This window comes from Klebsiella sp. HMSC16C06 (genome assembly GCF_001808325.1).
Taxonomy (GTDB): Bacteria; Pseudomonadota; Gammaproteobacteria; order Enterobacterales; family Enterobacteriaceae; genus Klebsiella; species Klebsiella variicola.
This window is the reverse complement of the sequence record NZ_KV792996.1, coordinates 56,544-113,197: the sequence shown is the minus strand read 5'-3', so window position 1 is coordinate 113,197 and position 56,654 is coordinate 56,544. Positions and strand designations below refer to the sequence as shown.

At 56.6% G+C, this 56,654-nt stretch carries 55 protein-coding genes (1 of these 55 only partly in view); 31 read left to right on the top strand and 24 right to left on the bottom strand.

Annotated elements, in window-relative coordinates; genetic code table 11:
* Positions 1–488, top strand: the 3' end of a protein-coding gene (gene envC / locus HMPREF3142_RS10385) for a murein hydrolase activator EnvC (RefSeq protein ID WP_008806853.1). Its footprint begins 784 nt before the window's first position; the window shows 488 of its 1,272 coding nt (coding positions 785–1,272); its start codon lies beyond the left edge, outside the window; its stop codon occupies positions 486–488.
* Positions 489–491: 3 nt separating this feature from the next.
* Positions 492–1,448, top strand: coding sequence for a divergent polysaccharide deacetylase family protein (locus HMPREF3142_RS10380; RefSeq protein WP_032756006.1), 957 nt, complete (start codon positions 492–494; stop codon positions 1,446–1,448).
* A gap of 5 nt (positions 1,449–1,453) precedes the next feature.
* Here the strand turns inward: HMPREF3142_RS10380 and HMPREF3142_RS10375 are convergent, their stop codons facing one another.
* From HMPREF3142_RS10375 to kbl, 3 genes are all read right to left on the bottom strand, one after another.
* Positions 1,454–2,242 (bottom strand): glycosyltransferase family 2 protein, encoded by a 789-nt coding sequence (locus HMPREF3142_RS10375; protein ID WP_012540315.1) that lies wholly within the window; start codon positions 2,240–2,242, stop codon positions 1,454–1,456.
* A gap of 169 nt (positions 2,243–2,411) precedes the next feature.
* Complete coding sequence (gene tdh / locus HMPREF3142_RS10370) at positions 2,412–3,437, bottom strand: L-threonine 3-dehydrogenase (RefSeq protein ID WP_004205051.1); 1,026 nt, start codon at positions 3,435–3,437, stop codon at positions 2,412–2,414.
* Between the two features lie 12 nt (positions 3,438–3,449).
* A complete protein-coding gene (gene kbl, locus HMPREF3142_RS10365) occupies positions 3,450–4,643 on the bottom strand; it encodes a glycine C-acetyltransferase (protein ID WP_012967063.1) in 1,194 nt (397 codons plus the stop codon).
* 213 nt (positions 4,644–4,856) lie between these two features.
* Between kbl and rfaD the strand changes: the two genes are divergently transcribed.
* From rfaD to HMPREF3142_RS10340, 5 genes are read left to right on the top strand one after another with little or no spacing between them, the layout of a single operon-like run.
* Positions 4,857–5,789, top strand: coding sequence for an ADP-glyceromanno-heptose 6-epimerase (rfaD, locus tag HMPREF3142_RS10360; RefSeq protein WP_008806849.1), 933 nt, complete (start codon positions 4,857–4,859; stop codon positions 5,787–5,789).
* A gap of 8 nt (positions 5,790–5,797) precedes the next feature.
* Positions 5,798–6,856, top strand: a complete 1,059-nt coding sequence (gene rfaF, locus HMPREF3142_RS10355; protein ID WP_008806848.1) for an ADP-heptose--LPS heptosyltransferase RfaF — start codon at positions 5,798–5,800, stop codon at positions 6,854–6,856.
* A 3-nt stretch (positions 6,857–6,859) separates the two neighbouring features.
* A complete protein-coding gene (gene rfaC, locus HMPREF3142_RS10350) occupies positions 6,860–7,831 on the top strand; it encodes a lipopolysaccharide heptosyltransferase RfaC (RefSeq protein WP_008806847.1) in 972 nt (323 codons plus the stop codon).
* The gene (locus tag HMPREF3142_RS10345) at positions 7,831–8,739 is read left to right on the top strand and encodes a sugar glycosyltransferase (RefSeq protein ID WP_012540313.1); all 909 of its coding nucleotides are present in this window, start codon (positions 7,831–7,833) and stop codon (positions 8,737–8,739) included. The genes rfaC and HMPREF3142_RS10345 overlap by 1 nt, the downstream gene beginning before the upstream one ends.
* Complete coding sequence (locus tag HMPREF3142_RS10340; protein ID WP_048268317.1) at positions 8,717–9,886, top strand: O-antigen ligase family protein; 1,170 nt, start codon at positions 8,717–8,719, stop codon at positions 9,884–9,886. The genes HMPREF3142_RS10345 and HMPREF3142_RS10340 overlap by 23 nt, the downstream gene beginning before the upstream one ends.
* A 43-nt stretch (positions 9,887–9,929) precedes the next feature.
* Here the strand turns inward: HMPREF3142_RS10340 and HMPREF3142_RS10335 are convergent, their stop codons facing one another.
* Together HMPREF3142_RS10335 and HMPREF3142_RS10330 are read right to left on the bottom strand one after the other, a co-directional pair.
* Positions 9,930–11,009 carry a glycosyltransferase family 9 protein gene (locus tag HMPREF3142_RS10335; protein ID WP_008806844.1) on the bottom strand — a complete coding sequence of 360 codons (1,080 nt, stop codon included), beginning with the start codon at positions 11,007–11,009 and terminating at the stop codon, positions 9,930–9,932.
* 18 nt (positions 11,010–11,027) lie between these two features.
* Entirely contained in the window at positions 11,028–11,990 is a 963-nt protein-coding gene (locus HMPREF3142_RS10330) for a polysaccharide deacetylase family protein (protein ID WP_070612054.1), read from the bottom strand.
* Positions 11,991–12,101: 111 nt separating this feature from the next.
* Between HMPREF3142_RS10330 and rfaQ the strand changes: the two genes are divergently transcribed.
* The 7 genes from rfaQ (at position 12,102) to coaD (ending at position 19,036) form a co-directional block, all read left to right on the top strand.
* Positions 12,102–13,178, top strand: a complete 1,077-nt coding sequence (gene rfaQ, locus HMPREF3142_RS10325; protein WP_023340828.1) for a putative lipopolysaccharide heptosyltransferase III — start codon at positions 12,102–12,104, stop codon at positions 13,176–13,178.
* Complete coding sequence (locus tag HMPREF3142_RS10320; protein ID WP_070612053.1) at positions 13,175–14,302, top strand: glycosyltransferase family 4 protein; 1,128 nt, start codon at positions 13,175–13,177, stop codon at positions 14,300–14,302. Before rfaQ ends, HMPREF3142_RS10320 begins: the two co-directional genes overlap by 4 nt.
* Before the next feature lie 2 nt (positions 14,303–14,304).
* Positions 14,305–15,399 (top strand): glycosyltransferase, encoded by a 1,095-nt coding sequence (locus tag HMPREF3142_RS10315; RefSeq protein WP_070612052.1) that lies wholly within the window; start codon positions 14,305–14,307, stop codon positions 15,397–15,399.
* A 29-nt stretch (positions 15,400–15,428) separates the two neighbouring features.
* Positions 15,429–16,418, top strand: a complete 990-nt coding sequence (locus HMPREF3142_RS10310; RefSeq protein ID WP_008806839.1) for a glycosyltransferase — start codon at positions 15,429–15,431, stop codon at positions 16,416–16,418.
* Between the two features lie 91 nt (positions 16,419–16,509).
* The gene (gene waaA / locus HMPREF3142_RS10305; protein ID WP_070612051.1) at positions 16,510–17,784 is read left to right on the top strand and encodes a lipid IV(A) 3-deoxy-D-manno-octulosonic acid transferase; all 1,275 of its coding nucleotides are present in this window, start codon (positions 16,510–16,512) and stop codon (positions 17,782–17,784) included.
* Positions 17,784–18,554: a glycosyltransferase family 2 protein gene (locus HMPREF3142_RS10300; protein ID WP_008806837.1), complete on the top strand. Its 771-nt coding sequence runs from the start codon at positions 17,784–17,786 to the stop codon at positions 18,552–18,554. Before waaA ends, HMPREF3142_RS10300 begins: the two co-directional genes overlap by 1 nt.
* A gap of 2 nt (positions 18,555–18,556) precedes the next feature.
* Positions 18,557–19,036, top strand: a complete 480-nt coding sequence (coaD, locus tag HMPREF3142_RS10295) for a pantetheine-phosphate adenylyltransferase (protein WP_008806836.1) — start codon at positions 18,557–18,559, stop codon at positions 19,034–19,036.
* A gap of 131 nt (positions 19,037–19,167) precedes the next feature.
* Here coaD and mutM read toward each other — a convergent pair whose 3' ends face one another.
* From mutM to radC, 8 genes are all read right to left on the bottom strand, one after another.
* The gene (mutM, locus tag HMPREF3142_RS10290; protein ID WP_016161958.1) at positions 19,168–19,977 is read right to left on the bottom strand and encodes a bifunctional DNA-formamidopyrimidine glycosylase/DNA-(apurinic or apyrimidinic site) lyase; all 810 of its coding nucleotides are present in this window, start codon (positions 19,975–19,977) and stop codon (positions 19,168–19,170) included.
* 63 nt (positions 19,978–20,040) lie between these two features.
* Positions 20,041–22,374 (bottom strand): energy transducer TonB family protein, encoded by a 2,334-nt coding sequence (locus HMPREF3142_RS10285; protein ID WP_048268321.1) that lies wholly within the window; start codon positions 22,372–22,374, stop codon positions 20,041–20,043.
* Positions 22,375–23,748 carry a DNA-binding protein gene (locus HMPREF3142_RS10280; RefSeq protein WP_046882239.1) on the bottom strand — a complete coding sequence of 458 codons (1,374 nt, stop codon included), beginning with the start codon at positions 23,746–23,748 and terminating at the stop codon, positions 22,375–22,377.
* Entirely contained in the window at positions 23,738–24,463 is a 726-nt protein-coding gene (locus HMPREF3142_RS10275; RefSeq protein WP_046882238.1) for a PP2C family serine/threonine-protein phosphatase, read from the bottom strand. The genes HMPREF3142_RS10280 and HMPREF3142_RS10275 overlap by 11 nt, the downstream gene beginning before the upstream one ends.
* A 4-nt stretch (positions 24,464–24,467) precedes the next feature.
* The gene (locus HMPREF3142_RS10270; RefSeq protein ID WP_032740337.1) at positions 24,468–25,145 is read right to left on the bottom strand and encodes a vWA domain-containing protein; all 678 of its coding nucleotides are present in this window, start codon (positions 25,143–25,145) and stop codon (positions 24,468–24,470) included.
* Positions 25,146–25,351: 206 nt separating this feature from the next.
* Positions 25,352–25,519, bottom strand: a complete 168-nt coding sequence (gene rpmG / locus HMPREF3142_RS10265; RefSeq protein ID WP_002922510.1) for a 50S ribosomal protein L33 — start codon at positions 25,517–25,519, stop codon at positions 25,352–25,354.
* Positions 25,520–25,539: 20 nt separating this feature from the next.
* Positions 25,540–25,776 carry a 50S ribosomal protein L28 gene (gene rpmB, locus HMPREF3142_RS10260; protein ID WP_002436699.1) on the bottom strand — a complete coding sequence of 79 codons (237 nt, stop codon included), beginning with the start codon at positions 25,774–25,776 and terminating at the stop codon, positions 25,540–25,542.
* A gap of 216 nt (positions 25,777–25,992) precedes the next feature.
* Positions 25,993–26,658, bottom strand: coding sequence for a RadC family protein (gene radC, locus HMPREF3142_RS10255; RefSeq protein WP_008806834.1), 666 nt, complete (start codon positions 26,656–26,658; stop codon positions 25,993–25,995).
* A gap of 172 nt (positions 26,659–26,830) precedes the next feature.
* Between radC and coaBC the strand changes: the two genes are divergently transcribed.
* The 4 genes from coaBC to HMPREF3142_RS10235 all read left to right on the top strand — a co-directional run bounded on the left by coaBC (position 26,831) and on the right by HMPREF3142_RS10235 (position 30,395).
* Complete coding sequence (gene coaBC / locus HMPREF3142_RS10250) at positions 26,831–28,045, top strand: bifunctional phosphopantothenoylcysteine decarboxylase/phosphopantothenate--cysteine ligase CoaBC (protein WP_032740382.1); 1,215 nt, start codon at positions 26,831–26,833, stop codon at positions 28,043–28,045.
* Positions 28,023–28,481, top strand: a complete 459-nt coding sequence (gene dut, locus HMPREF3142_RS10245) for a dUTP diphosphatase (RefSeq protein ID WP_012540306.1) — start codon at positions 28,023–28,025, stop codon at positions 28,479–28,481. The genes coaBC and dut overlap by 23 nt, the downstream gene beginning before the upstream one ends.
* Positions 28,482–28,605: 124 nt before the next feature.
* Complete coding sequence (slmA, locus tag HMPREF3142_RS10240) at positions 28,606–29,202, top strand: nucleoid occlusion factor SlmA (RefSeq protein WP_008806831.1); 597 nt, start codon at positions 28,606–28,608, stop codon at positions 29,200–29,202.
* A 176-nt stretch (positions 29,203–29,378) separates the two neighbouring features.
* Complete coding sequence (locus HMPREF3142_RS10235) at positions 29,379–30,395, top strand: SMP-30/gluconolactonase/LRE family protein (protein ID WP_008806830.1); 1,017 nt, start codon at positions 29,379–29,381, stop codon at positions 30,393–30,395.
* Positions 30,396–30,432: 37 nt separating this feature from the next.
* Here the strand turns inward: HMPREF3142_RS10235 and pyrE are convergent, their stop codons facing one another.
* The 6 genes from pyrE to HMPREF3142_RS10205 form a co-directional block, all read right to left on the bottom strand.
* On the bottom strand, positions 30,433–31,074 hold the full coding sequence (pyrE, locus tag HMPREF3142_RS10230) for an orotate phosphoribosyltransferase (protein WP_008806829.1): 642 nt from the start codon (positions 31,072–31,074) through the stop codon (positions 30,433–30,435).
* Positions 31,075–31,185: 111 nt separating this feature from the next.
* Positions 31,186–31,902 carry a ribonuclease PH gene (gene rph / locus HMPREF3142_RS10225; protein ID WP_002922602.1) on the bottom strand — a complete coding sequence of 239 codons (717 nt, stop codon included), beginning with the start codon at positions 31,900–31,902 and terminating at the stop codon, positions 31,186–31,188.
* A gap of 95 nt (positions 31,903–31,997) precedes the next feature.
* Entirely contained in the window at positions 31,998–33,137 is a 1,140-nt protein-coding gene (locus tag HMPREF3142_RS10220) for an ABC transporter permease (RefSeq protein ID WP_023340831.1), read from the bottom strand.
* A complete protein-coding gene (locus HMPREF3142_RS10215) occupies positions 33,124–34,041 on the bottom strand; it encodes an ABC transporter ATP-binding protein (protein WP_016161962.1) in 918 nt (305 codons plus the stop codon). The genes HMPREF3142_RS10220 and HMPREF3142_RS10215 overlap by 14 nt, the downstream gene beginning before the upstream one ends.
* The gene (locus tag HMPREF3142_RS10210; protein WP_012967055.1) at positions 34,034–34,999 is read right to left on the bottom strand and encodes an HlyD family secretion protein; all 966 of its coding nucleotides are present in this window, start codon (positions 34,997–34,999) and stop codon (positions 34,034–34,036) included. The genes HMPREF3142_RS10215 and HMPREF3142_RS10210 overlap by 8 nt, the downstream gene beginning before the upstream one ends.
* 86 nt (positions 35,000–35,085) lie before the next feature.
* A complete protein-coding gene (locus HMPREF3142_RS10205) occupies positions 35,086–36,786 on the bottom strand; it encodes a lysophospholipid acyltransferase family protein (protein ID WP_064142718.1) in 1,701 nt (566 codons plus the stop codon).
* Positions 36,787–37,429: 643 nt separating this feature from the next.
* Between HMPREF3142_RS10205 and HMPREF3142_RS10200 the strand changes: the two genes are divergently transcribed.
* The 3 genes from HMPREF3142_RS10200 to HMPREF3142_RS10190 all read left to right on the top strand — a co-directional run bounded on the left by HMPREF3142_RS10200 (position 37,430) and on the right by HMPREF3142_RS10190 (position 40,283).
* Entirely contained in the window at positions 37,430–38,293 is an 864-nt protein-coding gene (locus tag HMPREF3142_RS10200) for a YicC/YloC family endoribonuclease (protein WP_008806823.1), read from the top strand.
* Between the two features lie 182 nt (positions 38,294–38,475).
* Positions 38,476–39,222 (top strand): isocitrate lyase/PEP mutase family protein, encoded by a 747-nt coding sequence (locus HMPREF3142_RS10195; protein WP_022064899.1) that lies wholly within the window; start codon positions 38,476–38,478, stop codon positions 39,220–39,222.
* Between the two features lie 2 nt (positions 39,223–39,224).
* Positions 39,225–40,283, top strand: coding sequence for a bifunctional transcriptional activator/DNA repair enzyme AdaA (locus HMPREF3142_RS10190; protein ID WP_012967052.1), 1,059 nt, complete (start codon positions 39,225–39,227; stop codon positions 40,281–40,283).
* A gap of 57 nt (positions 40,284–40,340) precedes the next feature.
* Here HMPREF3142_RS10190 and HMPREF3142_RS10185 read toward each other — a convergent pair whose 3' ends face one another.
* Positions 40,341–41,591 (bottom strand): chloride channel protein, encoded by a 1,251-nt coding sequence (locus HMPREF3142_RS10185; protein ID WP_016161966.1) that lies wholly within the window; start codon positions 41,589–41,591, stop codon positions 40,341–40,343.
* Between the two features lie 275 nt (positions 41,592–41,866).
* Here HMPREF3142_RS10185 and HMPREF3142_RS10180 point away from each other — a divergent pair, with 275 nt between their 5' ends.
* Positions 41,867–42,484 (top strand): trimeric intracellular cation channel family protein, encoded by a 618-nt coding sequence (locus HMPREF3142_RS10180; RefSeq protein ID WP_012540300.1) that lies wholly within the window; start codon positions 41,867–41,869, stop codon positions 42,482–42,484.
* Positions 42,485–42,489: 5 nt separating this feature from the next.
* On the opposite strand, the gene ligB is transcribed toward HMPREF3142_RS10180, so the two are convergent.
* The gene (ligB, locus tag HMPREF3142_RS10175; protein ID WP_070612050.1) at positions 42,490–44,166 is read right to left on the bottom strand and encodes an NAD-dependent DNA ligase LigB; all 1,677 of its coding nucleotides are present in this window, start codon (positions 44,164–44,166) and stop codon (positions 42,490–42,492) included.
* Between the two features lie 257 nt (positions 44,167–44,423).
* Between ligB and gmk the strand changes: the two genes are divergently transcribed.
* The 7 genes from gmk to fpr all read left to right on the top strand — a co-directional run bounded on the left by gmk (position 44,424) and on the right by fpr (position 52,255).
* Positions 44,424–45,047 (top strand): guanylate kinase, encoded by a 624-nt coding sequence (gene gmk / locus HMPREF3142_RS10165; protein ID WP_002922664.1) that lies wholly within the window; start codon positions 44,424–44,426, stop codon positions 45,045–45,047.
* 54 nt (positions 45,048–45,101) lie between these two features.
* Positions 45,102–45,377 carry a DNA-directed RNA polymerase subunit omega gene (rpoZ, locus tag HMPREF3142_RS10160; protein WP_000135058.1) on the top strand — a complete coding sequence of 92 codons (276 nt, stop codon included), beginning with the start codon at positions 45,102–45,104 and terminating at the stop codon, positions 45,375–45,377.
* An 18-nt stretch (positions 45,378–45,395) separates the two neighbouring features.
* On the top strand, positions 45,396–47,516 hold the full coding sequence (gene spoT / locus HMPREF3142_RS10155) for a bifunctional GTP diphosphokinase/guanosine-3',5'-bis pyrophosphate 3'-pyrophosphohydrolase (protein WP_008806818.1): 2,121 nt from the start codon (positions 45,396–45,398) through the stop codon (positions 47,514–47,516).
* Between the two features lie 4 nt (positions 47,517–47,520).
* Positions 47,521–48,210, top strand: coding sequence for a tRNA (guanosine(18)-2'-O)-methyltransferase TrmH (gene trmH, locus HMPREF3142_RS10150; RefSeq protein WP_008806817.1), 690 nt, complete (start codon positions 47,521–47,523; stop codon positions 48,208–48,210).
* Positions 48,211–48,215: 5 nt separating this feature from the next.
* A complete protein-coding gene (gene recG, locus HMPREF3142_RS10145) occupies positions 48,216–50,297 on the top strand; it encodes an ATP-dependent DNA helicase RecG (protein ID WP_039104182.1) in 2,082 nt (693 codons plus the stop codon).
* 50 nt (positions 50,298–50,347) lie between these two features.
* Entirely contained in the window at positions 50,348–51,358 is a 1,011-nt protein-coding gene (gene glpX, locus HMPREF3142_RS10140) for a class II fructose-bisphosphatase (RefSeq protein ID WP_022064595.1), read from the top strand.
* Positions 51,359–51,508: 150 nt separating this feature from the next.
* Complete coding sequence (gene fpr / locus HMPREF3142_RS10135; RefSeq protein ID WP_012540295.1) at positions 51,509–52,255, top strand: ferredoxin--NADP(+) reductase; 747 nt, start codon at positions 51,509–51,511, stop codon at positions 52,253–52,255.
* Here fpr and HMPREF3142_RS10130 read toward each other — a convergent pair whose 3' ends face one another.
* Positions 52,256–52,684, bottom strand: a complete 429-nt coding sequence (locus HMPREF3142_RS10130) for a DUF805 domain-containing protein (protein WP_004173894.1) — start codon at positions 52,682–52,684, stop codon at positions 52,256–52,258.
* A gap of 112 nt (positions 52,685–52,796) precedes the next feature.
* On the opposite strand from HMPREF3142_RS10130, the gene HMPREF3142_RS10125 reads away from it, so the two are divergent.
* Complete coding sequence (locus HMPREF3142_RS10125) at positions 52,797–53,396, top strand: YiiQ family protein (protein WP_008806815.1); 600 nt, start codon at positions 52,797–52,799, stop codon at positions 53,394–53,396.
* A 109-nt stretch (positions 53,397–53,505) separates the two neighbouring features.
* A complete protein-coding gene (tpiA, locus tag HMPREF3142_RS10120) occupies positions 53,506–54,273 on the top strand; it encodes a triose-phosphate isomerase (RefSeq protein WP_002922909.1) in 768 nt (255 codons plus the stop codon).
* 92 nt (positions 54,274–54,365) lie between these two features.
* Here tpiA and HMPREF3142_RS10115 read toward each other — a convergent pair whose 3' ends face one another.
* Complete coding sequence (locus tag HMPREF3142_RS10115) at positions 54,366–55,670, bottom strand: SLC13 family permease (protein ID WP_070612049.1); 1,305 nt, start codon at positions 55,668–55,670, stop codon at positions 54,366–54,368.
* Positions 55,671–55,734: 64 nt separating this feature from the next.
* On the bottom strand, positions 55,735–56,505 hold the full coding sequence (locus HMPREF3142_RS10110) for a CDP-diacylglycerol diphosphatase (RefSeq protein ID WP_162542824.1): 771 nt from the start codon (positions 56,503–56,505) through the stop codon (positions 55,735–55,737).
* Between the last annotated feature and the right edge of the window lie 149 nt (positions 56,506–56,654).

Below are 56,654 nucleotides of genomic sequence, written 5' to 3'. Positions count from 1 at the left end.
CGCAGGCGGTGCGCGACCGCCAGCAGGAAGCATCGCGCAAAGGCACCACCTATAAACCAACGGAAAGCGAGCGTTCGCTGATGTCACGCACCGGCGGGCTGGGCTCGCCGCGCGGCCAGGCGTTCTGGCCGGTTCGCGGTCCGCTCCTTCATCGATATGGCGAACAGCTGCAAGGTGAACTACGTTGGAAAGGGATGGTTATCGCCGCGTCTGAAGGCACCGAAGTCAGAGCCATTGCCGATGGTCGGGTCATTCTGGCCGACTGGCTGCAGGGCTATGGTCTGGTGGTGGTGGTCGAACATGGCAAAGGCGACATGAGCCTGTATGGCTATAACCAAAGCGCGCTGGTCAGCGTCGGTACGCAGGTTCGTGCCGGTCAGCCTATCGCGCTCGTAGGCAGCAGCGGCGGTCAGGGCCGTCCGTCGCTCTATTTCGAAATTCGCCGCCAGGGTCAGGCGGTCAATCCACAGCCGTGGTTGGGAAGATAAGTTTTGCTTCAATTTCGCGCAATTGCTCTTGCCGTAGCCGGTTCGCTGGCTCTGGCGGCGCCAGCGTTCGCTGGCAAACTCTCCATCGTTATTGACGATTTTGGCTACCGCCCGCAGACCGAGAATCAGGTGCTGGCGCTGCCGTCAACTATCTCCGTCGCCGTGCTGCCGAACGCGCCGCACGCCCGGGAAATGGCCACGAAAGCGCATAATCTGGGCCATGAAGTGCTCATCCACCTGCCGATGGCGCCGCTCAGCAAACAGCCGCTGGAAAAAGACACCCTGCGTCCCGAAATGAGCAGCGAGGAGATCGAGCGCATCATTCGCGAGGCTTACGGCAAAGTTCCCTACGCCGTCGGGCTGAATAACCATATGGGCAGCGCGATGACCTCCAACCTGTTTGGTATGCAGAAGGTGATGCAGGCCCTGGAGCGCTACAATCTCTATTTTCTCGATAGCGTCACCATCGGCAACACCCAGGCCATGCGCGCCGCGCAGGGCACCGGGGTGAAGGTGATTAAGCGCAAGGTGTTTCTTGACGATACGCAGAATGAAGCCGATATCCGCAACCAGTTCAATCGCGCCATCGCCCTGGCGCGGCGCAACGGTTCGGCGATAGCCATTGGCCATCCGCATCCGACGACGGTGCGGGTGCTGCAGCAGATGGTCTATAACCTGCCGCCGGATATCACGCTGGTGCGCCCGAGCAGCCTGCTCAACGAGCCGCAGGTCGACAACTCGACGCCAAACTACGCTCAGCCGCCCGCGCAACAAACGCCGCCGCAGCAGCAGAAGCCGCGTAATCCGTTCCACGGCGTGAAGTATTGCAAGCCGAAGCGCCCGCTGGAGCCCGTGAACGCCAGCCGCTTCTTCACTATCCTCAGCGACAGCATCAGCCAGAGCGCGCTGGTCCAGTACTATCGCCTCAAATGGCAAGGCTGGGACAATCCCGGCAACTAGACCACTCAGGGGTCCGTTCGCTTTTGCGCGACGGGCGCCTGGTTATCTTCGTGGGCGTACCACGCCTTAAAATATTTGAGAAAGCTGTAAAACGTGGCGTACAGGCCGGTGACCACGCCGACTTTGCCATAGCGCCACGCTCCGCTAAAGAGATACCACTTAAAGAAAGCGCCAATGGCGCTGACGATCCCCCGCGTCAGCGAAGGTTTGATCTGCTGGTACTTCACCAGCCGGGTGGTATAGCTGTTCAGCTTATTAAACACTTCATGCAGCGAATAAAAGGTGTCATGGCGTACAAAGCCCGGCAGCCTGACGGAGCGTGCGTGTCCGACCACCTGGTCATCCACCGGCCGGTCGTTAAACCGCGCCTGCTGGCGGTTAAAGAGACGCACCGGGTAATCCGGCGAAGAAATAGGGTAGATCGTCCGCACCTGCGTGCCGAGCACAAACCAGTAGCGCGGCAAACGCCAGGCGCAGGTTGGGTCTGGCTCCTCGCCCGCTTTTAACGCCTGAATGGCCGCCACTACGTCATTATCAAGAATCTCATCGCTATCCATACACAGCACCCAGTCATGGCTGGCCAGCCCGATGGCATAGTTCATCTGGGCGCCGTGGGCTTTATAGGCATGATGATGGACGGTGAGACCAAACTGCTGACAAATAGAGACCGTTTCGTCGGTGCTGCCGGAGTCGACGACGATACATTCATCGGCCACCTTCAGCAGCGGCGGCAGCACCTCCATCAGCAGGCGCGCAGAGTTACAGGTCAGTAAGCATACGGAGAGTTTAAGCATGATAGTTACAAAGTTAAACCGCGACTAAACACACTGTATAAGCGAATAACCGTAAAATCGATGTAGAAATTGTGCGCTTAATATTAAGCAGGCTAAAAATGTTATCCAAATCTAAATTAAGGCGCCCGCAGGCGCCTTTTTTGCTGATTTTTACAACAGTCCGGAGGCGTTATTCCCAGCTCAGAACCACTTTACCGGACTGGCCGGAGCGCATCGCGTCAAAACCTTTCTGGAAGTCATCAATGCCGAAGCGGTGGGTGATGATCGGTGAAAGATCCAGACCAGACTGGATCAGCGCCGCCATTTTGTACCAGGTTTCGAACATTTCGCGACCATAGATACCTTTAATAAACAGCCCTTTGAAGATGACCTTGGTCCAGTCGATGGACATATCCGACGGCGGAATGCCCAGCATCGCGATACGGCCGCCGTGGTTCATGGTATCCAGCATGCTGCGAAACGCCGGCGGCGCGCCGGACATCTCCAGACCCACATCGAAACCTTCGGTCATGCCCAGCTCGGCCATCACGTCATTGAGGTTCTCTTTGGCCACGTTCACCGCGCGGGTGACGCCCATTTTGCGCGCCAGCTCCAGACGGTACTCGTTAACGTCGGTGATCACCACGTTACGCGCGCCGACGTGTTTCGCCACCGCCGCCGCCATCACGCCGATCGGACCGGCGCCGGAAACCAGTACATCTTCCCCGACCAGATCGAAGGAGAGCGCGGTGTGCACCGCGTTGCCGAACGGGTCGAAGATAGACGCCAGGTCATCAGAGATATTGTCGGGGATTTTAAAGGCGTTAAAAGCCGGGATCACCAGATACTCGGCAAAGCAGCCCGGGCGGTTAACGCCCACGCCGATGGTGTTGCGGCACAAATGGGTGCGGCCCGCGCGGCAGTTGCGGCAGTGGCCGCAGGTGATATGCCCTTCGCCGGAGACGCGGTCGCCAATCTTAAAGCCGCGCACTTCCTGACCAATCCCCACCACTTCGCCGACGTATTCGTGACCGACCACCATCGGCACCGGAATGGTCTTCTGCGACCACTCATCCCAGTTGTAGATGTGCACGTCGGTTCCGCAAATAGCAGTCTTGCGGATTTTAATCAGCAGATCGTTATGGCCGACTTCCGGTTCCGGTACGTCGGTCATCCAGATGCCTTCTTCCGCTTTCAGTTTGGATAACGCTTTCATCTCACACCCTTATTAGGCGATGACGCCCAGTTGTTTGCCGATGCGGGTAAAGGCTTCCACCGCACGCTCAATTTGTTCAGGGGTATGCGCCGCCGACATCTGGGTGCGAATACGCGCCTGGCCTTTCGGTACCACCGGATAGAAGAAGCCGGTGACATAGATCCCTTCTTTCTGCAGCTCGCGGGCAAAGTTCTGCGCCACCACCGCTTCACCCAGCATCACCGGAATGATGGCGTGGTCGGCGCCCGCCAGCGTGAAACCTGCCGCGGTCATTTTTTCGCGGAACAGACGCGCGTTAGCCCACAGCCGATCGCGCAGGTCTGCCCCCTCTTCAACCATCTCCAGCACTTTGATGGAGGCGGCCACAATGGCCGGCGCCAGAGAGTTGGAGAACAGATACGGACGGGAACGCTGGCGCAGCCACTCAACCACCTCTTTGCGTGCGGCGGTGTAGCCCCCGGAGGCGCCGCCCAGCGCTTTACCCAGCGTGCCGGTGATGATGTCGACGCGACCCATCACGTCGCAATATTCATGAGAGCCGCGGCCGTTTTCGCCGACGAAGCCGACGGCGTGGGAGTCATCGACCATCACCAGCGCATCGTATTTATCCGCCAGGTCGCAAACGCCTTTCAGGTTGGCGATCACGCCATCCATTGAGAAGACGCCATCGGTGGCGATCAGCACGTGACGCGCGCCGGCCTCGCGCGCTTCTTTCAGACGCGCTTCCAGCTCCTGCATGTCGTTGTTGGCATAGCGGAAGCGCTTCGCTTTACACAGGCGCACGCCGTCGATGATCGAGGCATGGTTCAGGGCGTCGGAGATAATGGCGTCTTCCGGCCCGAGCAGCGTTTCAAACAGGCCGCCGTTGGCGTCAAAGCAGGAGGAATAGAGGATCGCGTCTTCCATACCGAGGAAATCGGCCAGCTTCTTCTCCAGCTGCTTATGCGTGTCCTGGGTACCGCAGATGAAGCGCACCGAGGCCATCCCGAAGCCGTGGCTGTCCATACCGGATTTCGCTGCGGCAATCAGTTCCGGGTGGTTCGCCAGACCCAGATAGTTATTGGCGCAGAAGTTAATCACATGGCTGTCGCCGACGGTAATGTCCGCCTGCTGCGCCGAGGTGATGATCCGCTCTTCTTTGAACAAGCCTTCGGCCCGAGCGGTTTCCAGATTACTCGTTAACTGTTTGTAGAAATCACCACGCATTGCAACTCTCCAGATTCGGCAAAATTTGGCACATATTACCCAAAGCTATACGCTGATACGAGATGATGCAGGCCTGAATGAATTATTTGCAGCATAAATCACGTCAGCCCAGCACCTTATTCTGCGAATGGCTGTAGGCTTGCTCATGTGGTGATATGATATGAGCATTCATGCCCGGATTGTCTTCGGGCTCCCAACTTCAAAGGTACAGTTATGATCATCGTTACCGGCGGCGCAGGCTTTATCGGCAGCAACATCGTTAAAGCGCTGAATGACAAAGGCATCACCGACATTCTGGTTGTCGACAATCTGAAAGACGGCACCAAGTTTGTGAATCTGGTTGACCTGAACATCGCTGACTACATGGATAAAGAAGACTTTCTGATCCAGATAATGGCGGGTGAAGAGTTCGGTGAAATCGAAGCGATCTTCCACGAAGGCGCGTGCTCTTCCACCACAGAGTGGGATGGCAAGTACATGATGGATAACAACTATCAGTACTCTAAAGAGCTGCTGCACTACTGCCTGGAGCGCGAAATCCCGTTCCTGTACGCCTCTTCCGCCGCCACCTACGGCGGACGCACCAGCGACTTCATCGAGTCCCGTGAGTACGAACAGCCGCTGAACGTCTACGGCTACTCCAAATTCCTGTTCGACGAATACGTCCGCCAGATCCTGCCGGAAGCCAATTCGCAGATCGTCGGCTTCCGCTACTTCAACGTCTACGGGCCGCGCGAAGGCCACAAAGGCAGCATGGCGAGCGTCGCTTTCCACCTCAACACCCAGCTGAATAATGGCGAAAGTCCGAAACTGTTCGAAGGCAGCGACGGCTTCAAGCGCGACTTCGTCTACGTGGGCGACGTGGCAGACGTCAACCTGTGGTTCTGGGAAAACGGCGTGTCCGGGATCTTCAACCTTGGCACCGGCCGCGCGGAATCCTTCCAGGCGGTTGCCGATGCGACCCTAGCTTTCCATAAAAAAGGCAGCATTGAGTACATCCCGTTCCCGGACAAACTGAAAGGCCGCTACCAGGCATTCACCCAGGCCGATCTGACTAACCTGCGCAAAGCGGGCTATGACAAACCGTTCAAAACCGTTGCCGAAGGCGTAACGGAATATATGGCCTGGCTGAATCGGGATGCGTAAGAGATAACATGAAAATTCTGGTGGTAGGCCCGTCTTGGGTGGGCGACATGATGATGTCGCAAAGTCTTTATCGTACGCTCAGGGCGCGCTATCCCCAGGCGATTATCGACGTGATGGCGCCAGCCTGGTGCCGTCCGTTGCTATCGCGCATGCCGGAAGTGAATGAAGCGATCCCGATGCCGCTGGGCCACGGCGCGCTGGCTATCGGCGAACGCCGCAAGCTCGGCCACAGCCTGCGCGAGCGTCGCTACGATCGCGCTTACGTGCTGCCGAACTCGTTTAAATCGGCATTAGTCCCCTTCTTTGCCAACATCCCGCTGCGCACCGGCTGGCGCGGCGAGATGCGCTACGGTCTGCTCAACGACGCCCGGGTGCTGGACAAAGACGCCTGGCCGCTGATGGTGGAACGCTACGTGGCGCTGGCCTACGACAACGGCGTGATGCGCTGCGCCAAAGATCTGCCGCAGCCGCTGCTGTGGCCGCAGCTGCAGGTCAACGATGGCGAAAAATCACAGGCCTGCAACGCCTTTAATCTCTCAAACGAGCGGCCGATCATCGGCTTCTGCCCCGGCGCGGAATTCGGTCCGGCCAAACGCTGGCCGCACTATCACTACGCCGCGCTGGCGAAAAAGCTTATCGACGATGGCTATCAGATTGCGTTATTCGGCTCGGCGAAAGATAACGAGGCCGGCAAAGAGATCATCGCCGCCCTCAGCAGCGAGCAGCAGGCCTGGTGTCGTAATCTGGCGGGTGAAACCCAGCTGGAGCAGGCGGTCATTCTGATCGCCGCCTGTAAAGCTGTAGTGACTAACGATTCGGGGCTGATGCACGTCGCCGCCGCGCTGGACCGCCCGCTGGTGGCGCTGTATGGCCCGAGCAGCCCGGACTTCACCCCGCCGCTGTCGCATAAAGCGCGGGTTATCCGCCTGATTAGCGGCTACCACAAGGTGCGCAAAGGCGATGCCGCGGAAGGCTATCATCAGAGCCTGATCGACATCACCCCAGAACGCGTCCTGCAAGAGCTGAACGAACTGTTAGCGGAAAAAACCGAGCACGAGGAAGCGTAACGGATGCGGGTATTGATCGTAAAAACCTCGTCCATGGGCGACGTGCTACACACGCTGCCCGCGCTAACCGACGCTGCGCAGGCCATCCCCGGCATTCGCTTCGACTGGGTGGTTGAAGAGGGTTTCGCGCAGATCCCCTCCTGGCATGAAAGCGTCGAGCGGGTGATCCCGGTGGCGATTCGCCGCTGGCGTAAAGCCTGGTTTTCCGCGCCGATTAAAGCGGAGCGTCAAGCCTTCCGCGAGGCCGTTCAGGCGGTAAAGTATGACGCCATCATCGACGCCCAGGGGCTGGTGAAAAGCGCCGCGCTGGTTACTCGCCTGGCGCACGGCGTCAAGCACGGTATGGACTGGCAAACGGCCCGCGAGCCGCTGGCGAGCCTGTTTTACAACCGCCGCCACCATATCGCGAAACAGCAGCACGCAGTGGAGCGTACCCGTGAGCTGTTCGCCAAAAGCCTTGGCTACGCGAAACCCCAGACTCAGGGGGATTACGCCATTGCGCGCCATTTCCTGCAGCACGAGGCTAGCGCTGCCGCGCCCTATCTGGTGTTTCTGCACGCCACCACCCGCGATGATAAGCACTGGCCGGAAACCCGCTGGCAGGAGCTTCTCGATCTGCTGGCCGACAGCGGCGTCCGCATTAAGCTGCCGTGGGGCGCCCCGCACGAAGAGGCGCGGGCAAAACGACTGGCGGAAGGCCGGGAGTATGTTGAAGTGCTGCCGCGCATGAGCCTTGAGCAGGTGGCGCAGGTTCTGGCCAGCGCCCGGGCTGTCGTCTCGGTCGATACCGGACTGAGTCATTTGACCGCCGCGCTGGATAAACCGAACTTCACGCTCTACGGCCCGACCGATCCGGGGCTGATTGGCGGATACGGTAAAAACCAGCATATCGTCAGGCCGGAAAACAGCACCAGCACCAGCGATATTCCGGCCAGCCGGGTTCATCTTCTCCTGCAAAATCAGGGGCTGCTCTGATGGGATCCCTGTTTAAACAGATCTACCGCTATACGCGCCCTCGCGCTTATCGCCACAATGAAAATCTGTGGCCTTTTACCCGTATTACGCGCGCGCCAAGCGGCGAAATCAGCGCGTTACGCTATAAAGGGAAAACGGTGCCGCTGGTCAGCCTGAGCGCGCTGAAAAACAGCATGCAGGGCGAAGTCCTGCTGACCGCCACCGGCCCCTCAACCCGCAATATCGATTTTTCCCTGTTGTCGAAAACGATCCCGGTGATGGGCGTCAATGGCGCCTGGCATCTTGCCGACCGGCTACACTTTTCGCTCTATACCATCGTCGACATGGAATTTTTCGATAAGAAGCCTGATATTATCCGCGCCATTGTCAGCCAGCCGGAGATTCTGCTGTTCACCACCATGCACGGGATCGCCAAAATCCTCGATCGCTATGGGGACGCACTACGCTGCCGTTTGGCGTTGATTGAGGACGGTTGCTATAAGATTTACCAGCCGAAAGTCGCCAGCGAAGCGATAAAGCGCACTTACCAGCAGAATGCGGCGATGTGCTTTCATCCTCAGCGCCCGGATATCTGTTTTAGCACCGATATTCGCCAGGGCATCTTTGATGCCGGCACGGTGGTCTACTGGGCGCTGCAAATTCTCGCCTGGCTGGGCTTCAATACTATCCTGGTGAGCGGCCTGGATATGACCAACTTTAACCAGCCGCGATTCTACGAAACACAACAAGAAAAATTGCCTTCTTACCTGGCAACAAAAGTGGATACCCTCGTCATGCCATCCTTTGCGCATGCCGCGCAGGTACTGCAGCAACGTCAGATTCGGGTGATTAATTTTTCCCCAGAAAGCGCTGTGCCGGATACTATCTTCGAAAAGGTTGCGTTTAATGAGTACTTTAAAAGTGAGTAACTTCGCCAGACAGGGTTACTCGATTGTCTTTCCTTTGTTTTTATTTTTCAGCGCGATTTTTTGCATGTCCACCCGGACCAATAATCTGCTGCATTTATCGATCCTGCTGCTATTGCTGTCGCTGGTACGCCAGGAAAACCGCCAGGCGCTGGCCGGGTTGTTACGCGAGCAGTGGCAGACCTGGACGCTGCTGGCAGCTTTCTTTATCTATTACGCCCTCAGTAACCTGTGGGGACATACGCCACAGCATATTGACTCGCCGATCACCCACGGCGTGTATCTGACGGGGTATCTGTTGCTGATGACGATGCTGCTCAGCGACGAACGAACCCGCCGCCTGGCCATGCTGGCGGTGGTTGGCGGGATCACCGTGCTCTCCCTGTGGACGCTGATTATCGACCACACGCTGGTCCTCACTGCACGAGCGGTCTCCCCCGAGAACCCCGGGCCAACGAACGTTATCGATCTTGCCGGTTACTGCGGCATCGGCATTTTAATCTGCGGCATGCTACTGAAAGAAAAAGCCAGCCACTGGCTCTATCTGCCGGTGGTCATCATGCTGGTGATGCTGCTGCTCACCCAAAGCCGTGGGCCGATCATCGCCCTGGTGCTGGCGGTCGGCTGCACGTTGCACCTGCACGTCTTCACCCGCCGCAACCTGCTGATCGCCGCGGCGCTGGCTGTGCTGGTAGCGCTGCTTTTGGTCATGACGCCGGTGGGCGACATGCTGCTCGCCCGTTTCGAAGAGCTTGGCACCCAAAGCGGGCTGCGCCTGAGCATCTGGCATCATACGCTGTCGGAGATGGCCAGCCAGCCGTGGCTGGGGCGCGGCTTCAGCTATGAACTGGATTTCATCAACTACAGCGGCGAGCACATCACTACCACCCACAGCGTGTATATGGGTGCCCTGCTGAAAGGCGGCATCGTGGGGTTACTGCTGCTGCTGGCGGTCATTGCCTGTGGGCTATGGCAGGCGTGGCGCAAGCGCCGCACCGACAGCCGCTACAGTCTGGCGATCCTGTTTTACGCGCTGGTGTTTATGGCCTCGCAGGGGATGTTTATCATCAGCAACCCCCGGGAAACCTGGGTGCTGTTCTGGCTGCCGCTGGGCATCGCGCTCAGCAAAGGGCTGGCGGAAAAACGCTAACAAAAAGGGCCGTCAGCGGCCCTTTTTTATATTCACTTTTAAATCAACTGCGGGCGGCGACCAGCCGGTCGGCCTGCTCTTTAATCACGGGCCACACTGACTCAATCGCCACATCGGCGACATTCGCTTCTTCACAGACGATCTGTTTCGCCTTGTCATAGCCCGGCGCCCAGATGTGATAGCCGGGCAGCCCGGTATCCTTGAGTTTGCGCTTGTTATAGACCGCCACCATCGGTTTATCGAAGGCCCGGGCGATATGCACGATCGAGGTGTCTGGCGTAATGACTAAATCACAGCTGCGGATCACTTCGACGGCGGAGTTGATGGTACTGTCGGCGATATACAGCGCCATATCCAGCCCCAGCTGGCGGATTTTCTCACTACGCCCCACCATCACGATACAGACCCGGTAAGGTAGGGCGCGTAACCGCTCGACCAGGGTCGCCACCTGGTGACGACAGAAGTCTTTATCCTCAGACGCGGTAAAAGGGTTAATGGCGATACGCAGTTCGACCTCTCCGGCCTGGGAAAGCAAGCGAGCCACTTTCTCCCGCTCATGGCGGCAGCCGGGGAGATGATAGTGATACGGGTGGTCGTCAACGATGCCAAACAGTTTCACCACCTGTTTATAGCGCTGGGAAATATGGCTGTTGCTGTCAAAAAAAGCGATCGAATGATCGTAAAGTTTATATTGATCTTTATTAAAACCAATCACGCTGGCCGCCCGTAAATCGGCGAGTAATTTAAAGCGTTCATAGCTGGTGACGTCATCAAAATCGATAACTGCATCAAAACCTACCGCCCGCAACGTATTTAAGGACATGCGCGGCCGATATAAATATACTTGCTGAATGAATTCTGAGCCTGCTAATATTTCGCAGCATATTGGTCCGGTTAACACCGAAACCTGATATCCCCGTTCGGCCAGTATTCTGGCGCAGCCGGTCGTGACCACCATATCCCCGACTTTATCGTCCAGGCGCAATAGCAGTACGCGGCGGACAGCCGCTGGGTCGAAGGCTTTACGCGCCGGCTTATTTCTGTATCGATAGTTAATTAAATTAAATTTAATGCCGCGGAAAAAAGCATTCTTTTTCCGCGTTAATTGTTTAAGGATACGCATACGGTACCTTGAGCTGTGTTAGCGCTGTGTGATTTTCCGCTGGTAATATTCTGCCAACGTCATGCCCTTCACCTGCGGCGCCAGCCAGCTAAAAAAGGCTTCAAGGTCAGCGTATAAACGCTCAATATCCCGTTCATTCTGGAACGTGGGGCTGCCGCCGGGCATATACTCTGAAGAGTGGAGCATATATTCCACGTAGTCATTGCCCTGCGTCAACGTTTGTTCGACGACTTTTTTCATCGTCTCCACGTTGCCGCCCATCGGACGCAGCCAGTGTACGGAGGGGGAACGCACTTTACCCCGCAGGCGATCGTAGCCCTGCTTCACGCTGTTCATCCACGCTGAGTGCTTGTACTGAATGCTCATCGGCACTTCCAGCAGCGGAGAGTGGCCTTCGCGGCTGATATCATTTTCATCGAGAAAATAGGCATGCTGCGGGAAGCGGCGATAATCGGTCCCGCCATCGCCCTGCGGCGCTCCCTTGGCGGTCTTCCAGTTCACCCGCGGGGTCACCGAGCAATCCACCTGATAACCGTGCTCCACCAGCAGACGCGCATAGCGCTCGTCAAAGGCCCAGCGCCCGGCGCGATGGCTGACCATTTTAGTCTGGAAAGTATCCTCCAGCAGATGCGTCATATAGTCGACCTTCTCACGCATCATGGCATCGCTGTATTCAATGAGATAAGGCTTATGCCGCCAGTCATCGGCGGTCAGCGGCTCGGTCGGCGGGCTGTTCCACGCATGCAGATGCATGCCGACTTCCGCGGTGCCGCGGGCAATCACGTCTCTGGCGAATTCGATATAAAAGGGGTCGATGGCCATTTCATAGTTGGTCAAATAGACCGGTTTAAAGCCATACTTTTCGCAAAGCTGCTGAAAACGCGGGAGATAACGCGCATTCTCGGTGGTGATGCTGTCATGTTTTTTCCAGAGGTTATCGCCCTCTGTATCAATCGTGATGAGAAATGCGGGATTGTGCACGAAAACGTCCTCAGGCCATACGTATCGGGTCATGGTAGAGCAATACAACGCTTCTCTCAATCTGTCTGATCCCCTAGAATCGGAACCCTTATCCTGGATGAAGAACAGAGTATGACGCCTGAAACCCTCTCCCGCGGCCCGTTGAACCCGGCGCGGATCCTGGTCATTAAGCTGCGCCATCATGGCGACATGCTGCTGATCACGCCGCTTATTCACGCGCTGAAACAGCAGTATCCCGCCGCCAGCGTGGATGTGCTGCTGTATGAAGAGACCCGGGATATGCTCGCCGCCAACCCCGATATCCATCATATTTATGGTCTCGATCGCCGCTGGAAAAAGCAGGGAAAAAGGCATCAGTTGAAGATGCAATGGCAGCTCATTCAGACGCTGCGTCAGCAGCGATACGACATGGTGCTTAACCTTGCTGACCAGTGGCCGAGCGCGATTATCAGCAAACTGACCGGCGCCGCGACGCGGATTGGTTTTGATTTTCCGAAGCGCCGCCACCCGGTCTGGCGCTATTGCCACACCGCGCTGGCCTCCACCCAACAGCACAACCAGCTGCATACGGTACAGCAGAATCTCTCTATTCTCGCTCCGCTCGGTCTCCCGTTGAACGACGCGCCGGCGCGGATGGGCTACAGCGAAGCAGACTGGGCCACCAGCCACGCCCTGCTGCCGGAGGAGTTCCGGGAAAACTACATCGTCATCCAGCCAACGTCGCGCTGGTTCTTTAAATGCTGGCGCGAAGATCGTATGAGTGCGCTGATCAACGTGCTGTCTGCCGAGGGGTACGCGGTGGTGCTCACCTCCGGCCCCGACGATCGAGAGAAGAAGATGGTGGACACCATCATCGCCGGTTGCCCGCAGGCGCGTCTGCACTCTTTAGCCGGCCAGTTAACGCTGCGCCAGCTGGCGGCGGTGATCGATCACGCCCGCCTGTTTATCGGCGTCGACTCGGTGCCGATGCATATGGCTGCGGCGCTCGGCACTCCGCTGGTCGCCCTGTTCGGCCCCTCGAAGCTAACTTTCTGGCGTCCGTGGCAGGCGAAAGGCGAGGTGATCTGGGCCGGCGACTTCGGTCCGCTACCCGACCCGGATGACATCAACACCAACACCGAAGAACGTTATCTCGATTTAATTCCTACCGACGCCGTGATCGCGGCGGCGAAAAAGGTACTGGCATGAGTAAATTCAGGCTGGCTCTGGTGCGGCAGAAGTACCGCCCGGACGGCGGCGCAGAACGGTTTGTCTCCCGCGCGCTGGAAGCCCTCGACAGCAGTCATCTGCAGCTGAACGTCATCACCCGCGAATGGCAGGGGCCGGTGAAACCGGACTGGCAGATCCATATCTGTAACCCACGTAAATGGGGGCGCATCAGCCGCGAGCGCGGCTTTGCCAACGCCGCGCGCGCGCTCTGGCAGCGTGAGTCTTTTGACCTGGTGCAGAGCCATGAACGTATTCCCGGCTGCGATCTCTACCGCGCTGGCGATGGCGTTCATCGCCGCTGGCTGCAGCAGCGCTCGCGCATTTTACCGGCCTGGAAAAGCCGCCTGCTGTTCGCCGACCGTTACCACCGCTACGTCATGCAGGCGGAGCGCGAGATGTATGAAGACTCACACCTGCGCGGGGTGATCTGCAACGCCGAGATGATCAAGCGCGAGATCATCGAAGACTTTGGCCTGCCGGCGGAGAAGATCCACGTTATTTACAACGCCATTGATAACCAGCGCTTCCTGCCGCCGGACGAAGAGACCTTTGCCGCCTTACGCGCCAAATGGCAGCTACCGCTGCAGGCAACCTGCCTGATCTACGTCGGCTCCGGCTTTGAGCGCAAGGGACTGGCGGCGGCAATCCGCGCCATCGCCCCCACCAATCGCTATCTGCTGGTGGTTGGCAAAGATAAGGATCAGCCGCGCTATCAGGCGCTGGCGAAGAGTCTCGGCTGCGAAGCGCGGGTGCGCTTCTTCGGCATGCAGTCGGAGACGCTGCCCTTCTATCAGATGGCCGATGGTCTGCTGCTGCCCACCCTCTACGATCCGTTCCCCAACGTCATTCTCGAAGCGATGGCCTGCGGTCTGCCGGTGATCACCACCACCGGCTGCGGCGGGGCGGAGTTTATCGTCGACGGCCACAACGGTTACGTCTGCGACGCCCTGGATATCCCGGCGCTGCAGCAGGCGGTGATGGCTCTGCCGCCGCGCGCGCTGGGCTCTGCGCAAGGCGGTCACGCCCGCAAGCGCATCATGGCCTGCACCAGCGAGCGACTCTCAACCCAGCTGCTTTCTCTTTATCAGGATCTGGTGAAATAACGATGCGCATCTTATTTGTGATTGACGGTTTACCCGGCGGCGGCGCGGAAAAAGTGGTCCTGACCCTGGCAGCACAGTTCCTGCGCGACGGCGATCGGGTGTCGCTCATTTCGCTGCGCGATGTCTGCGAGTACCCATTGCCCGAGGGGCTCGACTACCAGGTAGTTGCCGATCGCTGCCGTAAACCGTGGCGCAAGCTGACCGAGCTGTCCCGCCGCGCCCGCCAGCTGGACGCCGCGGTCATCCGGGCCGAACAGCAGGGGCAATTTGACCTCGTGCTTTCCAACCTGCACAAAACCGACCGCATCGTCGCCCGCAGCCGGGCGCTGCGCGAGCGTAACGTCTGGTTCTGCCTGCACGGCGTATTCTCTGCCTCCTATCTCGGGCACCGCACCGGCTTTGACCGCTGGATGAAGCAGCAGAAAATTAAGCGAATTTACCAGGGTCGCAACGTGGTGGCGGTTTCCGACGCCGTGGGACGCGATCTGGTGGAAGCCTTCGCCCTGCGTCCGGCACAGCTGAAAACTATCTACAACCCCTTCGATATCGCCACTCTGCGCGCCGAGGCGGAAGCCGACAGTGAGCGACCGGCCGGTGACTATCTGATTCACGTCGGCCGCTTCCATCCGGGCAAACGCCACGACCGCCTGCTCGAAGCCTATGCGCAAAGCGGCATTGACGCGCCGCTGGTGCTGTTAGGCCAGGGAAAACCGGAGCAAGAGCAGCGCCTGCGCCAGCTGGCCAAAACGCTGCAGGTTGACGATCGGGTATGGTTCAAGGGTTTTCAGAAAAACCCCTTACCGTGGATCAAAGGCGCACGGATGCTGGTTTTAAGCTCCGATAGCGAAGGATTCGGCAATGTGGTGGTGGAAGCGCTGCTGTTGCATACGCCGGTTGCCAGCACCCGCTGCCCCGGCGGCGTCACCGAGATCCTCACCGGCGAACTTGCCCGCGGTCTGGCGGATCTGACCAGTCCGGCGCTGGCTCAGACGATGCAAAGCATTTACCATAACCCGCCGACTATCGACGACGTCGCGCTGGAAAAATTCAGCGTCGTGTCCATTTGTCAGCAGTACCGTCAGCTGCAGCGCACCTGACGCCGTTAGTTAACCAGGATCGAAGATTTATGAGTCAAACGCCTTTATTGAGCATCGTGGCTGCCGTCTACAACGGTGAGAAATTTCTTGCGCAGTTCTTTGAGTGCCTTGAACAGCAGCAGCTGGAAAGCTATGAACTGATCCTGGTGAACGATGGTTCGACGGACAACAGCCTGGCGGTGATCGCCGAATGGCGGGATCGGCTGCAGAACGTCCAGGTACTGGAGCAGGAAAACCAGGGCGTCTCGGTCGCGCGCAATACCGGCCTCGCCGCCGCCAGCGGCAAATATCTGGCGTTTCCGGATATCGACGACAAACTCTATCCGGGCATGTATCGCACGCTGCTGGAGATGGCCGAGAAAGAACATCTCGATATCGCGACCTGCAACGGCACCTACGTGTATGAAAAGCGCCGCGAGAGCCACCCGATCTTCCCGCTGGATCGCCTGCCCTCGACCGGCGTGCTGCCGGGTCATGTCTGGCTCAAGCAGGCCCTGGACTCACGGAAGTTTCTGCACGTCACCTGGCTCAACATCTATCGCCACGACTTTATCCGCCAGCACCACTTCCATTTCGAGCCCGGCCTGCGCCATCAGGATATCCCGTGGACGACAGAGGCGCTGCTGGCCGCGGAGCGCGTGCAGTACACCAGCCAGCAGTTCTATGATTACTACATCCACTCTGAGTCGGTGTCGCATAAGCCGGACAACGACGACACGCTGATGCGTTCGGCGCGCCACTATATGAAGATTCTGGAGATGCTGGAGGCGATCAACCAGCGCTACCCGGATAAAGTGCGCCATATCGCCGCCTGTCGCTGGCAGATCGCCAAAGAAGGCCTGGGGATCATCCACACCTTCGACAGCATGAAAGATGAGTCGAAAAAGCATGTTATTATTAAAGAATTCTTCGACCGCGGTATCTGGCGGTTAATCTGGAAAAACGCCTGTACTTTCCGTTTACGCTGGCGCCTGGGACGCCGTTATCTGCGTATTAAGCGTTATCGCCACGCGGTATAGACCAAAAACCCGCTGTTTCCGCCAAAGAGATAGCTTTACGCGGGCTAAATGCTTAGAATTTGCCCGCCAAAACAGAGAACGGATAAATAGTTTGGAATTGCTTTATACCACCCTACTTTACCTTATTCAGCCGCTGGTGTGGCTGCGGCTGCTGCTGCGCAGTCGTAAGGCTCCTGCCTACCGTAAACGCTGGGCGGAACGCTATGGCTTCTGTCAGAACAAGGTAGAGCCGGATGGCATTCTGCTGCACTCCGTTTCCGTCGGCGAGACCTTAGCCGCCATTCCGCTGGTTCGCGCCCTGCGCCACCGCTACCCTTCTCTGCCGATCACCGTCACCACCATGACGCCGACCGGCTCCGAGCGCGCCATGTCGGCCTTCGGCAAAGATGTCCATCACGTCTATCTGCCCTACGATCTGCCCGGCGCTATGAACCGCTTCCTGGACACCGTTCAGCCGAAGCTGGTGATCGTCATGGAGACCGAGCTGTGGCCGAACATGGTGGCCGCGCTGCATAAGCGTAAGATCCCGCTGGTGATTGCCAACGCCCGCCTGTCCGAACGTTCCGCCAAAGGCTATGCCAAACTGGGCGGCTTTATGCGCCGCCTGTTGAGCCGTATTACGCTTATCGCCGCACAGAATGAAGAAGATGGCAACCGCTTCCTCGCGCTGGGACTGAAGCGCAATCAGCTGGCGGTCACCGGCAGCCTGAAATTCGATATCTCCGTTACGCCAGAGCTGGCGGCCCGCGCGGTGACGCTGCGTCGGCAATGGGCGCCGCACCGCAAAGTCTGGATTGCCACCAGCACCCACGATGGCGAAGAGCAAATTATCCTCCAGGCGCATAAAAAGCTGCTGGAGACCTTTCCGAACCTGCTGCTGATCCTCGTTCCCCGCCATCCGGAGCGCTTCCCTGACGCCCGCGACATGGTGCAAAAAGCCGGAATGAGCTTCACTCTGCGCAGCACCGGCGAGATCCCCTCCTCCAGTACCCAGGTGGTCATTGGCGATACCATGGGCGAACTGATGCTGCTCTACGGCATTGCCGACCTCGCTTTTGTCGGCGGCAGCCTGGTGGAGCGCGGCGGCCATAACCCGCTCGAGCCGGCGGCGCACGCCATTCCGGTGCTGATGGGGCCGCATACCTTCAACTTCAAAGATATCTGCGCCAAGCTGCAGCAGGATGATGGCCTGATCACGGTCACCGACGCCGACTCGCTGGTCAGGGAAGTGTCCACGCTCCTGACCGATGAAGACTACCGCCTGTGGTATGGCCGTCACGCGGTGGAAGTGCTGCACCAGAACCAGGGCGCGCTGTCGCGTCTGCTCAAGTTACTGCAACCTTACATGCCGCAACGGAGTCATTAATGTCGAACCGGCTTTCCGTGGTGATGATCGCCAAAGATGCAGCGGACCTGCTGCCGGATTGTCTGGACTCCGTTAGCTGGGCAGATGAAATCATCGTCCTCGACTCTGGCAGTACCGACAACACCGTCGAGCTGGCCCGCCGCCTCGGCGCCCAGGTCTATACCCATACCGACTGGCGAGGCTATGGTATTCAGCGCCAGCGCGCGCAGGACTATGCCACCGGCGACTGGGTGTTGATGATCGATACCGATGAGCGCGTCACGCCAGAACTCAGGCAGGCTATTCTTAAGGTGCTGGCAGCGCCGCAGCGCGGCGCTATCTACAGCATCGCTCGTCGCAACTACTTTCTCGGACGCTTTATGCGCCACAGCGGTTGGTATCCCGATCGCGTGCTGCGCCTGTACGAACGCGCCCGTTACCGCTATAACGATAATCTGGTCCATGAATCGCTGGATAGCCTGGGCGCTGAGGTCATTCCGCTAACCGGCGATCTCCTGCATCTGACCTGCCGCGACTTCGCTGGCTTCCAGCAAAAACAGCTGGCGTATGCTGCAGCGTGGGCGCTTGAGCGCCACCGCAAGGGCAAGAAGACCTCGATGGCGGGGATTTTCAGCCATACCCTGGGCGCGTTCCTGAAAACGCTGCTGCTGCGCGGTGGGGTGCTGGACGGTAAGCAGGGCTGGTTACTGGCGATGGTCAACGCGCAGTATACGTTTACGAAATATACCGAGCTGTGGGCGCTGAGCCACGGCTACTCGGAGAAAGGGTAATCATGAGCACAAAAGCGATCTATCCGGGTACCTTTGATCCCATCACCAACGGTCATATCGACATTGTCACCCGCGCGGCGAGCATGTTCGATAAAGTGGTGCTGGCTATCGCCGCGAGCCCGAGCAAAAAGCCGATGTTTACCCTCGACGAGCGTATCGCGCTGGCCACTCAGGCAACAGCGCATCTGGTTAACGTGGAGGTTATCGGCTTTAGCGACCTGATGGCCAGTTTCGCCCGCGCGCAGCAGGCCAATATTTTAATTCGCGGCCTGCGGGCGGTGGCGGATTTCGAGTATGAGATGCAGCTGGCCCACATGAACCGCCACCTGATGCCAACGCTGGAGAGCGTGTTCCTGATGCCGTGCAAAGAGTGGTCGTTTATCTCTTCCTCACTGGTGAAGGAAGTGGCGCGTCACCAGGGCGACGTTTCTCATTTCCTGCCAGCTAACGTCCACCAGGCGCTGTTGAATAAGCTGAAGTAACGCATCAGCTGGGGCATGAGCCACGCAGGCTGGCGCTGCACTGCGCCGCCCATCCACACCGGCTCTGTCCCGGTCTTTGTGCCAGGTGGCGCTACGCTGACCTGGCCTACAAACCTTCCTGTTCCTGAGAACTACTTCTGGCACTGACGGCAATAAAAGGTCGCCCGCTGGGCATGTTTGGTCCCGACAACCGGCGTGCCGCAGAGCCGGCACGGTTCGCCCTTGCGGCCATAGACCTGCAGCTCCTGGGCAAAATAGCCCGGCTTGCCATCGCTTTGCAGGAAATCCTTCAGCGTGGTGCCGCCCTGCTCTATCGAACGCAGCAGGACCAGCTTAATCACTTTCACCAGCTGCTCACACTCTTCCCGCGACAGTGAAGAAGCCAACCTGTCGGGATGGATCCCGGCCGAGAACAGCGACTCGCTGGCGTAGATATTGCCGACCCCTACCACCAGCTTGTTATCCATCAGCCAGGGTTTGATCGCAGTTTTTTTCTTCGCGCATTTCTGCTGAAGATAGTCGGCGTTAAATTCATCGCTGAGCGGCTCCGGGCCAAGGTGGGCCAGTACCGGATGGTCTTCCAGCGTTTTGGTCCACAGCCAGGCGCCAAAGCGGCGCGGATCGGTATAGCGCAGCACCTTGCCATTACTCATGACCAGGTCAACGTGATCGTGTTTTTCGGCCGGTAGCTCTTCGCTCAGGATACGCAGGCTTCCCGACATCCCGAGATGAACGATGATCCAGCCGTCCGGCAGTTCCAGAAGCAGGTATTTGGCACGACGCCGCACGCTGAGTACCGGAACGTCGCTCAGGCGATAAATCTCTTCGGAAACCGGCCAGCGCAGCCGTCCATTGCGCACAATGGCGTGCAGAATAGTTGCGCCAACCAGGTGCGGCTCGATGCCGCGGCGGCTGGTTTCAACCTCTGGTAATTCAGGCATGATTTTCCTCATCTACATAGGCAGGCGTCACTATTTTACCTCGTTCAGGAGGCAACGACGCGATTAGTGGAGAAAATTCACGCCAACGGTCATCCGCCTGCCATCAGGCTGCGGTTTAAAGTTCCAGCGCCACAGCATATTGACCGCCTGCGCATCATACTGTTCCACTTCGCTGCTTTTGCTGATGAGAACCAGCGTCGGCATGCCAGTATCATCGATATCAACGGTCAGTTCCGCCCGCCGTTCGTCCGGCCTCTGCGGCGCCTTCCACTCCACGTTGAAGAGAGCGGCATTCAACACCTCATCCCGATCGATATCAACCGTCATGCGCGGCGCTGGATCCAGGGGAGTGACGGTTTCCTGACGATCCAGTTTTTTACTGGCGGGTAAGATCGCCGCGGCCTTCGCCGTATCTTCCCCTTTCGCTCTTTCCCCAAGGATATCGCCATAGTCGGCGTAGACCTTTGCCGAAAGAATCGCCTTACGTGGCCCCATGCCAACCCGCATCAGTAGCTTCGTTTTGATATTCGCTATTTTCTGCTCAGTATCCTCGGTAAGCGGCTGTAGCAGCATGGAAGCGATCATCGCGCCCATATACAGCTCAGGATCGCGCTCGGCCCACACGCTCCCCCAGGCCATCCACACCTGCGGATCCTCTGGCGCCAGCGCCAGCAGCTGCGACCATGCTGCCCGCTTCTCCTCAAAGGAAGCGTAACTTTTTCTGAACGCCAGATCTTTGAGTAGCGGCGCGTAGTACGGGTGCGTCTCCACCAGGGCTTCCATCGCCTCCGTCATTTCAGTAAAGCTTTCCATTCTGCCTTTGGGCGTTTTATCGCGTTTTTTGAGGTAGATAAGCTGTAACTGATGCGCCTCTTCCGCGCTCAGTCTCTGTTGCGGAAACAGCGCTTGCATTCGCGTAAATCGCGCCATCATTTCCTTCCTGGCGCTTTCCATCCCCGTTTTATTATGGCGAGCGGCCAGCCGGGAGATGCGCATCGCCCGCGCCTCCATCTCCCCATAGTATTCTTCCGGCGGTACGCGATCGCTGATAAAGCTCACTGGCATCAACACGCGTTTTCCCTGCCGGTGAGAACCAAAACGCCACTCCTGTGCATAGTGCAGCGCCGCCTGGTCGAACTCGGGAACGCCACTGCTGCATTCAACGACCACGTTTAACAGCTCGCCGCTGGCGTCGGTATCCAGCGAGAGTATGGTCGTCGCTGACTTGATATATTTATGTATCGCCGGATACAGCATCGCCTGCAAACTCTCTTTCCTGATGCCATAGCGCTCCGTATCAATGCTGACGTGGCCAGGAAAGCGTTCGTTAATCGGGCTGACGCTACGCACGGGAGCAGTTTTAAACACGATTGATTTTGCCAAAGGCAGCACCTTGCTCGCTTCACCCTGTTCTGTTGCATACTTATCCAACGGCAAGTCGCAGGAGCGCGTCTGCATCCGCGCCTGCAAAATGAGCAGGATTTGCCGATCTTCCACTGGCATTTGCGCGATGTATGCTGCCAGCCGCTGCTGTAGCGCGGGCTGCCGCGGGCTCTCCTTCAGACCCTCCGCCATTAACAATCCGGTCGTAATGCTCTTTGTGAACGGCTGAAACTGCGATTTTCGTACCCGCTCATCATCGCGGGCCTGGATCAGCGCGACTGCCCAGCCCAGCCAGGCATCCGGGTTTTCCGGCGTGATGGCGATGGCCCGGCGAAACGCCGTTTCCGCTCGCGCTTTATCCGCCTCGCTCGTCAGCGTCAGGATGGCCGTGGCCAGCGTCAGATCGCCCCGGTCCGGCATCCAGGCCAGATAGTCCATCATTTTGGGTAATGCTTTCGCTTCCCGTTCACGATAGCCCAGCGCCTGCTGCCAGAGCGCATCCGCGGCGGCGGCATCTTCGTCATTCCAGCCAAGCGGCAGCGCCGCCAGCGGTTTTTTCTGCGCGAGAAATTGCTCGGTGATGTTGTGCTGATTCAACGGCCCCCCACGCAGCGCTATCTGAATAAAACGAGCATGGCGGTCATAGAGAAAATCGCTCCAGGCGGGCGTTTCCAGCTGATTCATACTCTGCCAGCGCCGCTGGTTTTGTTCGCCAAAAGGCACCTTGCATAAGGTAATGCCGATGACAAAAACAATCTGCGCCACAGCAACAATCAGATAGCCTTTATTGTGTCGGGTAACCGCCACCCACATCAGAGCGGAAAAATAGATCGTTCCCCCCAGCCACAGGCCATAGAGATATAAACGCTGGGGATCATTGAGCGCGGCAGGTAACAACGGCAGCTTATCCATTAAGCGAAATGGCGCGGACCACAGCAAGGAGACGAGTTCCGGCGCCACAAAAGCCATCAATAACGCGAAAAAGAGAATGAGATATCTTAATTTCAGCGTCATTTATGGCTGACTCCGAATAATGGACCGGAGTATCAGCGCCGCCACCCAGATAAAAATAATCAGTAACGCCGCAATATCGAACCATGCTGGACCAGAGCCGTTGAGCCGGGCAAAACTGCGCGCCAGCCCCCCCATAATCAGCGTACTCATCAGCGCCAGCGCGCCATGCCAGGCAAATGAAGGAACGTTGCTGCGAATACTGCGCCACAGCAGGGTTAACGGCCCCGGCCCGGTAGGTTGACGAGGTACGGCGGCGGCTGGCGCCCTGCGAGGCTTCTGCATTACCGGTGCGACCCGCGGGCGCACGGTTTCCGCTTGCTTACGCTGCTTTGCCTGCTTTATTCCCGCAACAACCTGTTTTTTCCGCGCGCAGACCAGGCATGGCATCCCGGCGAAATGCTGGTGTTTTTGATGACAAAGAATAATTTTTTGCGTGCTACGTAGCGCATAAGGACGCAGCACCTGCGCCCATTCATCGGCGGAAGGTCGTCGGGCGGGCGAATCGCTAAATGCGCGATCGAATAGCTTACGCAGCTCAACCGGCAGCAAATGGTGGGTACTTGCCGGCACCGGTGAGATAGTCGTTGCTGCGTTGATCCCGTAGGCGTAGCAGCCAGCGGCGATACGGCCGGGTAAATCATCCGGTACCTTCGCCATTTGCGAGCGACCGCTGTAGGGATGAATACCATGGTTGAGCAGTTGGAAAATGATCACCGCCAGCGAGAAACGATCCTGCGCTTCTTCCTGCTCACCGGGCACCTGCCCAATACGCTGAAACTCCGGCGCCAGATAATCCGGCGTGAACTGCCCTGCAGGGAAACGCTCTCCCTCGCCCTGAATGCTAAAGCCATCGCAGTCCAGCAGCGCGATATAAAGGCTGTCGCGATAGAACCGCAGGTTGACTGGCTTCATGTCGATAACCCGGTGCTGTCGCGCATGCAGCGTAGAGACCAGGGTAGCAAGGTTACAAGCCAGGCTCACTTTCGCACCGATGCCTTCCGGCAGATGGTGCGCCTTCGCCTGCCGCGCCTGTAAAATATACTCCAGCTCAATGGTGCGCTGGGTGTCGAGAACCGGCATGACAAAGCCCACTACGCGCTTGCGCTCGTCGTAGAGCAAATAGTCGGGCCATGCCAGCTGGACAATCGACTCACCTTCCGCGGGGGCGGGGATCTCAGGCCGCTGCGCCAGCATGGCGCTGAGCTTGCGTTGGTAGTAAGCGGTATCGGTCTGCGGATGGTAAAGTTTAGCAACGCGGGAAGGGTCATCCGCCAGGAAATAAACACTCCCCGCGCCGCCGCTCTTGATCAGTTTCCCCAGACGTACCGTGCGGCGCTGTCCGTCATAGCAGGCTGGCAGCTTTTTATGCTTCATGACGCAGGGCTACCAGAAGTGTCTTGTCATCACCGGTTATCGCCCAGGTGCGCGGGTCGTCCAGTGTGGCGCGCAGCGCTTCGCTTCCTTCAGCCTCTGAAACCTGCTGCACATAACGCAAAACCGGATCGATAAACGGAGAGAACAGCGCATCCCCACGCCGATTGAGCGCGAACGGCTGCACGCCGTCAGTCATCATCACCAGTCTCGTGGCTCTGCCAGAAAACTGGCTGATATGTAAATGCTCCCGCCAGTCGTCGCTGGTCAGGAACCAGGTCTGGTTAGCGTATTCGCCGTTTTCAGGCAGGGAGAAGTGCTGTTCGGCATCCAGGCTTAACGCCGCAGCGCCATCGCCAATATGCACTATCACAGAGGCGGTCTCTCCCAGCCAGGCAGCCAGAACGGTACAGGCAAAATCGCCCGCGGAAATTTCCCGCGCCTGCGCCTGTAGCAGCACGGTCTCGCGCACACTACCGAGCAGCGTCGCCAGCTGATTTTCATCCGGCGCCGTGATGAATGTCGCCAGGCGATCGGCCAGCGCATGCGCGACCAACGCTGCGCCCTGCTCGCTATACGCGGCAGAGCCTGCGCCATCGCATACCACGGCGACAAGCCGATCGCCCAGATGGCGATAGCAAAAGGCATCCTGGCAGGGAAGTTGATTTTGTCGGTGGCTGCTACCCATGACCGACGCTGCGTATACGCGCCAGTTCATGGTGTCAGACCGAAATTTCGGACCAGCTATCCGTCGGCGGTAGCTGTGCTTTACCGCCCGGTGTCGACTGCGACACCACCTGCATACTGGCGCTGAGCCAGAGGAATAGCTCGCGGAACTGCAATCCCTTCAGCTGCTTCACGCCGTTAATGCCGCTACGGCTGAACTGCCCCATCGACTCAGTTGCTTCGTGTCCTACGCTAATCGGAAACACAGCGACTTTATTTGCCGCCTGCGCATCACGGCACGCCTGCGCTGCCGCCTGCCAGTTGTCGGTGGGCTCGCCATCCGACATTAAAAACAGCCATGGCCGGGTATAGGGGACGCCAGCCGCTTTCAGGCGCTGTTTTTCCGCTTCAATTTCGCCCAGCGCCAGGCTAACGGCCTGCCCGGTGGGCGTCAGGCCACTGGCCTCAAGCTCGGGGGCAATGAAGTCCATCGCATCACACCAGTCGCCATACAGCTCGCATTCATCATAGCCGCCGTATTTGATCACCAGCAGGCGAACGCGCTTAGCGGCGATGACATCCTGCTTAAGTTCCTCTTCCAGCAGCTTTAATCCCTGATTCAGCTGGGCGATTGGCTGGCCCTGCATGCTGCCTGAGCAATCGAGGACCAAAATTAACGGTGTGCGCTGTTCGCTGTTATCGATAAATGAAACATCTGGAATAAAAGAGGCCATAACAATCCCTGTCGCTGGTTTTCTGTACCGGAAGAATAGACAGACTATACAAGCAAGACAAGAAAAACCTTTATATTCATTATGTTAATTGATTTGTAGTAAATAATTAAAAGAGGGATATATGATAAGTTTTGAAGGTGTTTTGCCTGAATAATGGCAATAAAAAACCCCGCCGGGGCGGGGTTTTCATTACAAGAAAGCGAAAATTATTTGATTTTAGCTTCTTTGTAGATAACGTGCTGACGTACAACCGGATCGTACTTTTTCAGTTCCATTTTTTCCGGTTTGGTACGCTTGTTCTTCGTGGTGGTGTAGAAGTGACCAGTACCAGCGGAAGAAACCAGCTTGATTTTCTCACGAATACCTTTAGCCATGATTTATTTCCTCTAAGTACTTAGTACTTTTCGCCACGGGCACGCAGTTCAGACAGAACTGTATCGATGCCTTTCTTATCGATTACACGCATACCTTTAGCAGATACGCGCAGGGTGACAAAACGCTTCTCGCTCTCAACCCAGAAACGGTGAGAGTGCAGGTTCGGCAGGAAACGGCGTTTAGTCGCGTTCAGTGCGTGGGAACGGTTGTTACCGGTCACCGGACGCTTGCCAGTAACTTGGCAGACTCGGGACATGTCTATTCTCCAAAAATCAAATTAGCTCGAGCTTCGTATGGGGTATTGGCGCCTCGTCAGGCTTTACAGCCTGGTCATCGCAGTTCAATGTGAACTCTCGACTGCCAGGCCCAAATGCCAAACCCGAGATTCTCAAAGGTGGCGTAGTATACGCTGACTCGGCGATGTGCTCAAGTCCCGAACAGACAAAGATCCCGAAGGATCGCCAGTTCGGGGCTAAATCCAGCCACGCTCGGCAAAAGATACATACGCACCGCGGCCGATAACCAGATGGTCAAGCACGCGTATCTCCATGAATCGACAACATTTTACCACCCTTTCGGTAATCAGCCTGTCTGCCTGGCTCGGCTCCGGACTACCGGAGGGATGATTATGCGCAAGGATCACGGCGGCAGCGTTCACTTTGATGGCTTCGCGTACAATTTCTCGCGGATGCACCTCAACGTGGCTAAGAGTACCAGAAAAAAGGCGACTATGTTTCAACACCCGGTTCTGATTATCTAAAAAGATCACCATAAAGATCTCGCGCTCTTCTTCCGTAAGCTGGCTTTGTAAAAATTCCCGCGTCGTCGAGGGACTGACCAGCGCAGCCTCCTCGACCAGCTGTGAGCTAAAATAGCGTCGCGCCAGCTCGGCAATACCCTTCAGTTGCGCATATTTCGCCAGCCCCAGTCCATCCACGGCAATCAGCTGCGCTTTATCCGCGGAAAGCAGAGCGTAGAGCGAGCCAAAACGCTGCAGTAACGCCTGCGCATAGCCGAGCACATCCTGACGACGCGTGCCGACGCGCAGAAACAGCGCCAGCAGCTCAACATCCGTTAGCGCTTCGATGCCGTACTGCAACATCTTTTCTCGTGGCATCAGATTTTCCGTTTCGTCCATGCGCCCTCCTGGGTGAATTTGCCTATCCTGGCACAGCCTGACGGCGCTGCCGACCCACTGCTTTTCACCCTGCGTAGCCGCTCGCAAAGTGAATGCCCACCAGAGGCACGACGACGACAGGATTGTGATAAGATGCGCGGATTCTGGTCTACGGCAACAGGAAGACATCATGATGACTCTGGCGGGTAAAAAAATCGTCCTGGGCGTCAGCGGCGGTATCGCGGCGTATAAAACCCCGGAACTGGTGCGCCGACTGCGCGAACGCGGCGCGGAGGTGCGTGTCGCGATGACGGAGGCGGCAAAAGCGTTCATCACCCCACTCAGCCTGCAGGCGGTATCCGGCTATCCGGTTTCCGACAGCCTGCTCGATCCGGCGGCGGAAGCGGCTATGGGCCATATTGAGCTCGGGAAATGGGCCGACCTGGTGATCCTCGCCCCGGCAACCGCTGATTTAATCGCCCGCGTGGCGGCCGGCATGGCCAACGACCTGGTGTCGACGATCTGTCTTGCCACCCCTTCCCCGGTTGCCGTGGTGCCCGCCATGAACCAGCAGATGTATCGCGCGCAGGCCACCCAGCAGAATCTGCGGACGCTGGCTTCCCGCGGCCTGCTGCTGTGGGGACCGGACAGCGGCAGCCAGGCCTGCGGCGACGTCGGCCCGGGGAGAATGCTCGATCCGTTAACCATCGTGGAGATGGCCGCGCAGCATTTCGCCTCCCCTGTCAAAGATTTGCAACATCTCAACCTCATGATTACCGCGGGCCCGACCCGTGAGCCGTTGGATCCGGTGCGTTACATCAGCAACCACAGCTCAGGCAAAATGGGCTTCGCGATTGCCGCCGCCGCCGCGCAGCGGGGCGCGAACGTGACCCTGGTCAGCGGCCCGGTATCACTACCGACACCGCCGTTTGTGCAGCGCATTGATGTCACTACCGCACTGGAAATGGAAGCCGCCGTCCAGGCCGGCGCTCAGCAGCAGCATATTTTTATTGGCTGCGCCGCAGTGGCGGATTACCGCGCCGCCGTCATCGCCGAAGATAAAATTAAAAAACAAGGTGATGAATTAACAATAAAAATGATTAAAAACCCGGATATCGTGGCCGGGGTTGCGGCGCTAAAAGCCCATCGCCCTTACGTCGTTGGGTTTGCCGCCGAAACGAATAATGTGGAAGAATATGCGCGGCAAAAACGTGCCCGCAAAAACCTCGACCTGATTTGCGCTAACGATGTTTCTCAGCCTGATCAGGGCTTTAATAGCGATAACAACGCATTACACCTTTTCTGGCAGGATGGGGAAAAGCGCTTACCACTTGAGCGCAAGGAACTCCTGGGCCAATTATTACTCGACGAGATCGTGACCCGTTATGATGAAAAAAATCGACGTTAAGATTCTGGACCCGCGTGTCGGCCAGCAATTTCCGCTGCCGACCTATGCCACCTCCGGCTCCGCCGGACTTGACCTGCGAGCCTGTCTCGACGACGCCGTAGAGCTGGCGCCGGGTGCAACCACGCTGTTGCCGACGGGCCTTGCGATTCATATCGCCGATCCCTCTCTGGCGGCGGTAATTCTGCCACGCTCCGGCCTGGGCCATAAGCATGGCGTAGTACTGGGCAATCTGGTGGGCCTCATCGACTCCGATTACCAGGGGCAACTGATGGTGTCCGTCTGGAACCGCGGTCAGCAGAGCTTTATTATCGAGCCGGGCGAACGTATCGCGCAGATGGTCTTTGTGCCGGTCGTGCAGGCGGAATTTAACCTGGTGGAAGAGTTTGACGCCACCGACCGCGGCGAAGGCGGCTTCGGTCACTCAGGGCGTAAATAAGCCCAGCAACACGGAACCTGCATCCCAACGCGCATAACGCAATAACATCACCGCAAACTCCGGTTTGCGGTCGCGTTGTGGATGTCTGCCTGACAAGTGCTTATTTTCAGGGGTATTTTAAAACATGGCAGAAAAGCAAACTGCGAAACGGAATCGTCGCGAAGAAATACTTCAATCTCTGGCGCTCATGCTGGAATCCAGCGATGGTAGTCAACGTATTACCACCGCGAAACTGGCGGCTTCCGTCGGCGTCTCCGAAGCCGCGCTGTATCGCCATTTTCCCAGCAAAACCCGCATGTTTGACAGCCTGATCGAGTTCATTGAAGACAGTCTGATTACGCGCATCAATTTGATTTTGAAAGATGAAAAGGACACCACCGCGCGCCTGCGCCTGATCGTTCTGTTGATTCTTGGGTTTGGCGAGCGTAATCCTGGGCTGACGCGTATCCTCACCGGGCACGCGCTGATGTTCGAACAGGACCGGCTACAGGGCCGCATCAACCAGCTTTTTGAACGCATCGAAGTACAGCTGCGTCAGGTGATGCGCGAGAAAAAAATGCGTGAAGGCGAAGGCTACACCCTCGACGAAACCCTGCTGGCCAGCCAGCTGCTGGCCTTCTGCGAGGGCATGCTGTCGCGCTTTGTGCGCAGCGAGTTCAAATATCGTCCGACGGATGATTTCGAGGCCCGCTGGCCGCTGGTCGCCGCACAGCTGCAGTAAATCCTCACATGCAGCCGCCAGGCTGCATGATTCTCCTCGCAATCTGCGTAAGTTTGTTGCAAATCCCAGGGCCATTGGTTGAATTGCCCAATGCGCGTTTCCGCTTTCCTTTCCTACTATCCAGCTTGCTGATCGTTTCACCCCCCCCCCAACACCACCCGACAAGGAGAGATTTGATGGCGACGTCACGGCGGGATTTATTGAAGATAGGCGGGTTGGCAACCGCATCGCTACTAGTCAGTCAAAAAAGCTTCGCAGCATGGGCCCCTTCTGAACGCTATCCTGACCCACGCATCGTGGCCGTCGATGACAGCTTTCGTCGCTATATGCTTGCCAGCGCAAAGGTTGAACGCATCGCCAGCGGCTTCCGTTGGGCGGAAGGCCCGGTCTGGTTCGGCGACATGCGAATGCTGCTGTGGAGCGACATTCCGAATAACGCCATCATGCGCTGGGATGAAATCAGTGGAGAAACCAGCGTCTTTCGCTACCCGGCCAATTATAGCAATGGCCACGCCCGCGACAGACAGGGGCGCTTAATCAGTTGCGAGCACGACACCCGCCGCATTACGCGTACCGAATACGATGGATCTGTCACCGTACTGGCCGATAGCTACCAAGGTAAGCGCCTCAATTCCCCAAACGATATCGTTGTGAAGTCAGACGGTACCATCTGGTTTACCGACCCGCCATTTGGCATCAGCGGCTTTTACGAAGGCCACAAAGCAACGCCAGAATTGCCGCAAAACGTCTATTGCCTGGAGCCGGAAAGCCGCAAACTAAGCGTGGTATTGGGCGACATAAAAGGGCCAAATGGTTTGTGTTTCTCGCCGGACGAAAAGACCCTGTACGTGGTGGAAAGCCGGGCGACACCGAACCGCTTAATTCTGGCGTGGGACGTGGAAGGCAATACGCTGAAAAATAAACGGGTGTATCTCGACTGTGGCAACGGTACCGCCGATGGGATCGCCTGCGACGCAGACGGCAATCTGTGGTGCGGATGGGGAAGCGGAAACGAAGAACTCGACGGCGTGCGGATCTTTAACCCTCAGGGTAAGCATATCGGCACCATTCAACTGCCGGAGCGCTGCGCGAACTTGTGTTTTGGCGGCGAACAGCGCAATCGGCTGTTTATGGCGTCCAGTACGTCAATCTATTCGCTGTACGTCAATGCGCAGGGCGCTAAGCTGGTATAGAGGAAATATCCGGCAGCCGAGGCTGCCGGATGCATCATCAGATGCCGTAGGCTTCACGATAGGCACGAACTGACGCCAGATATTCCGCCATCTCGGGTTTCTCTTCCAGATAAGCAATCAGCTCTTTCAGAGTGATGATTGAGATAACCTGGCAGCCGTAATCCCGCTCCACTTCCTGAATAGCTGAAATCTCGCCGCGGCCGCGCTCCTGACGATCCAGGGAGATCAGTACGCCCGCCAGCTGGGCGCCCTGGGCCTGGATAATCTCCATGGATTCGCGGATCGCCGTACCGGCGGTGATCACGTCATCCACCAGCATCACACGCCCCTGCAGCGGGCTACCGACCAGGTTGCCGCCTTCGCCGTGGGTTTTTGCCTCTTTGCGGTTAAAGCAGTAAGGCAGATCGCGGTCATGATGCTCAGCTAACGCCACCGCGGTGGTGGTGGCGATCGGAATACCTTTATAGGCCGGGCCAAACAGCAGGTCGAACTCAATCCCGGAATCCACCAGCGCCTCGGCATAAAAACGGCCCAGCAGTGCCAGATCGCGCCCGGTGTTAAACAGGCCGGCGTTGAAGAAATAGGGGCTCTTGCGCCCGGATTTCAGCGTGAACTCGCCAAACTTAAGAACCTGCTTGCTAAGCGCAAACTCAATAAACTGGCGCTGATACGGCTTCATGGATTCGCTCCTTTTGGTACTTTCATCATTGTCAGACTACGCGCTCATCCTTTGCAGGTGTAATGAAGGATGAAGCGCAAAAAAAAGGCGACTTCTCAGTCGCCTTAATCATTAATTTTCTAACGCCGCCTTCTGCGTCGTGATAATGGATTCGATCCCCCCTCGGGCTAACGCCAGGAGAGTGAGGAGCTCTTCATGGGTGAACGGCTCGCCTTCTGCCGTCCCCTGCACCTCAATAATGCGGCCATCTTCGGTCATCACCACGTTCATGTCGGTTTCCGCTGCGGAATCTTCGATGTACTCCAGATCGCAAATGGCTTCGCCGTTAACGATACCAACGGACACCGCGGCAACCATCCCCTTCATTGGGTTGGTTTTCAGCTTGCCGGCTGCCACCAGTTTGTTCAGCGCATCGGCCAGCGCCACGCAGGCCCCGGTAATCGACGCCGTACGGGTGCCGCCATCGGCCTGCAGCACATCGCAGTCGAGTGTGATGGTGAATTCACCCAGCGCTTTCAGGTCAACCGCCGCGCGCAGCGCGCGAGCGATCAGACGCTGAATTTCCATCGTCCGGCCGCCCTGCTTGCCTTTTGCTGCTTCACGCGCGTTACGCGTGTGCGTTGAGCGCGGCAGCATGCCATATTCAGCGGTGATCCAGCCCTGCCCCTGTCCTTTCAGGAAACGCGGAACGCCTTCGTCAATGGAAGCGGTGCACAACACTTTGGTATCACCGAATTCGACCAGCACGGAGCCTTCAGCGTGTTTTGTGTAATTACGGGTCAGGGTGACGGGACGCACCTGATTAGCGCTACGGCCTGCTGGACGCATGATAGAAATCTCCGGCTTGAAACGAATGTGGGGCGCATTATACGAATTTCATGGCGAAAAGCCTATGCCAACACGTGCCGGGCACGCACATAATGTCAGTCCAGTGTTTTACGATAAGATTTCAACCCCACGCCAATCACTATCACCGCCAGGCCGATCAGTGGCAAAAGGTCGGGTAATAATGCCATCGCAGAATAGCCTTTCAGCATGATGCCCTTAACCAGTCGGATGAAATAGGTCAGCGGTAAACAGGAGCCAATGGCTTTCGCCCAGTCAGGCATACTAATAAAGGGGCTGATAAAGCCGGAAAGCATAATGGAAGGAATAAAGTAAAATGACGACATTTGCAGCGCCTGCAGTTGGTTTTGTGCCAGGCCAGAAATACCAATGCCAATTGACAGGCAGAGGAAAACATATATTAACAGCACAAAAAAAAGCAGAAAAACGCTACCATGAAGGGGAATATTGAACAATAGCACAGCGGCAATCAGAATTAACGTCGCCTGGAACAAACCGATGACAACAAAAGGCGTTATCTTCCCGACAATGACCTCAAACCCGGTCAAAGGAGAGACCAGTAAATTTTCTAACGCCCCGTTTTCTCGCTCACGGGTAATAGACAGGGCGGTCATCAGGATCAAGGTGGTACTGAGTATCGATCCCATAATACCTGGAATAGTATTAAACTGGGTAATCCCCTCAGGGTTAAACATCCGATGGATAATAAGCTCGAAATCATCCTCTTTTTGCGAGACACGCATGTCGCCCGGCAAATCGTGTTGAAACATCGATTTCGCCACCTGTACAAGGGCACTTAGCGCATTCCCCGTGGTTATCGGATCGATGGCATCCCCCTGAATTAACAGCTGAGGCTTTTCTCCACGCAGCATCTTGCGCGTAAACCCCTCAGGAATTGTCACGATAAAAGTGACATCTCCCCGAACGAAAGCTTTCTGCGCCGCCTCTTCTGAATCGACAGGAATCATTGAAAAATACCCTGTATTTTGCGCTTCCGTCACAAAAATATGACTCATGCGTTCGGTATCGTAATTTAATAACGCGGTAGGAAGATTATGGGGATCCATATTGATCGCATAGCCAAGAATGATCAGCTGAAAAATAGGTGTCAGGAGCACCATACTAATGCTGACTTTATCACGACGTAATTCGTGGATTTCCTTAATAACCACGCCGATCCAACGGGTAAAGGAGAAGCTTAAATTAATTTTTTTCACAATCGTTTTTCATCAAGTAGGTAAATGCATCTTCCAGATTGGTAGCCACCTGACAGAACTCATAGCCCTGTTGTGTAAATGCAAAAAGCGTGGACTTTAATTTGGCTTCATCTCTGGAAGTAATATAAAGCTGATTGCCAAAAATGACCGTTTGCTCAATATCCGGCAAGCGTTGTAGCTGGTTTTCAAGCAGCGTCAGACCGGTGCCACTGGTTCGCATGGTGATCAGATTCTGGGACGCGATAATCGACGAAATAGTGCCATTCGCCAACAGACGGCCATAAGACAGATAGGCAACCTTATGGCAGCGCTCGGCCTCATCCATATAATGCGTGCTCACCAGGATTGAGATCCCTCTGTCCGATAACTGATGCAGCATTTGCCAGAACTCTCGCCGCGCTTTCGGATCCACGCCGGCGGTTGGTTCATCGAGAAACAACAAAACGGGTTCATGCAACATGCAAGCGGCGAGGGCCATTCTTTGCTTCCAGCCGCCAGAAAGCTCCCTGGCCTGCTGATGCTGTCGGGTAGTGAGGCCTAACTCTGAAAGCGCGCGTTCAACCCGGGCTTTACGTTGGTCGAGGCTATACAACCGCGCGATAAAAAGTAAGTTTTCCCGGATGGTTAAATTTCCCCACATTGAGAAATACTGGGTCATATAACCTATCTTTTTTTTTATTTTTTCCCGCTGCGTAAAGATGTCCATGCCCAGACAAGAGCCTTCACCTGAATCCGGGGTAATCAAACCACACATCATCCGAATCGATGTTGTTTTCCCGCTACCGTTCGGCCCAAGAAAACCATAAATTTCGCCTTTTGCCACCTGCAAAGAGAAATCCTTTACGACGTGATGCTCACCAAAATACTTATTGAGATTTTTTACATCAATACAAAGATTATTCATTACCAATAACCTCCACATCAAACGGCTGGCCGATTTTCATCCGCTCAGCCTGCTTCCGGGCAGGAACAGCCTCAGCCATAAAAATGAGTTTCTCCCGGCGTTTCGTACTATAAATAACCGGAGGCGTAAATTCCGCTTCAGGACTGATGTAGTTAATCACGCCAGCAATGGGCTCAGCGCAACCATCGCATATCAGTTTTACCTTAGTTCCGATTTTAAATTTACCAAGCATCGCCTCGGGTATAAAAAAGCGTACTTTTATATTCTCAGGAGGTAACAGACTAATTATTGGTCTGCCGGCAGTGGGCCGTTCCCCGGCACGATAAATAATATCGAAGACTTTAGCATTGACCGGAGAAACAATCGTCGTTTGCTGGACATCCCAAAGCGCCTTATCACGTTCGAGTTTTGCCGCGGCCACCATCGAGAGCTGTTTGCTAATCTCATCCTGACGGGCAGGCAGTTGCCGCGCTTTGAGTTGATTAATTAACTCTTCAACCTGCGCGCCTTTTTGCGTTAACTCATCCCGGATATCCTCCCATTCTGCGAGCGAGATGGCGCGACTGGCGTAAAGATTACGATACCGCTCAAGCTGACGCTTTACCTGGGATTCCGCCGATCGTGCTTTTTTAATCTGGGCACGAATAATATCCAGCTCTTCAGGCCGTTCTCCCGACTCCAGATTTCGCAATAATGCGCTCTCTGCAGAAAGTTTTTCCTCAGCTCGCAGGAAAATATTTTGCGCATCAAAGGACTCAATTTTCACTAACTCTTGTCCAGGCGTGACATTATCTCCTTTCTTAATGAATAGCTGTTCAATTTTTGCAGTGGAAGAATAAGAAAGATAGACAAATTCGCCATGTGAATAACCAGATAACCTGTTCTCCGGTTTGTTATCACACCCCGTAATCATCAGCATCGCTATCACAACAATAAATATATTTACTGGCTTTTGCATTAAAACGCATCCGTACGCATAGAGTTTTTCATTACTGATGTCTGGATTGAATTATTCTCATTCCAAACCCTAACGTTATCGTCAGTTTAATCCTTTAAATAATGCTTAAAGTATATTTCATTCAATTTATCGAGAGCACTCAGGTTTAAACCAGCGATCGAGTGAAAAGCATCATCTTTTGTGAATGCAAGAATCGACGATCCGCCTGGAGAAAACCATTTAGCGCTCTGTTTAAAAGGCCATGGTAGTTCATAACCTTTTTCTCTCAGTAAATCGTTAAGCACACGCCAGTCGTCTCTAAAATCATTTCCGGAAAATGGGCTATCACTTTGTGCACCTTCTGCAGTGAATAATTGAATTGGCGTACAAAAGTTAACCGAACTGGGAAAGTACATATTATAAAAGCTTACAATGAGTTTCTGTACCTCTTCAGGAAAAGAGCCGGGGATCGTCAACACACCTAACAAATATTTATAGTCTGGATATCTTTTTATAAAATCAAATATCCCGCGCCATAAATAATCAAGAACATTACTTTTTTGATAAGGCTTCTGGATAAATCCACGGCCGATTTCCACACACTGGCTTAAACAGGAATAGGCATTATTATGGTACTTGAACAGGCTGTTGCTATAGAGGCCTGTTATTCCATGTTGCGCTAACTGCTCACCAACGGGTATTAGACGATAGGCACCTAGTATTTCTTCATCAGAAGGATCCCATAAAATGACATGGTAATAGGTTTCATCAAAAACATCATTATCTCTGTCTTTACCGGATCCAGCGCCAATATCGCGATAACAGCGCTCGCGTAAGCGCCCTAGCTCATCAATAATGGGTGAGTCTCCGAGGGTATTGCAGCGAAATATCAATAATTTTCTACCATCATCAAATTGTCTTAATACTTCGCACTCTTCTATTGCGTTTATTAAACTCTCTCGACTACCTGTTAATTGTTGCGGAGAAACCGTATCTACCAGCGCCGGGCCATTCTCTCCGATGCTCTGGAGATGCATCAAGCATACACTTGACGCGGCAGACAGATCTTTATTAAATCGATTAAACGAAGATAAGGCTATTTGCTGCCCTACTTTGATTTTCATGGTCTTACCACGATGGCGTAGCGCTTCACGAATAATCATTATATTTGACAGTTGCCGCCAGACCGTCGCAGCTAAATAATAAGTTTTGCTGTTTGATCCCGTAATATGGACAGGTACCAGCGCCGCGTTGTTTCTCATCGCCAGTTGTAAAAAACCGGGATTCCATTGATGTTCCTGTAAACCTGAAAGAGACCAGCTAGCCAACTTACCTGCAGGACAAATAATCAACACACCACCGTTCTTCAGGTGATCGTTCATTTCCCTGAATTTCTTATGGCTCATCTTACCAGCCATATTCTCAATACCAATGGTAAGTTCTGCCACCTGTGGGAATATCATTGGCAAAATATGGTTAGCCACTATTTTTATATCTTTCCTGACCTGAGCGATAGTATGTATTAAAGCAATACCATCCATTACCGTCGGATGATTTGAAATAACAACTGTAGCACCCTGTCGGGGTATATTATTAAAGTCAGAGTATTCCGTTTCACATCGGACGTTAAAAAAATCAACGACCGAACTAACCCAATGCACACCATTTTTATTAATTAACCGTTCGTCGTTTATTAAACGAGAGAATACCTTATTGCCAAATGCGACTCTGAAAACCCATTTTTTCCAGTGTGGGATATTGGTATCCGGGAAAAACTCTCGCATGACTCTGTCAAAGATAGCGTTCATATTAAAATCCTTTTTATAGAACTAATCTAAAACGACTATACTCGTGATCCTTCTGTCGGACAATACCGCCCAAAATGAAAACCCACTAATACAAAATTAATGAATATAGTTGAAGTGATAATATTCATGAAGACAATATAAACAATAGCAGGTTTAATATATTCGCCGCAATAAATTCAAAAAAAGCATACATAATACTTAAAGATAATACACCGTAGTATTTCCAGTGGTTATATTTGGCACGAAAGCATCACTCTGATCAGATTTTCCGCCAAGAAACTAGCTCGTATAGCATCATCTGTATTTGATGTTCACGCCAAATAATATAAAACCATTAACTACATCAAAAAGTAATATCTCCCCGCGGTCAACAAAGCGCAGAAAAACCATTTCTTCAGTAAGCCCAAATAATTAACCACATATAACTTAACAGCGTCATTGACGTAAAATCGCTAATACAAAACGTCTTATTTTTACCCACAACAGAAGCATACCGCTCGCTTAACTTAGTAATTGCATGAAATAGATTGTGGCTATGTCCCTCAAAACAATCGCCATCCAGGTATTTCATCACTATTCCTGTTAAGTCACCGCCCGCATAGCTATAATCCTTGCATTCATTATTACGAAAACAGGAACGTCTATGATCCGCAGTATGACCGCCTATGCCCGCCGTGAAATCAAGGGTGACTGGGGTAGCGCCGCATGGGAGCTGCGCTCGGTAAACCAGCGCTATCTGGAAACGTACTTCCGCCTGCCGGAGCAGTTCCGTAGTCTGGAGCCCGTGGTACGCGAGCGCATTCGCGCCCGCCTGACTCGCGGTAAAGTCGAATGCACCCTGCGTTTTGAACAAGATCCCAGCGCTCAGGGTGAACTTATCCTCAACGAAAAGCTGGCTAAACAGCTGGTCAACGCTGCCAACTGGGTGAAAATGCAGAGCGATGAAGGGGAAATCAACCCGGTTGATATCCTGCGCTGGCCGGGCGTGATGGCCGCCAAAGAGCAGGATCTCGACGCCATCGCCGCCGACATTCTGGCCGCTCTTGATGGCGCGCTGGACGACTTCATCGTCGCCCGCGAAACGGAAGGCCAGGCCCTGAAAGCGCTTATCGAGCAGCGGCTTGAAGGGGTGAGCGGCGAAGTGACCAAAGTTCGCGCCCATATGCCGGAAATCCTCCAGTGGCAGCGCGAGCGTCTGGTTGCCAAACTGGAAGACGCGGAAGTGCAGCTGGAAAATAACCGTCTTGAGCAAGAGCTGGTGCTGATGGCGCAGCGTATCGACGTTGCCGAAGAGCTGGACCGCCTCGAAGCGCACGTTAAAGAGACCTACAACATTCTGAAAAAGAAAGAGGCTGTGGGTCGCCGTCTCGACTTTATGATGCAGGAGTTCAACCGTGAGTCGAACACCCTGGCGTCAAAATCGATTAACGCCGAGGTCACCAACTCCGCGATTGAGCTGAAGGTACTGATCGAGCAAATGCGCGAACAGATCCAGAATATCGAGTAACGCTTTCTCACCCATCCAGGCACTACCGTATAAAAGGTCATGATCAATCATGGCCTTTTTATTTATCTCTCCCGCCGGCTGACGATAAGAATCTACGTATAAAAATAGTCGTCCAGTTTTCGGTTGTGGCAAATGAGCCCAACGCGGCACAGTCTGGGGACACACCACCGCGGGAGAAAAGAATGAACTTCAACGCGCTTCACCAGCAAAACCAACCGTTGTTGCTTGCCAACGTCTGGGATGCCAGCAGCGCTCAGGCCGCTCAGCAGGCCGGTTATCAGGCGCTGGGCTCCTCCAGCGCTGCTATCGCCGCAATGTTAGGGTATGAAGATGGCGAAGAGATGAGTTTTGACGAGCTGTTATATATCGTCTCACGCATCAAAGCTGTTAGCGAACTGCCGTTAAGCGTCGATTTAGAGGCGGGCTACAGCGCCACAACCAGCCACATCATTGACAATATCCAGCGTCTGGCGCATCTCGGCGTGAGCGGAATAAACCTCGAGGATAGTCATGTGGTGAATAATACGCGTCGTCTTGACGATGCCGTGGTCTTTGCCGCCAAAATCCAGGAAATCACCCACGCTTGTCCCGATATGTTTGTTAATGTCCGCACCGATACCTTTCTTCTCAACGTACCAAATGCACTGGATGAGACGCTCTATCGCGGTCAGTTATACGCTAACCATGGCGGATGCGGTTTTTTTGTGCCTTGCGTCACCCGCGCGGAAGATATTACCGCCATTGTCCGCCACGTGCCTTTACCCTTAAACGTAATGTGTATGCCTGAGCTGGCGGACTTCAGTACCTTATCGGCACTGGGCGTAAAACGAATTTCGATGGGCAATTTTATTCATGCTGCCACACAGGCCAGACTGAAAGACTTATTATGTCAGGTGCAAGCTAACTACTCCTTCTCGGGTGTTTTTTGACCATGAAAATTACCGACAGCATCCAGTGCGATATCTGGTATCAGGCGCTGCTTGAACGCGCTGTGGAGTTTACCGGCGTCTTTTTCGTTGGCGTGAAAACCACCGGCGTATTTTGTATCTCGGTCTGTCGGGCGCGAAAACCCAGGCGGGAAAACGTCGAATTCTATAATGATGTTAAATCCGCGCTGGATGCCGGGTTCCGGCCATGCAAAGTCTGTCGCCCGACGGAGAATGCCCGGACAGCCCCCGCCTTTGTTGAGCAAGCGCTCCGCCTGCTGCGAGAAGACCCGAAGGTTCGCCTCAGTGATAGCGAACTACGTCAGCACGATATTAGCCCGGAACGCGTTCGCCGCTGGTTCCTGCAAAACCACGGGATCACCTTTCAGGCTTTTCAACGGATGCAGCGCGTTAATATGGCGCTTCAGGAGCTGAAAGCAGGCCGATCAACCACCGATGTCGCTTTCGATAGCGGCTATGAGTCCTTAAGCGGTTTCGGCTATACCTGCAAAAAATTGACCGGTTCCGCACCCAGCGCGCAACGCCAGGTTGTTTTAATTCATCGTTTTACCACCCCGTTAGGGCCAATGTTTGTTTGTGCAACGCAGCGGGGGATTTGTCTGCTGGAGTTTGTCGACAGACGAGCGCTGGAGACAGAATTCAGCGACCTGCAGCGACGGTTCGACGCCAGCATCATCGCTGGTGAAAACGCCCACACCCGGCAGGCGCAACAGGAAATAACGGAGTATTTTGCCGGGCGGCGTCAATCGTTCGAGGTGGCGCTTGATACCCCAGGCAGCGAATTCCAGCGAGCGGTCTGGCGCCATTTACAGTACGTTAGCTTCGGTGAGACGACGCATTATCAATCGATTGCGATGGATATAGGTAAACCAACGGCCACGCGCGCGGTGGCTGCAGCAAACGGCGCTAACCGCGTCGCGATTATCATCCCCTGCCATCGAATTATCGGCAAAGATGGTTCGATGACCGGTTACGGCGGCGGCGTTGCACGTAAAAAATGGCTTATTAACCATGAGGCAACCATCAGGGAAAAATGCGGCTGATTTTACTTCCCGGATGAAGGGCCCCTCCCTGTTCACTTTCACTGCGGCTCGGTAAACCTATTTTTTGTCCAGCGCCCGGCAGGTTAAAAACGCCCCTGCCGCGCACAGCAGCGCCGGAGCCAGATAGCTGTGATCCATGTGGGTGAACTCCATCACCAGCACCACCGCGGTCAGCGGCATCTGCATGGAGGCGGCGAGAAACGCGGCCGCCCCCACCAGAGCGAAGCTGCTTTTATCTCCGCCAGGGAAGCCGAGCTGCCAGAGTGCGCAGAGCAGCAGACTGACCAGTCCGCCTACCGCCAGCCCCGGGGTTAACAATCCACCCTCCGCGCCGCCGCGCAGCACCGCCAGGATCACCACCATCTTCAACACCAACAGGATAGCGACCATAGAGAGAGGCAGCCCGTCGCTGAGCGCCAGCTGCATTGGTCCCTTGCCGTTGCCCGGAAGTTCCGGGAAATAAAGGCTCAGGATGGCAAGAAGGGAAAACCCCAGCAGACAGAACACCGGCATCTGCCAGTTACTTCGGACGCGTGAACGCGCTGCGCTGGTCGCTTTACGAAAGAGCCAGGCGCCGGTGCCAAGAATCGGGCCCGCCAGAATCGCCCACCAGAGAAAGGAATGCGGAAGCGTGCTGGAAACAAAATGGTATTGCGATTCATCCCCTAACCCCAGGGTAGCCGTCCACGCGGCAATCGCCGAGGTCATTATCGCCGCCAGCGTTTTTTCCCAGCTAAACGACAGCAGCATGACCTCAAGGCTGAACAACGCCCCTGCCAGCGGGACGTTATAGACCGCCGCCAGACCGGCGCCCGCCCCACAGGCGATCAGGGTGCGGGTTTCATCTTCCAGCAGGCCCAGCTTACGCGCCACCATCCCCGCCCCCAGCGCGCCCATTTCCCGGGGCGCCACTTCGCGGCCAAGCGGGGAACCCAGCGCTACGGTGACGATCTGCAGCAGGGCGTGGATCGTCGTGGTGCCTGCTGGCATGGGTACGGAAGGGTTGGCCACCGCCGCCGCAATGGAAACCCGCTTCTGCCCATAGCGACCAAGCAGCCACCAGCCAAATCCGGCGACGACGCCGCCGGCCACGATTGCCGCGATGCGGCGTGGCCAGGACGACTCCGTGACGCCCTGTAAAAATGACACCGAACCGACGATCTGCCCGGCACTGTAGCCAAAAGCCAGGTGCTGTATCGCGTGTAAAATCAGTGCCAACACCATACCGGACAAACCGGCCAGAATCCCGGTTAATACCACGGCTATCAGGCGGGTCAGATTGTTTTTATTCCCGGCGGCGACGCTCATTTTCTCAGGCCTTGAAAAGGAAAAATAAAAGAATAAAGGACGAGACTTAAACATTGCGTAATCATAGTGTCTTCGATAGTGATACCCGTCGCTTCACTTAGCATTACTTTTTCTAATCAATAAAAATACCTAAAAAATCAATAAACCTTTAAATCAAGCCATCACAGATACTACTTCCATTAATTTTTCCTGGCGTAAATGATTCGCTTTAGAAAATCTCAATCGTGATCCTGCGCACAAATCGTTAACCTGCCCGCCATTATCTGGGGGGATCTATGCTGCTTCATGTTCTGTATTTAATCGGTATCACCGCGGAAGCCATGACCGGCGCGCTGGCTGCCGGGCGCCGGCGGATGGACACGTTTGGCGTCATCATTATCGCCACCGCGACCGCGCTGGGCGGGGGTTCCGTTCGCGATATCCTGCTGGGACATTATCCTCTCGGCTGGGTGAAACATCCGGAATATGTCATTATTGTCGCTGTCGCCGCCGTCCTCACCACCATTGCCGCTCCAGTGATGCCTCACCTTCGCCGGCTGTTTCTGGTGCTGGACGCGCTGGGGCTGATCGTGTTTTCCATCATCGGCGCGCAGATCGCCCTGGATATGGGCGAAGGTCCGATCATCGCCTCTATCGCCGCGGTCATCACCGGCGTTTTTGGCGGCGTACTGCGCGATATGTTCTGCAAACGCATTCCGCTGGTCTTCCAGAAAGAGCTCTATGCCGGGATCTCGTTTGCCGCAGCCGTACTCTATATTGCCCTGCAACATTACGTCAGCAGCCACGATGTGGTGGTGCTGGCTACGCTGCTGTTCGGCTTTACCGCCCGCATGCTGGCACTGCGCTGGAAACTGGGGCTACCGGTCTTCCACTACACCCATGATAGCCACTAACCGCCTCAAAATCCGGGGATGCGCTGCCCACTGAGCCATTGCGCCAGCGCCACCACATCCGGATGGTGCAGGAAGGCCACCAACTGGCGGGCTCTGATCTCCCCCACGCCCGGCAGCGCGCGCCATTGCGCTTCACTTTTTGCCGCCAGCAGATGCCAGTTTTCGCTTTCGAGCTGCGCCAGCGCCCCCTGAGGCACCGGGAGCCCCATCGCCAGCACCCAGCGGATAAAAGGCCGTTTGCGAACGAGATCAAATTGATGCCAGAGGTGCTGCCCGCGGGCGGCGGAGATCCCTGGCACCGCCTGCAGCTGCTCCACCGTAAGCGCCAGCCAGGAAAAAATATGCGTCATCGGGTTTTGCTGCTGAATGGCGCGCCATAAATTTTCCCCCACGCCATCGACATCCAGCGCGGACTTTGATGACAGCCAGATCAGCCGGGAAAGAAACTGTTCGCTGCACTCAGGGGTGGCGAAATAGCAGGTTAGCGCATTGAATTTCGCCGCCGGCGGCGTCGGTTTATGGCGCTCGGCCGTCCGCCAGACGACGGCGTCGATCCGAGGAATACCCTGCCCTGCCAGACTGATCTGCAGCTGATCGCCAACCCCAATATCCAGCGCCTGCCAGCGGGCCACAGAGCCAACATTAACCCGCTGCACGCGTTTATCATCCAGCCGCTGGGGCTCAAGCTGGGCCACGACGTTGAGCCTGCCGCTGCGGCCAGTGCTGAAATGGATCGCCCGTACCTCCATCACTTGCGAGGCCGGAGGATACTTCCAGGCCGCCAGCCACTCTCCCTTTCCGGGAGACCAGGCACGTCCCGGCGGTTCGCGCCCTTCGCGCACAATCACGCCATCGCTGACGAAGGGAAGCGGCGAGCGATACCAGCGCTGGCGCCACTGCGCCACCTGTTCGACGCGCGTCACCGGGTGGGTATATTGCCCGCTGTACTTAAACCCCGCCTGCGTCAGCAGCTGCTGTCGACGGCGCATATCCGACGGGCCGTCTGGCCAGGCCCAGATAAAAACGTCCAGTTGACTGAGCGCCGCCGCCGCGTCGGCTCGCATCATCAACCCGGCGACTTTCGCCCGCGCGTTCATCCCCCCAGCCTGCTGCTGAACATGGCCGTCCCGGCGCAGAAACAGCTCCCCCTGCAGCACGCTGTTGGCCAGTTCACCGGTCGTCACTTTCGCCAGCGCCGGGATCTGCCGCGCTCGGGCGGTCCATGCCTCACCGCGCAGACCATCGCCGCGGCTAATGGCCTGAACCAAACTCCCCTGGCGATAGACCAGGGTCACCGCCACGCCGTCCACTTTAGGCTGTATCCACAGGTCGGTTTTATTTTTCATCCAGTGGGCCACGCTGACCTCATCCGCCAGCTTGCGCACGCCGGTATGGGCCACCGGATGACGCGCATCGCCGGTGGGCGGAGGCAGATCGTCATCTTCAGGCGTCGCGCCCGGAAAGCATTGTCGCCACTGCGTCAGGCGCAGGGTGAGCTGGTCGTAAACCTCATCGCTCACTTCGCTGGCGCCTTGTCGCCAGTAGTCCTCTTTCCAGGCGACAATTTGCTGATGAAGGCGTGAAATCTCCTGCCTTCCTCTGGCCGGCGGCCAGTCCGGACACGTCGCCAGCGCGCTGGCAGAGAACATCCCTAGCGCCAGCCACCACCCTCCTTTACGCATTGCAGTCCCTCCTTCATCACCTGGCGGAGAGTCTGCTGTAGAACACCGCGAGCCGCGACGGGTACTTTTTCGCCTTGCGAAGCGTCTTCCAGGATTTACGCTTCATTGCAGCAACGGCTAGCGAATTCAGGAAAACGGCAGGCAAAATGAAAGAAACAGCGGCAAAAAGTGTGACAATGACTGCGTCACGCCGCGGCGACGTGTATAATAGGCTCGTATGTAGGACCTCTTTCGATAACCACATACAAAAGACACTCATGGCTCAAGGCACGCTTTATATTGTTTCCGCCCCTAGCGGCGCGGGTAAATCCAGCCTGATTCAGGCTTTATTAAAAACCCAACCGTTGTATGACACCCAGGTATCGGTTTCCCATACCACGCGGGCGCCGCGTCCGGGTGAAGTGCACGGCGAACACTATTTCTTCGTGAATCACGACGAATTCCGCTCGATGATTGGCGAAAACGCGTTTCTGGAACATGCAGAGGTCTTTGGCAACTATTACGGCACGTCGCGTAAAGCGATCGAGCAGGTGCTGGCGACCGGCGTCGATGTCTTCCTCGATATCGACTGGCAAGGTGCGCAGCAGATCCGTAAAAGCATGCCCGGCGCACGCAGCATTTTTATTCTGCCGCCGTCAAAAGATGAACTGGACCGTCGCCTGCGCGGCCGCGGCCAGGACAGCGAAGAGGTGATCGCGAAACGGATGGCCCAGGCCGTTGCGGAAATGAGCCATTACGCGGAATATGATTACCTGATTGTGAACGATGATTTTGACACCGCCCTGAGCGACCTGAAAAATATCATCCGCGCTGAACGTCTGCGCATGAGCCGCCAAAAGCAGCGACATGGCGCTTTAATCACCAAACTATTGGCAGACTGAACCCACATTCAGTATCATGCCCAGTCATTTCTTCACCTGTGGAGCATTTTAAGTATGGCACGCGTAACTGTTCAGGACGCTGTAGAGAAAATTGGTAACCGTTTTGACCTGGTACTGGTCGCCGCGCGTCGCGCTCGTCAGATGCAGGTAGGCGGAAAGGATCCGCTGGTACCGGAAGAAAACGATAAAACCACCGTTATCGCACTGCGCGAAATCGAAGAAGGTCTGATCAACAACCAGATCCTCGACGTACGTGAGCGCCAGGAACAGCAAGAGCAGGAAGCCGCTGAATTACAAGCCGTTACCGCGATTGCTGAAGGTCGTCGTTAATCACACAGCGGGTCGCCCTTGTATCTGTTTGAAAGCCTGAATCAGCTGATTCAAAACTACCTGCCGGAAGAGCAAATCAAGCGCCTTCGGCAGGCGTATCTCGTTGCACGTGACGCTCACGAGGGTCAGACACGTTCAAGCGGTGAACCCTATATCACGCACCCGGTCGCGGTAGCCTGCATTCTGGCCGAGATGAAGCTCGACTATGAAACGCTGATGGCCGCGCTGCTGCATGATGTGATTGAAGATACCCCCGCCACCTACCAGGACATGGAACAGCTTTTTGGTAAAAGCGTTGCCGAACTGGTAGAGGGGGTGTCGAAACTTGATAAGCTCAAGTTTCGCGATAAGAAAGAGGCGCAGGCCGAAAACTTTCGCAAAATGATCATGGCGATGGTGCAGGACATCCGCGTCATCCTCATCAAGCTTGCCGACCGCACCCACAACATGCGTACTCTGGGCTCGTTACGCCCGGATAAACGCCGCCGCATCGCCCGCGAAACGCTGGAAATTTACAGCCCGCTGGCGCACCGTTTAGGTATCCATCACATCAAGACCGAGCTCGAAGAGCTGGGCTTTGAAGCGCTGTACCCTAACCGCTACCGCGTCATTAAAGAGGTGGTCAAAGCGGCGCGCGGCAACCGTAAAGAGATGATCCAAAAAATCCTCTCCGAAATCGAAGGACGGTTGCAGGAAGCGGGCATCCCCTGCCGCGTCAGCGGTCGCGAAAAGCATCTGTACTCCATCTACTGCAAAATGGTGCTTAAAGAGCAGCGTTTTCACTCGATCATGGATATCTACGCCTTCCGCGTTATCGTCCATGATGCCGATATCTGCTATCGCGTGCTCGGCCAGATGCACAGCCTCTACAAACCGCGTCCAGGTCGTTTCAAAGATTACATCGCCATTCCGAAAGCGAACGGCTATCAGTCTTTGCATACCTCGATGATCGGCCCCCACGGCGTCCCGGTCGAGGTACAAATTCGTACCGAAGACATGGACCAGATGGCGGAGATGGGGGTTGCGGCGCACTGGGCTTATAAAGAGCACGGCGGCGAAAGCAGCACCACCGCGCAAATCCGCGCTCAGCGCTGGATGCAAAGCCTGCTGGAGCTGCAGCAGAGCGCCGGCAGCTCGTTTGAATTTATCGAGAGCGTAAAATCCGATCTGTTCCCCGATGAGATTTACGTTTTCACCCCGGAAGGTCGCATTGTCGAACTGCCCGCCGGCGCCACGCCGGTGGACTTCGCCTACGCGGTGCATACCGATATCGGCCATGCCTGCGTTGGCGCGCGCGTCGATCGCCAGCCTTATCCGCTGTCGCAGCCGCTCTCCAGCGGCCAGACTGTCGAAATTATCACCGCGCCGGGCGCACGCCCGAATGCCGCCTGGCTGAACTTTGTCGTCAGCTCGAAAGCGCGCGCCAAGATCCGTCAGCTGCTGAAAAACCTTAAGCGCGACGATTCGGTCAGCCTTGGCCGTCGTCTGCTCAATCACGCGCTGGGCGGAAGCCGCAAACTCGCCGAGATCCCGCCGGAGAATATCCAGCGCGAACTCGATCGCATGAAGCTGGCCACGCTTGACGATCTGCTGGCGGAAATCGGTCTGGGCAACGCCATGAGCGTCGTGGTGGCGAAAAACCTGCAGCAGGGCGAAGCCGCTGCGGCGCCGGTACCGGCTAACGCGTCGAACCACGGCCATCTGCCGATCAAAGGCGCCGATGGCGTGTTGATCACCTTCGCCAAGTGCTGTCGCCCGATCCCAGGTGACCCGATTATCGCCCACGTCAGTCCGGGTAAAGGGCTGGTTATCCACCATGAATCCTGTCGTAACATTCGCGGCTACCAGAAAGAGCCGGAGAAATTTATGGCGGTTGAGTGGGATAAAGAGACCGCTCAGGAGTTCATCACCGAAATTAAGGTGGACATGTTTAACCACCAGGGCGCGCTGGCTAACCTGACGGCGGCGATCAACACCGCGTCTTCCAATATCCAGAGCCTGAATACGGAAGAGAAAGATGGCCGCGTATACAGCGCCTTTATCCGCCTGACCGCGCGTGACCGCGTGCATCTGGCGAATATCATGCGCAAAATCCGCGTCATGCCGGACGTGATTAAAGTCACCCGTAACCGAAACTAGCTTTATGAACTCAAAGCGCTACGAGCGTATCTGCGAGATGCTCGCCAGGCGTCAGCCTGACCTGACGGTCTGCATGGAGCAGGTCCATAAGCCTCATAACGTCTCTGCGGTCATTCGGACCGCAGATGCCGTTGGCGTACATGAAGTGCATGCCGTCTGGCCAAGCAGCCGGATGCGTACCATGGCCTCCGCCGCCGCGGGCAGCAACAGCTGGGTGCAGGTGAAAACCCACCGCACCATCGCAGATGCCGTCGGCCACCTGAAAGGCCAGGGCATGCAAATTCTCGCCACTCACCTTTCCGACAAAGCCATCGATTTTCGTGAAATCGACTATACGCGCCCTACCTGCATCCTGATGGGTCAGGAGAAAACCGGCATCACCCAGGAAGCGCTGGCGCTGGCCGATCAGGACATCATTATCCCGATGATCGGCATGGTGCAGTCGCTGAACGTCTCCGTCGCCTCGGCGCTGATCCTTTACGAGGCGCAGCGCCAGCGGCAAAACGCCGGGATGTACCAACGCGCCAACAGCATGCTGCCGCCGGAAGAGCAGCAGCGCCTGCTGTTCGAAGGCGGTTATCCGGTGCTGGCCCGCGTCGCCCGACAAAAAGGTCTGCCTTACCCCCACGTCAACGAGCAGGGCGAAGTGGAAGCCGATGACGCATGGTGGGCTACCATGCAGGCAACGAGGTAAACCTGATGTCAGGCCGCCTGCTCGATGCCGTTCCGCTCAGCTCACTCACCGGTGTGGGCGCTGCGCAAAGCAGTAAACTGGCGAAGATCGGCCTGCATACGGTTCAGGACCTGCTGCTGCACCTGCCGCTGCGTTACGAAGATCGCACCCATCTTTACCCGATAGCCGAGCTGCTTCCCGGGGTTTATGCCACCGTGGAAGGCGAAGTGCTCAACAGCAATATCACCTTCGGCGGCCGGCGGATGATGACCTGCCAGATCAGCGACGGCACCGGCATCCTCACCATGCGCTTTTTCAACTTTAACGCGGCGATGAAAAACAGCCTCGCGACTGGTCGTCGGGTGCTGGCCTACGGTGAAGCCAAACGCGGGAAGTACGGCGCCGAGATGATCCACCCGGAATACCGCGTCCAGGGCGATATGAGCACCCCGGAGCTGCAGGAAACGTTAACTCCGGTCTATCCGACCACCGAAGGCATCAAGCAGGCGACCCTGCGCAAGCTCACCGACCAGGCGCTTGAGCTCCTGGAAACCTGCGCGATTAGCGAACTCCTGCCACCGGAGCTGGCGCAGGGGATGATGAGCCTGCCGGAAGCGCTGCGTACGCTGCACCGTCCGCCTCCTTCCTTGCAACTTAGCGAGCTGGAAAGCGGCAAGCACCCGGCGCAGCAGCGTCTGATTCTGGAAGAGCTGCTGGCGCATAACCTCAGCATGCTGGCGCTGCGGGCAGGCGCCCAGCGCTATCACGCCCTGCCGCTCGGCGCCAACGATAACCTGAAAAACCAGCTGCTGGCCTCTCTGCCCTTTAAGCCCACCGGCGCGCAGGCGCGGGTTACCGCCGAGATCGAATACGATATGGCGCTGGACGTGCCGATGATGCGCCTGGTGCAGGGCGATGTTGGCTCCGGTAAAACGCTGGTCGCCGCGCTGGCCGCCGTGCGCGCTATCGCCCACGGCAAACAGGTGGCGCTGATGGCGCCCACCGAACTACTTGCCGAACAGCACGCCAATAACTTCCGCAGCTGGTTTGAACCGCTGGGCATAGAAGTCGGCTGGCTGGCGGGCAAACAGAAAGGCAAAGCCCGTCAGGCGCAGCAGGAGGCTATCGCCAGCGGCGAAGTGCAGATGATTGTCGGCACTCACGCCATCTTCCAGGAGCAGGTGCAGTTTAACGGCCTGGCGCTGGTGATTATCGACGAACAGCACCGCTTCGGCGTGCATCAGCGGCTGGCGCTGTGGGAAAAAGGTCAGCAGCAGGGGTTCCACCCGCATCAGCTGATCATGACCGCCACGCCAATCCCCCGCACCCTGGCGATGACCGCCTACGCCGATCTGGACACCTCGATTATCGACGAGCTGCCGCCGGGCCGAACCCCGGTGACCACCGTCGCCATCCCGGACACCCGGCGCAGCGATATTATCGACCGCGTACGCAACGCCTGCACCCACGAAGGGCGCCAGGCCTATTGGGTTTGTACGCTAATTGAAGAGTCCGATCTGCTGGAAGCCCAGGCGGCGGAAGCGACCTGGGAAGAGCTCAAACTGGCGCTGCCGGAACTTAATATCGGCCTCGTCCACGGGCGGATGAAACCGGCCGAGAAGCAGGCGGTAATGCAGGCCTTCAAGCAGGGCGAGATGCATCTGCTGGTGGCCACCACGGTGATTGAAGTCGGTGTTGACGTGCCTAACTCAAGCCTGATGATTATCGAAAACCCGGAGCGTCTGGGTCTGGCGCAGCTGCACCAGCTCAGAGGGCGCGTCGGGCGCGGCGCGGTCGCTTCCCACTGCGTGCTACTCTATAAATCGCCGCTCTCCAAAACGGCTCAGAAACGCCTGCAGGTCCTGCGCGACAGCAACGACGGTTTCGTCATCGCCCAGAAAGACCTCGAAATCCGCGGTCCCGGCGAGCTGCTCGGCACCCGCCAGACCGGCAACGCCGAATTTAAAGTGGCGGACTTGCTGCGCGATCAGGCGATGATCCCCGACGTTCAACGCATTGCTCGCCATATTCATGAACGCTATCCGCTGCAGGCCCAGGCGCTTATCGAGCGCTGGATGCCGGAAACCGAACGCTATTCCAACGCGTAGCGCGCGCTTTTGCCGCGCTGCGGGCAATTTTTCTACACAACGAGTGGATTATGAAACGAGAACTGGCCATCGAATTTTCGCGTGTCACCGAAGCCGCCGCGCTGGCGGGCTATAAATGGCTGGGCCGCGGCGATAAGAATACCGCCGACGGCGCAGCGGTTAACGCCATGCGCATTATGCTTAACCTCGTCAATATCGACGGCACCATCGTCATCGGCGAGGGCGAAATCGATGAAGCGCCGATGCTCTATATCGGCGAAAAAGTGGGTACCGGCAAGGGCGATGCGGTAGATATCGCTGTCGATCCCATCGAAGGCACCCGCATGACGGCGATGGGCCAGGCCAACGCCCTGGCGGTGATGGCGGTCGGCGATAAGGGCTGCTTCCTCAACGCGCCGGATATGTATATGGAAAAGCTGATCGTCGGCCCGGGTGCTAAAGGCGCTATCGATCTCAATCTGCCGCTGGAAGAGAACCTGCACAATATCGCCCGCGCCCTGAAAAAGCCGCTGGGCGAGCTGACCGTCACCGTGCTGGCGAAACCGCGCCACGACGCGGTCATTGCCCAGCTGCAGCAGCTGGGCGTGCGTGTATTCGCGATTCCCGATGGCGACGTCGCGGCCTCTATTCTCACCTGCATGCCGGATAGCGAAGTCGACGTACTGTACGGCATCGGCGGCGCGCCGGAAGGGGTGGTTTCCGCCGCGGTGATCCGCGCCCTCGACGGTGATATGCAGGGGCGTCTGCTGGCTCGCCACCACGTGAAGGGCGATAACGAAGAGAACCGCCGCATCGGTGAAAACGAGCTGGCGCGCTGCAAAACCATGGGCATTGAAGCAGGCAAAGTGCTGCGTCTGGATGAAATGGCGCGCAGCGATAACGTCGTCTTCTCCGCCACCGGGATCACCAAAGGCGATCTGCTGGACGGCATCACCCGCAAGGGCAACATGGCCACCACCGAGACGCTGCTGATCCGCGGCAAGTCGCGCACTATCCGTCGTATTCAGTCGATTCATTACCTCGACCGTAAAGATCCGGACATCCAGCAGCACATCCTGTAATACCGCTTTTTCTCTCCCAGGCAACCGTCCGCAGGCGGTTGCCCTGTTCTTCGTTTATATTTGATCAATAGAGCTTTCTTGTGCCTTCGGGGTGGAAATCTTGCTCGTCTGGACCGAAGATAAGGCATCGCTTGGCAACAGGAGAAGACGATGGCGGACTGGGTTAGCGGCAAAGTGACAAAAGTGGAGTACTGGACGGATGCCTTGTTCAGTTTATACGTGCGGGCGCCTGTTCATCCGTTTACCGCCGGGCAGTTTACCAAGCTCGGACTGGAAATCGACGGAGAACGCGTGCAGCGCGCCTACTCCTACGTCAACGCCCCCGGCAATCCCGATCTCGAGTTCTATCTGGTCACCGTCCCGGAAGGCAAGCTGAGCCCACGTCTGGCAGCGCTGAAGCCGGGCGATGAAGTCCTGGTGGTGAGTGAAGCGGCAGGTTTCTTCGTCCTCGAGGAGGTACCGGATTGCGATACCCTGTGGATGCTGGCGACCGGCACTGCCCTCGGGCCGTACCTGTCAATTTTGCAGGAAGGCAAAGATCTTGAACGCTTTAACAACCTGGTGCTGGTCCACGCCGTCCGCTACGCCGCGGACCTGAGCTATCTGCCTCTGATGCGCGAGCTTGAGCAGCGCTACGCCGGTAAATTACGCATCCAGACGGTGGTCAGCCGCGAAACCGTGGAAGGCTCGCTGACCGGCCGGGTACCGTTCCTGATTGAAACCGGCGCGCTGGAAGAGGCGGTCGGGCTGGCGATGAACACCGACACCAGCCACGTCATGCTGTGCGGCAACCCGCAAATGGTGCGCGATACCCAACAGCTGTTAAAAGAGACCCGGCAGATGACCAAACATCTGCGTCGCCGGCCGGGCCATATGACAGCGGAGCACTACTGGTAATCAGGCGTCCGCTTTCCAGCGCACGTCCTGGGTCTCCTTGCCGAACTTATTCTCGCCCTGGGTGCCGACAAACGCCCCCAGGTCGATCAACATCATGACGATAATCAACGTCGGCACAAAGCGCCCGACGCCCCACTGCCAGACCTGCGGCAGCATCGCCCAGTTCCCCGCCAGCAGCATCCACGCCAGAATCATCAGCAGCGCCCACAGTCCGGATTTGCCGCGATCGTGCAGCCGCTTGACCACCACCGCCGCCGTCGGCCACAGCAGGCAGACGATAATAAACGCCGCCGTCTGCAGGTTGAGAAGATTGCTGCCTGCCAGGGTAAACAGGGCGCTCATGGTCACCAGCCAAATGGCAATCCAGATCCAGAAATCGCGGCGGCCAATGCGCCCTTTAATTGAGAATAACCACTGCTGTAGGGTCATGCGTTTTTCCTTATCATCATCGTCTGCGTAGTTTACCCTGGCGTCGTGACTTTTTGACAAGCGCCGCGCTTCCCGATTTAATCGTCAGCAGGCAAAAAAAGGAACGACGGGCATGAAGAAGTGGACAATCTTGTGTTTAAGTGGGCTGATGGGCCTGACCGTCGGCCCGCACGCGTTGTCCGCAGAAAGCGAATCGGCGACAGCGGCGCCCTATCTGCTCTCTGGCGCCCCGAGTTTTGACCTGTCGATCAGCCAGTTCCGGGAAAAATTTAACGCCGATAACCCGAAGCTGCCCCTGAACGAATTCCGTTCCATCGCCACCAGCCGGGATCAGGCTAATCTGACCCGCGCCGCCAGCAAAATTAATGAAAATCTCTATGCCTCGACCGCGCTGGAGCGCGGCACGCTGAAGATCAAATCCATGCAGATCACCTGGCTGCCGATCCAGGGGCCGGAGCAAAAGGCGGCGAAAGCCAAAGCGCTGGAGTATATGAGCGCCATGATCCGCGCCTTTGTCCCCACCCTTAGCCCGGCGCAAAGCCAGCAAAAGCTGCAGAAACTGCTGACCGCCGGCAAGGGCAAACGCTACTTTGCCGATACCGAAGGCGCTGTACGCTATGTGGTGGCAGATCATGGCGAAAAGGGTCTGACCTTCGCCATTGAACCGATTAAGCTGGCGTTATCTGAAACGCTGGAAGGCAACAATAAATGACAAAAAGCAAAGCCTTTCCAGTGACGAGTCTCTATACTGTTTCACAGACCATGCTGCCCTCTGGGGCGGCTATATTCCTTAATTCGCTTAAGTAGCGTGGAGAATTAAAATGCGACATCCTTTAGTGATGGGTAACTGGAAACTGAACGGCAGCCGCCACATGGTAAACGAACTGGTTGCGAACCTGCGTACCGAGCTGGCTGGCGTAAGCGGCTGTGCAGTTGCCATCGCCCCGCCGGAAATGTATCTGGACCTGGCTAAACGTGCGGCAGAAGGCAGCCACATTCACCTGGGCGCGCAGAACGTTGACGTGAACCTGTCCGGCGCATTCACCGGTGAAACCTCCGCCGAAATGCTGAAAGATATCGGTGCACAGTACATCATCATCGGCCACTCCGAGCGTCGTACCTACCACAAAGAATCCGACGAGCTGATCGCGAAGAAATTCGCTGTGCTGAAAGAGCAGGGTCTGACCCCGGTACTGTGCATCGGTGAAACCGAAGCCGAAAACGAAGCGGGCAAAACCGAAGAAGTTTGCGCACGTCAGATCGACGCCGTGCTGAAAACGCAGGGCGCTGCCGCTTTCGAAGGCGTGGTTATCGCTTACGAACCGGTATGGGCTATCGGTACCGGCAAATCCGCGACCCCGGCTCAGGCTCAGGCGGTGCACAAATTCATCCGTGACCACATTGCTAAAGCTGACGCGAAAATCGCTGAGCAAGTGATCATCCAGTACGGTGGTTCCGTTAACGCTGGCAACGCAGCAGAGCTGTTCACCCAGCCGGACATCGACGGCGCGCTGGTTGGCGGCGCCTCCCTGAAAGCTGACGCTTTCGCGGTGATCGTTAAAGCAGCAGAAGCAGCGAAAAAAGCGTAATTCGCTTTTCCCGGTGGCGAAACGCGACCGGGGTGACTGACAAAACTCGGGAGCCCGGCTTAGCACAGCGCAAGCCGGGCTTTCTTTTGCCGTTACAGTTTCCCCAACAGCTGATACCACGCGTAGTCCAGCGGCAGTAAAATCAGATAACTCACCGCCGCCAGCACCAGACACAGTTGCATCCCCGCCCTCGCCGGGACCTTGCCTAACCCCATCGCCACCACGATCGGCGACGCCTGATAGGGCAGCAGCGGCGTGGAATACCCCAGCACCTGAATCATGATCACGCTGAGCAGCGGAAAGCCGGTCGCGTCGGCAAAGCTCTGCGCAAAAGTGGTATACAGCGCCGGCACGCCGTTGGCGGTCATAATAAAGTTCAGCGCGCTGGTTATCCCGGTCAGGGCGAGGAAGCTGGTGAACGGATTGTCTTTATCCAGCGGCATCACCTGCAGCAGCACATTGCCCACCGCACCGCCAATTCCGGTTTGGGTAACGGCGATCGCCAGTCCCAGAATCCCGGCAACATAAATGCAGGTGCGCATATTCACCCCGCTGGCAAACTCCTCACCGTTGATAAAGCCCACCCGCGGCAGCAGCGTGACCACTGCCGCCGCCAGGCCGGTCCACGCCGGGCCGACGCCGTGCCAGCTCTCGGTCACCCATAGCGTGAGGACTACCGCCAGCAGCCACGCCAGACGTTTCTCGTCGCGGCTCATCGGCGGCAGCGGCGCCAGGTCACGCGGTGGATGCGGCTTGCCGGGAAACAGCCTGCAAATCAGCGCCACCAGCACCGCCCCTTTCAGCCAGCCAAGCACCGGCGTATGCAGCAGCAAATAGGGAACATAATTCAGATGGATACCGTACGAGCCTTCCGCCGCGCCGCTCATCACCAGATTTGGAACGTTAGCGGGCAAAATCGTCGCCGAAAGCTGAAAGGTGCCGAACCCCACCGCCAGGGCCAGGCCGAACCAGCCGCGGCTGCCATCGACAATGCCCGCGCGGCGGGCCATCGCCGCCACGATCGGCATCAGCAGCGCGATACGTCCCATGTTGGAAGGCATGACAAACGCCAGCGCGTAGCTCAGCAACACCACGCTGCCGACCATCCGCGGCCAGGAGTCAGTGAGCCGCGCAGACAGCGCCTGCGCCGCCCGGTCCGCCAGCCCGGTTTTACGGATCGCGATACCGAGCACAAAGCCGCTGAACACCAGCCAGAACGCCGAGGAGGCAAAGCCGCCGAAGATCACCTCCGGCGGAGCGATTTTGGCCATCATCGCCGCCGCGAAGAACAGCAGCGCGGTGATAAATTCCGGCAGCAGCGACGTCGCCCAGAGCACAATGGTGACGCCGACAATCAATGAAGGAAGGAACAGCGGGTGGGTAAGCCAGAGCGACATGCCTGTCTCCTGTCGTTTTTTTCAGCAAGAATACGACGACAGGTAAGACAGGTAAACGCCAGAACTAGTGGTTTGCGTTAAGGATGGCGCAACGATGATCCTGAATTTCTTCCGCTGAAGCCCGGTTCAGGGTCAGCAGGTTACGCTCCGTCGCCAGCAGCACCAGCGAGCCGTCGCTCTGCTGCGCCATCGCCAGCGCGAAGCGTCCCATATGTTCGCGCGCCTCCGGCACCTCTTCCGCCAGCATCAGGAACGGGCTGCGCTGGGCCAGTTCGGCCTCCGTCACCCGGCGCGCCAGGTATTCATGGCCCTGAAGCCCGCCCGGCAGCGGCAGCCAGCGGCTGCTGACCGCGCCCGCATCCTTATCTAACTGCGCGCGCACATCGGGGCGCAGGCAGGAGATATGAATATGGAAATGGTTTTGCGTGCGTCCGCTGCGCGAGTTAATCGCCAGCGATATCGCGTTATCGGGAACCGGCGCGCCGTGACGCTGACTCATGATTTCTCGTCCCTGCCAGGCCTGCCAGAAGAAGTTCGGCGTCAACGGGTCCAGCAGCAGCGGGCTTTCGGTGCCGTTAATGCGGTAGGTCGGCATCAGCAAATACTGCAGCGGGCCGTTACGGTCTTTAAACAGCACATAGCCGCCCTTGAGGTTCACTTCCGCGCACGGCGACGGATTTTGCTGCTGTTGCTGATGGGGTACGCACTGCTGCAGGACAATCTTGCGTAATGCGTCCGGGTTGCCGGAGTGCAGCCAGTAGTAGCCGCCCGCCAGCGCCGCGAGGATCGCCACCAGCAGCGCCAGCAAAAAGTATCTTACTCTTCTCATTTTCATTCCCTGTTAAGCCTGAAGCGGAAGAGTAACGTAATTTGATGACTAAATGAAAACAGATGGCGGGCGGGGAGTTATCCCGGGTAGCGGCTGACGCCTTACCCGGGCTACGGACGGTGCAAAACTGTAGCCCTGCTAAGCGTAGCGCAAGC

Excerpts from the sequence above, each read along its gene's own strand:
- rpoZ (WP_000135058.1), top strand. The coding sequence starts at position 45,102 with ATGGCACGCGTAACTGTTCAGGACGCTGTAGAGAAAATTGGTAACCGT.
- recG (WP_039104182.1), top strand. The coding sequence starts at position 48,216 with ATGTCAGGCCGCCTGCTCGATGCCGTTCCGCTCAGCTCACTCACCGGT.
- HMPREF3142_RS10270 (WP_032740337.1), bottom strand. The coding sequence starts at position 25,145 with ATGGCCTCTTTTATTCCAGATGTTTCATTTATCGATAACAGCGAACAG.
- HMPREF3142_RS10115 (WP_070612049.1), bottom strand. The coding sequence starts at position 55,670 with ATGTCGCTCTGGCTTACCCACCCGCTGTTCCTTCCTTCATTGATTGTC.
- HMPREF3142_RS10310 (WP_008806839.1), top strand. The coding sequence starts at position 15,429 with ATGAGTCAAACGCCTTTATTGAGCATCGTGGCTGCCGTCTACAACGGT.
- kbl (WP_012967063.1), bottom strand. The coding sequence starts at position 4,643 with ATGCGTGGTGATTTCTACAAACAGTTAACGAGTAATCTGGAAACCGCT.
- HMPREF3142_RS10125 (WP_008806815.1), top strand. The coding sequence starts at position 52,797 with ATGAAGAAGTGGACAATCTTGTGTTTAAGTGGGCTGATGGGCCTGACC.
- mutM (WP_016161958.1), bottom strand. The coding sequence starts at position 19,977 with ATGCCTGAATTACCAGAGGTTGAAACCAGCCGCCGCGGCATCGAGCCG.
- coaBC (WP_032740382.1), top strand. The coding sequence starts at position 26,831 with ATGACTCTGGCGGGTAAAAAAATCGTCCTGGGCGTCAGCGGCGGTATC.
- rfaF (WP_008806848.1), top strand. The coding sequence starts at position 5,798 with ATGAAAATTCTGGTGGTAGGCCCGTCTTGGGTGGGCGACATGATGATG.
- HMPREF3142_RS10205 (WP_064142718.1), bottom strand. The coding sequence starts at position 36,786 with ATGAACGCTATCTTTGACAGAGTCATGCGAGAGTTTTTCCCGGATACC.
- HMPREF3142_RS10375 (WP_012540315.1), bottom strand. The coding sequence starts at position 2,242 with ATGCTTAAACTCTCCGTATGCTTACTGACCTGTAACTCTGCGCGCCTG.
- rfaC (WP_008806847.1), top strand. The coding sequence starts at position 6,860 with ATGCGGGTATTGATCGTAAAAACCTCGTCCATGGGCGACGTGCTACAC.
- gmk (WP_002922664.1), top strand. The coding sequence starts at position 44,424 with ATGGCTCAAGGCACGCTTTATATTGTTTCCGCCCCTAGCGGCGCGGGT.
- radC (WP_008806834.1), bottom strand. The coding sequence starts at position 26,658 with ATGGACGAAACGGAAAATCTGATGCCACGAGAAAAGATGTTGCAGTAC.
- HMPREF3142_RS10185 (WP_016161966.1), bottom strand. The coding sequence starts at position 41,591 with ATGAGCGTCGCCGCCGGGAATAAAAACAATCTGACCCGCCTGATAGCC.
- HMPREF3142_RS10345 (WP_012540313.1), top strand. The coding sequence starts at position 7,831 with ATGGGATCCCTGTTTAAACAGATCTACCGCTATACGCGCCCTCGCGCT.
- rph (WP_002922602.1), bottom strand. The coding sequence starts at position 31,902 with ATGCGTCCAGCAGGCCGTAGCGCTAATCAGGTGCGTCCCGTCACCCTG.
- HMPREF3142_RS10190 (WP_012967052.1), top strand. The coding sequence starts at position 39,225 with ATGAAAATTACCGACAGCATCCAGTGCGATATCTGGTATCAGGCGCTG.
- HMPREF3142_RS10275 (WP_046882238.1), bottom strand. The coding sequence starts at position 24,463 with ATGAACTGGCGCGTATACGCAGCGTCGGTCATGGGTAGCAGCCACCGA.
- trmH (WP_008806817.1), top strand. The coding sequence starts at position 47,521 with ATGAACTCAAAGCGCTACGAGCGTATCTGCGAGATGCTCGCCAGGCGT.
- HMPREF3142_RS10130 (WP_004173894.1), bottom strand. The coding sequence starts at position 52,684 with ATGACCCTACAGCAGTGGTTATTCTCAATTAAAGGGCGCATTGGCCGC.
- HMPREF3142_RS10180 (WP_012540300.1), top strand. The coding sequence starts at position 41,867 with ATGCTGCTTCATGTTCTGTATTTAATCGGTATCACCGCGGAAGCCATG.
- HMPREF3142_RS10235 (WP_008806830.1), top strand. The coding sequence starts at position 29,379 with ATGGCGACGTCACGGCGGGATTTATTGAAGATAGGCGGGTTGGCAACC.
- ligB (WP_070612050.1), bottom strand. The coding sequence starts at position 44,166 with ATGCGTAAAGGAGGGTGGTGGCTGGCGCTAGGGATGTTCTCTGCCAGC.
- tpiA (WP_002922909.1), top strand. The coding sequence starts at position 53,506 with ATGCGACATCCTTTAGTGATGGGTAACTGGAAACTGAACGGCAGCCGC.
- HMPREF3142_RS10315 (WP_070612052.1), top strand. The coding sequence starts at position 14,305 with ATGCGCATCTTATTTGTGATTGACGGTTTACCCGGCGGCGGCGCGGAA.
- rfaD (WP_008806849.1), top strand. The coding sequence starts at position 4,857 with ATGATCATCGTTACCGGCGGCGCAGGCTTTATCGGCAGCAACATCGTT.
- coaD (WP_008806836.1), top strand. The coding sequence starts at position 18,557 with ATGAGCACAAAAGCGATCTATCCGGGTACCTTTGATCCCATCACCAAC.
- fpr (WP_012540295.1), top strand. The coding sequence starts at position 51,509 with ATGGCGGACTGGGTTAGCGGCAAAGTGACAAAAGTGGAGTACTGGACG.
- rpmB (WP_002436699.1), bottom strand. The coding sequence starts at position 25,776 with ATGTCCCGAGTCTGCCAAGTTACTGGCAAGCGTCCGGTGACCGGTAAC.
- HMPREF3142_RS10210 (WP_012967055.1), bottom strand. The coding sequence starts at position 34,999 with ATGCAAAAGCCAGTAAATATATTTATTGTTGTGATAGCGATGCTGATG.
- tdh (WP_004205051.1), bottom strand. The coding sequence starts at position 3,437 with ATGAAAGCGTTATCCAAACTGAAAGCGGAAGAAGGCATCTGGATGACC.
- rfaQ (WP_023340828.1), top strand. The coding sequence starts at position 12,102 with ATGACGCCTGAAACCCTCTCCCGCGGCCCGTTGAACCCGGCGCGGATC.
- dut (WP_012540306.1), top strand. The coding sequence starts at position 28,023 with ATGATGAAAAAAATCGACGTTAAGATTCTGGACCCGCGTGTCGGCCAG.
- HMPREF3142_RS10340 (WP_048268317.1), top strand. The coding sequence starts at position 8,717 with ATGAGTACTTTAAAAGTGAGTAACTTCGCCAGACAGGGTTACTCGATT.
- glpX (WP_022064595.1), top strand. The coding sequence starts at position 50,348 with ATGAAACGAGAACTGGCCATCGAATTTTCGCGTGTCACCGAAGCCGCC.
- HMPREF3142_RS10200 (WP_008806823.1), top strand. The coding sequence starts at position 37,430 with ATGATCCGCAGTATGACCGCCTATGCCCGCCGTGAAATCAAGGGTGAC.
- HMPREF3142_RS10300 (WP_008806837.1), top strand. The coding sequence starts at position 17,784 with ATGTCGAACCGGCTTTCCGTGGTGATGATCGCCAAAGATGCAGCGGAC.
- HMPREF3142_RS10320 (WP_070612053.1), top strand. The coding sequence starts at position 13,175 with ATGAGTAAATTCAGGCTGGCTCTGGTGCGGCAGAAGTACCGCCCGGAC.
- HMPREF3142_RS10335 (WP_008806844.1), bottom strand. The coding sequence starts at position 11,009 with ATGCGTATCCTTAAACAATTAACGCGGAAAAAGAATGCTTTTTTCCGC.
- HMPREF3142_RS10280 (WP_046882239.1), bottom strand. The coding sequence starts at position 23,748 with ATGAAGCATAAAAAGCTGCCAGCCTGCTATGACGGACAGCGCCGCACG.
- HMPREF3142_RS10215 (WP_016161962.1), bottom strand. The coding sequence starts at position 34,041 with ATGAATAATCTTTGTATTGATGTAAAAAATCTCAATAAGTATTTTGGT.
- pyrE (WP_008806829.1), bottom strand. The coding sequence starts at position 31,074 with ATGAAGCCGTATCAGCGCCAGTTTATTGAGTTTGCGCTTAGCAAGCAG.
- HMPREF3142_RS10285 (WP_048268321.1), bottom strand. The coding sequence starts at position 22,374 with ATGACGCTGAAATTAAGATATCTCATTCTCTTTTTCGCGTTATTGATG.
- HMPREF3142_RS10195 (WP_022064899.1), top strand. The coding sequence starts at position 38,476 with ATGAACTTCAACGCGCTTCACCAGCAAAACCAACCGTTGTTGCTTGCC.
- slmA (WP_008806831.1), top strand. The coding sequence starts at position 28,606 with ATGGCAGAAAAGCAAACTGCGAAACGGAATCGTCGCGAAGAAATACTT.
- HMPREF3142_RS10110 (WP_162542824.1), bottom strand. The coding sequence starts at position 56,505 with ATGAAAATGAGAAGAGTAAGATACTTTTTGCTGGCGCTGCTGGTGGCG.
- rpmG (WP_002922510.1), bottom strand. The coding sequence starts at position 25,519 with ATGGCTAAAGGTATTCGTGAGAAAATCAAGCTGGTTTCTTCCGCTGGT.